Annotated in this window: 55 protein-coding genes; 12 read left to right on the top strand and 43 right to left on the bottom strand. The window is 62.7% G+C overall.

Annotated features, from left to right (window positions below; all coding sequences use genetic code 11):
* Positions 1-102: 102 nt before the first annotated feature.
* Both C8N44_RS19110 and C8N44_RS19105 read left to right on the top strand, forming a co-directional pair.
* Positions 103-654 (top strand): ThiF family adenylyltransferase, encoded by a 552-nt coding sequence (locus C8N44_RS19110; protein WP_244641125.1) that lies wholly within the window; start codon positions 103-105, stop codon positions 652-654.
* Positions 655-659: 5 nt separating this feature from the next.
* Positions 660-1019 (top strand): ubiquitination-like system serine protease family protein, encoded by a 360-nt coding sequence (locus C8N44_RS19105; RefSeq protein ID WP_244641126.1) that lies wholly within the window; start codon positions 660-662, stop codon positions 1017-1019.
* Between the two features lie 235 nt (positions 1020-1254).
* On the opposite strand, the gene C8N44_RS23585 is transcribed toward C8N44_RS19105, so the two are convergent.
* A complete protein-coding gene (locus tag C8N44_RS23585; protein WP_009574204.1) occupies positions 1255-1419 on the bottom strand; it encodes a hypothetical protein in 165 nt (54 codons plus the stop codon).
* A gap of 291 nt (positions 1420-1710) precedes the next feature.
* On the bottom strand, positions 1711-2421 hold the full coding sequence (locus tag C8N44_RS19100; RefSeq protein WP_107978361.1) for an IS6 family transposase: 711 nt from the start codon (positions 2419-2421) through the stop codon (positions 1711-1713).
* A 220-nt stretch (positions 2422-2641) separates the two neighbouring features.
* Here C8N44_RS19100 and C8N44_RS19095 point away from each other — a divergent pair, with 220 nt between their 5' ends.
* Positions 2642-2929 carry a hypothetical protein gene (locus C8N44_RS19095; protein ID WP_369817429.1) on the top strand — a complete coding sequence of 96 codons (288 nt, stop codon included), beginning with the start codon at positions 2642-2644 and terminating at the stop codon, positions 2927-2929.
* A 47-nt stretch (positions 2930-2976) separates the two neighbouring features.
* On the opposite strand, the gene C8N44_RS19090 is transcribed toward C8N44_RS19095, so the two are convergent.
* The 24 genes from C8N44_RS19090 to C8N44_RS18985 all read right to left on the bottom strand — a co-directional run bounded on the left by C8N44_RS19090 (position 2977) and on the right by C8N44_RS18985 (position 26164).
* Positions 2977-3642, bottom strand: coding sequence for a L,D-transpeptidase (locus tag C8N44_RS19090; protein WP_107978365.1), 666 nt, complete (start codon positions 3640-3642; stop codon positions 2977-2979).
* Positions 3643-3850: 208 nt separating this feature from the next.
* Complete coding sequence (locus tag C8N44_RS19085) at positions 3851-5176, bottom strand: APC family permease (protein ID WP_107978360.1); 1326 nt, start codon at positions 5174-5176, stop codon at positions 3851-3853.
* Complete coding sequence (locus C8N44_RS19080; protein WP_210204190.1) at positions 5160-7259, bottom strand: AarF/UbiB family protein; 2100 nt, start codon at positions 7257-7259, stop codon at positions 5160-5162. The genes C8N44_RS19085 and C8N44_RS19080 overlap by 17 nt, the downstream gene beginning before the upstream one ends.
* The gene (locus C8N44_RS23465; protein ID WP_158274094.1) at positions 7226-8326 is read right to left on the bottom strand and encodes an SDR family oxidoreductase; all 1101 of its coding nucleotides are present in this window, start codon (positions 8324-8326) and stop codon (positions 7226-7228) included. The genes C8N44_RS19080 and C8N44_RS23465 overlap by 34 nt, the downstream gene beginning before the upstream one ends.
* The gene (locus C8N44_RS19075) at positions 8326-8793 is read right to left on the bottom strand and encodes a c-type cytochrome (protein WP_107978358.1); all 468 of its coding nucleotides are present in this window, start codon (positions 8791-8793) and stop codon (positions 8326-8328) included. The genes C8N44_RS23465 and C8N44_RS19075 overlap by 1 nt, the downstream gene beginning before the upstream one ends.
* 37 nt (positions 8794-8830) lie before the next feature.
* A complete protein-coding gene (locus tag C8N44_RS19070; RefSeq protein ID WP_107978357.1) occupies positions 8831-9484 on the bottom strand; it encodes a methyltransferase family protein in 654 nt (217 codons plus the stop codon).
* The gene (locus tag C8N44_RS19065) at positions 9484-9783 is read right to left on the bottom strand and encodes a DUF2933 domain-containing protein (RefSeq protein WP_244641128.1); all 300 of its coding nucleotides are present in this window, start codon (positions 9781-9783) and stop codon (positions 9484-9486) included. Before C8N44_RS19065 ends, C8N44_RS19070 begins: the two co-directional genes overlap by 1 nt.
* Positions 9780-10385: a type 1 periplasmic-binding domain-containing protein gene (locus tag C8N44_RS19060; protein WP_146178877.1), complete on the bottom strand. Its 606-nt coding sequence runs from the start codon at positions 10383-10385 to the stop codon at positions 9780-9782. Before C8N44_RS19060 ends, C8N44_RS19065 begins: the two co-directional genes overlap by 4 nt.
* Positions 10382-12736, bottom strand: coding sequence for a copper-transporting P-type ATPase (locus C8N44_RS19055; protein ID WP_188758778.1), 2355 nt, complete (start codon positions 12734-12736; stop codon positions 10382-10384). The genes C8N44_RS19060 and C8N44_RS19055 overlap by 4 nt, the downstream gene beginning before the upstream one ends.
* Positions 12733-13680: a ribose-phosphate diphosphokinase gene (locus tag C8N44_RS19050; RefSeq protein ID WP_107978355.1), complete on the bottom strand. Its 948-nt coding sequence runs from the start codon at positions 13678-13680 to the stop codon at positions 12733-12735. Before C8N44_RS19050 ends, C8N44_RS19055 begins: the two co-directional genes overlap by 4 nt.
* Positions 13677-15185, bottom strand: coding sequence for a thymidine phosphorylase family protein (locus tag C8N44_RS19045; RefSeq protein ID WP_107978354.1), 1509 nt, complete (start codon positions 15183-15185; stop codon positions 13677-13679). Before C8N44_RS19045 ends, C8N44_RS19050 begins: the two co-directional genes overlap by 4 nt.
* The gene (locus tag C8N44_RS19040; protein ID WP_107978353.1) at positions 15182-16564 is read right to left on the bottom strand and encodes an MBL fold metallo-hydrolase; all 1383 of its coding nucleotides are present in this window, start codon (positions 16562-16564) and stop codon (positions 15182-15184) included. Before C8N44_RS19040 ends, C8N44_RS19045 begins: the two co-directional genes overlap by 4 nt.
* Entirely contained in the window at positions 16561-16926 is a 366-nt protein-coding gene (locus tag C8N44_RS19035; RefSeq protein ID WP_107978352.1) for a DUF5676 family membrane protein, read from the bottom strand. Before C8N44_RS19035 ends, C8N44_RS19040 begins: the two co-directional genes overlap by 4 nt.
* A 113-nt stretch (positions 16927-17039) precedes the next feature.
* Complete coding sequence (locus C8N44_RS23460; RefSeq protein ID WP_158274093.1) at positions 17040-17207, bottom strand: hypothetical protein; 168 nt, start codon at positions 17205-17207, stop codon at positions 17040-17042.
* A 184-nt stretch (positions 17208-17391) separates the two neighbouring features.
* Positions 17392-18555 carry a phospholipase D-like domain-containing protein gene (locus tag C8N44_RS19030; protein ID WP_107978351.1) on the bottom strand — a complete coding sequence of 388 codons (1164 nt, stop codon included), beginning with the start codon at positions 18553-18555 and terminating at the stop codon, positions 17392-17394.
* A 95-nt stretch (positions 18556-18650) separates the two neighbouring features.
* Positions 18651-19811, bottom strand: coding sequence for an NAD(P)/FAD-dependent oxidoreductase (locus C8N44_RS19025; protein ID WP_107978350.1), 1161 nt, complete (start codon positions 19809-19811; stop codon positions 18651-18653).
* Between the two features lie 60 nt (positions 19812-19871).
* A complete protein-coding gene (locus C8N44_RS19020) occupies positions 19872-20567 on the bottom strand; it encodes a CBS domain-containing protein (RefSeq protein WP_107978349.1) in 696 nt (231 codons plus the stop codon).
* Positions 20568-20606: 39 nt separating this feature from the next.
* Positions 20607-21209, bottom strand: coding sequence for a ubiquinol-cytochrome c reductase iron-sulfur subunit (gene petA / locus C8N44_RS19015; protein ID WP_107978348.1), 603 nt, complete (start codon positions 21207-21209; stop codon positions 20607-20609).
* The gene (gene fabI, locus C8N44_RS19010; protein WP_107978347.1) at positions 21206-22048 is read right to left on the bottom strand and encodes an enoyl-ACP reductase FabI; all 843 of its coding nucleotides are present in this window, start codon (positions 22046-22048) and stop codon (positions 21206-21208) included. Before fabI ends, petA begins: the two co-directional genes overlap by 4 nt.
* Positions 22041-22220: a hypothetical protein gene (locus tag C8N44_RS19005; RefSeq protein ID WP_093037238.1), complete on the bottom strand. Its 180-nt coding sequence runs from the start codon at positions 22218-22220 to the stop codon at positions 22041-22043. The genes fabI and C8N44_RS19005 overlap by 8 nt, the downstream gene beginning before the upstream one ends.
* A gap of 6 nt (positions 22221-22226) precedes the next feature.
* Positions 22227-23993 carry a DUF3141 domain-containing protein gene (locus C8N44_RS19000; RefSeq protein ID WP_107978346.1) on the bottom strand — a complete coding sequence of 589 codons (1767 nt, stop codon included), beginning with the start codon at positions 23991-23993 and terminating at the stop codon, positions 22227-22229.
* Positions 23990-24322: a hypothetical protein gene (locus C8N44_RS18995; protein ID WP_107978345.1), complete on the bottom strand. Its 333-nt coding sequence runs from the start codon at positions 24320-24322 to the stop codon at positions 23990-23992. The genes C8N44_RS19000 and C8N44_RS18995 overlap by 4 nt, the downstream gene beginning before the upstream one ends.
* A gap of 92 nt (positions 24323-24414) precedes the next feature.
* Positions 24415-25041, bottom strand: coding sequence for an RNA polymerase sigma factor (locus C8N44_RS18990; RefSeq protein WP_107978344.1), 627 nt, complete (start codon positions 25039-25041; stop codon positions 24415-24417).
* Between the two features lie 241 nt (positions 25042-25282).
* Positions 25283-26164 carry a DMT family transporter gene (locus tag C8N44_RS18985; RefSeq protein WP_107978343.1) on the bottom strand — a complete coding sequence of 294 codons (882 nt, stop codon included), beginning with the start codon at positions 26162-26164 and terminating at the stop codon, positions 25283-25285.
* Between the two features lie 253 nt (positions 26165-26417).
* On the opposite strand from C8N44_RS18985, the gene C8N44_RS18980 reads away from it, so the two are divergent.
* From C8N44_RS18980 to C8N44_RS18970, 3 genes are all read left to right on the top strand, one after another.
* Positions 26418-27086: an RNA polymerase sigma factor gene (locus tag C8N44_RS18980; protein WP_107978342.1), complete on the top strand. Its 669-nt coding sequence runs from the start codon at positions 26418-26420 to the stop codon at positions 27084-27086.
* A 240-nt stretch (positions 27087-27326) separates the two neighbouring features.
* Positions 27327-28667: an SAM-dependent methyltransferase gene (locus C8N44_RS18975; RefSeq protein ID WP_107978341.1), complete on the top strand. Its 1341-nt coding sequence runs from the start codon at positions 27327-27329 to the stop codon at positions 28665-28667.
* Entirely contained in the window at positions 28664-29707 is a 1044-nt protein-coding gene (locus C8N44_RS18970) for a type II glyceraldehyde-3-phosphate dehydrogenase (RefSeq protein ID WP_107978340.1), read from the top strand. The genes C8N44_RS18975 and C8N44_RS18970 overlap by 4 nt, the downstream gene beginning before the upstream one ends.
* A gap of 43 nt (positions 29708-29750) precedes the next feature.
* Here C8N44_RS18970 and C8N44_RS18965 read toward each other — a convergent pair whose 3' ends face one another.
* From C8N44_RS18965 to C8N44_RS18940, 6 genes are all read right to left on the bottom strand, one after another.
* A complete protein-coding gene (locus C8N44_RS18965; protein ID WP_107978339.1) occupies positions 29751-30521 on the bottom strand; it encodes an SDR family NAD(P)-dependent oxidoreductase in 771 nt (256 codons plus the stop codon).
* A gap of 18 nt (positions 30522-30539) precedes the next feature.
* Positions 30540-31451, bottom strand: coding sequence for a carbamate kinase (arcC, locus tag C8N44_RS18960; protein WP_093037220.1), 912 nt, complete (start codon positions 31449-31451; stop codon positions 30540-30542).
* Between the two features lie 4 nt (positions 31452-31455).
* Entirely contained in the window at positions 31456-32457 is a 1002-nt protein-coding gene (gene argF / locus C8N44_RS18955; RefSeq protein WP_107978338.1) for an ornithine carbamoyltransferase, read from the bottom strand.
* Between the two features lie 24 nt (positions 32458-32481).
* Positions 32482-33660 carry an arginine deiminase gene (locus C8N44_RS18950; protein ID WP_244641130.1) on the bottom strand — a complete coding sequence of 393 codons (1179 nt, stop codon included), beginning with the start codon at positions 33658-33660 and terminating at the stop codon, positions 32482-32484.
* 74 nt (positions 33661-33734) lie between these two features.
* Complete coding sequence (locus C8N44_RS18945) at positions 33735-35183, bottom strand: YfcC family protein (RefSeq protein WP_107978336.1); 1449 nt, start codon at positions 35181-35183, stop codon at positions 33735-33737.
* A gap of 15 nt (positions 35184-35198) precedes the next feature.
* Complete coding sequence (locus C8N44_RS18940; protein WP_244641129.1) at positions 35199-37496, bottom strand: heavy metal translocating P-type ATPase; 2298 nt, start codon at positions 37494-37496, stop codon at positions 35199-35201.
* 367 nt (positions 37497-37863) lie between these two features.
* On the opposite strand from C8N44_RS18940, the gene C8N44_RS18935 reads away from it, so the two are divergent.
* A complete protein-coding gene (locus C8N44_RS18935) occupies positions 37864-38769 on the top strand; it encodes a patatin-like phospholipase family protein (RefSeq protein ID WP_107978334.1) in 906 nt (301 codons plus the stop codon).
* A gap of 454 nt (positions 38770-39223) precedes the next feature.
* The gene (locus tag C8N44_RS18925; RefSeq protein WP_107978333.1) at positions 39224-39910 is read left to right on the top strand and encodes a DUF6629 family protein; all 687 of its coding nucleotides are present in this window, start codon (positions 39224-39226) and stop codon (positions 39908-39910) included.
* A gap of 57 nt (positions 39911-39967) precedes the next feature.
* Here the strand turns inward: C8N44_RS18925 and C8N44_RS18920 are convergent, their stop codons facing one another.
* The 5 genes from C8N44_RS18920 to C8N44_RS18900 form a co-directional block, all read right to left on the bottom strand.
* A complete protein-coding gene (locus tag C8N44_RS18920) occupies positions 39968-40531 on the bottom strand; it encodes an RNA polymerase sigma factor (protein ID WP_107978332.1) in 564 nt (187 codons plus the stop codon).
* Positions 40532-40562: 31 nt separating this feature from the next.
* Positions 40563-41486 carry a prolipoprotein diacylglyceryl transferase gene (gene lgt / locus C8N44_RS18915; RefSeq protein ID WP_107978331.1) on the bottom strand — a complete coding sequence of 308 codons (924 nt, stop codon included), beginning with the start codon at positions 41484-41486 and terminating at the stop codon, positions 40563-40565.
* Positions 41487-41582: 96 nt separating this feature from the next.
* Positions 41583-42269 (bottom strand): TVP38/TMEM64 family protein, encoded by a 687-nt coding sequence (locus tag C8N44_RS18910; protein WP_107978330.1) that lies wholly within the window; start codon positions 42267-42269, stop codon positions 41583-41585.
* Between the two features lie 131 nt (positions 42270-42400).
* Positions 42401-42787 (bottom strand): DUF302 domain-containing protein, encoded by a 387-nt coding sequence (locus C8N44_RS18905; protein ID WP_107978329.1) that lies wholly within the window; start codon positions 42785-42787, stop codon positions 42401-42403.
* A gap of 145 nt (positions 42788-42932) precedes the next feature.
* Positions 42933-43529, bottom strand: a complete 597-nt coding sequence (locus C8N44_RS18900; protein ID WP_188758780.1) for an EF-hand domain-containing protein — start codon at positions 43527-43529, stop codon at positions 42933-42935.
* Between the two features lie 170 nt (positions 43530-43699).
* Here C8N44_RS18900 and C8N44_RS18895 point away from each other — a divergent pair, with 170 nt between their 5' ends.
* The 4 genes from C8N44_RS18895 (at position 43700) to C8N44_RS18880 (ending at position 48184) form a co-directional block, all read left to right on the top strand.
* Positions 43700-44422 (top strand): response regulator, encoded by a 723-nt coding sequence (locus C8N44_RS18895; RefSeq protein WP_018065801.1) that lies wholly within the window; start codon positions 43700-43702, stop codon positions 44420-44422.
* A complete protein-coding gene (locus C8N44_RS18890) occupies positions 44422-45831 on the top strand; it encodes an ATP-binding protein (protein ID WP_107978327.1) in 1410 nt (469 codons plus the stop codon). Before C8N44_RS18895 ends, C8N44_RS18890 begins: the two co-directional genes overlap by 1 nt.
* 160 nt (positions 45832-45991) lie before the next feature.
* Positions 45992-47343, top strand: a protein-coding gene (locus tag C8N44_RS18885; protein WP_107978326.1) for an IS3 family transposase whose coding sequence is annotated in 2 segments (ribosomal slippage) — positions 45992-46331 and positions 46331-47343 — 1353 coding nt in all. Because the reading frame shifts where the segments join, the coding sequence is not laid out codon by codon here.
* A 76-nt stretch (positions 47344-47419) separates the two neighbouring features.
* Positions 47420-48184: a tetratricopeptide repeat protein gene (locus C8N44_RS18880; protein ID WP_425352947.1), complete on the top strand. Its 765-nt coding sequence runs from the start codon at positions 47420-47422 to the stop codon at positions 48182-48184.
* Between the two features lie 36 nt (positions 48185-48220).
* Here the strand turns inward: C8N44_RS18880 and C8N44_RS18875 are convergent, their stop codons facing one another.
* From C8N44_RS18875 to C8N44_RS18850, 6 genes are all read right to left on the bottom strand, one after another.
* Positions 48221-49135, bottom strand: coding sequence for an EamA family transporter (locus C8N44_RS18875; RefSeq protein ID WP_107978325.1), 915 nt, complete (start codon positions 49133-49135; stop codon positions 48221-48223).
* 32 nt (positions 49136-49167) lie between these two features.
* Positions 49168-49944, bottom strand: coding sequence for a hypothetical protein (locus C8N44_RS18870; RefSeq protein ID WP_018065810.1), 777 nt, complete (start codon positions 49942-49944; stop codon positions 49168-49170).
* On the bottom strand, positions 49937-50881 hold the full coding sequence (locus C8N44_RS18865) for a cation diffusion facilitator family transporter (protein ID WP_051085131.1): 945 nt from the start codon (positions 50879-50881) through the stop codon (positions 49937-49939). Before C8N44_RS18865 ends, C8N44_RS18870 begins: the two co-directional genes overlap by 8 nt.
* A gap of 54 nt (positions 50882-50935) precedes the next feature.
* On the bottom strand, positions 50936-53050 hold the full coding sequence (locus C8N44_RS18860) for a protein-disulfide reductase DsbD family protein (RefSeq protein ID WP_107978323.1): 2115 nt from the start codon (positions 53048-53050) through the stop codon (positions 50936-50938).
* Positions 53050-53820 (bottom strand): DsbA family protein, encoded by a 771-nt coding sequence (locus C8N44_RS18855; RefSeq protein WP_018065813.1) that lies wholly within the window; start codon positions 53818-53820, stop codon positions 53050-53052. Before C8N44_RS18855 ends, C8N44_RS18860 begins: the two co-directional genes overlap by 1 nt.
* A gap of 255 nt (positions 53821-54075) precedes the next feature.
* Entirely contained in the window at positions 54076-54363 is a 288-nt protein-coding gene (locus tag C8N44_RS18850) for a DUF2933 domain-containing protein (protein WP_207903861.1), read from the bottom strand.
* Positions 54364-54575: the final 212 nt, after the last annotated feature.

The following is a 54575-nucleotide window of genomic DNA, read 5'->3' as shown; positions in this document are numbered from 1 at the left end:
TCGCGCACATTGCGAAACGCACTCCCCATCATGAGATGGGTATCACCTCGCAGTGCCGGAGCTCATCTACAACGTGGGGCGCAGCCGCCGCTTACAAACAACTTGACGATCCCCTGCGACGTCATCTTCGGATGCACGGACGATCACGCCGGGCGCCTCTACTTGAACCGCGTGGCGCACTTCTACCTGATCCCGGTCATCGATGTCGGGCTGGTCCTCATGCCCCGTGACGATGGTGAGCCCGGCCTCCTCGAGATGGCCGCGCGGGTCAGCGTGCTGTTTCCCACGTCGGCGTGCCACGGCTGCCGCGGCACAGTCGATCGCGTCAGGGCTCGCGAGGAGGACCTCCAGCGATCGGACCCCGCCGAATATGAACGGCAGAAGACCGAAGCCTACGTCCGCGGCGGAGGTAATCCCGCGCCGGCCGTCGTGACCTTCACCTCCGAGGCCGCCACCATGGCAGTGAACGAACTTCTTGCCGGTCTCGTCGACTTCCGCGGCGGCGGCGGATGGACATGGCAACGCTATCGCAAGCTCGACAAGGGCTTCGAGCGTTCGCAGGCAGCGCAGCCCCGGTCCGACTGCCCGGTCTGCGGCAGCGAGGAATACTGGGGTCTCGGCGACATCGATCCGTTCCTGGATCGCATCGGGTGAGCGGGATGATGATCGACATTCTGCGGAAGTGCCTCGAGCTCTTCCGCCTCATTCCACGAAGTGACCTGCTTGCCAGGGTAACACCCACACACCCGACGCCGGATCAGATCGTGCCGGGGGAGATGACCATCGTGCGCGATGGCGTCGACAAATGGGCCTGCTTCCACTGCCCTGGTGGGTGCGGCGAGACCATCAAGCTGTCCCTCAGCAAGAACCGGAGGCCCAAGTGGACGGCCATGTCAGACTGGCTGAGGCGCCCGACCATCTCGCCGTCGGTCCGCCAGACGAACGAATGCCGGTGTCACTTCTGGATCCGGCAGGGGCGGATTGACTGGTGCCGCGACAGCGGTTCCCGATCAAGATGACTGCGCAGCTTTCGGGCCAGAGGCCAAATGACTTCATAGCCAGCAGCGATCTCGTTGCGGACATTCGTTCGTGCCGCAGCAAAAGACTACTCTCCGCCCAACTTGGGCGCATCACGGTCCACGCCGGGTCGCATACCGGCGTTCCTCGGATCGGCATCGCCGATCTCTTTGTCGGTGATAGGCCCACGGGCACACCTGTGCCACGCCTGGGCCCTCGGGAAGTGAGGCCGAAGCCTCACCCGAAGGGATCGTATTCCGAGACGATCACGACCTCGTCTCCGTCGATTTCATCGGCGGGGACGGCGCCATAGGTTCCATCACCTGCCTGGAAGACGACGATCGAGACCATGAGCGTGGCGGCGAGGGAGGCGGCGAAGGCGTGAGCATCTTTGCGGGACATCTGTTTGGCTCCTGTCTTGGAGGCGGAGGACCATCCCCCGCGCGACAGGACCCCGCAGGCCCGAAGACTGGCTGACATCACCGGGTGCGTTCGGCTCGTCCGAATCCACCCGGCGGCACGGGTTCGCCCGTAGTCCGACCCCTCGCGGGTTGATCTCGAAGACAGGATTCGGGGCAAGGAAGGGAATGGCGAGCGGGGGATGGTGCAACCGCTGACTGGAGCCGGGTGTCCCGCTGAGGGACTGTTGCATTATCGCGCTTGTGTCGAACGTGCGCCTGATGGCCCAGTTGGTCACGCGGCGGTTTTGAACAGGCTGGCGATGAATTCGATCTCGCCGATGACGCCGGGTTGTTTGACGTGGATATGGCCGCGTTTGATGCTCCGGATAGTCTCGATTCCGCTCAGGGTGGCTTTGGCGGTTCGCAGCGATCGGAAGCTTTGCCGGTAGCCAAGAAGCCGTTTCAGGGCGGCGTGGTCGCTCTCGATCAAGTTGTTTCGCCATTTCCGGTCGATGTGACGGATGCTTTCGAAGTGTGGGTCATATCGATGGTTGATCTCGCGGATAACGCGCCGGTAGGCGTGGGCCTTGTCGGTGCAAATTGTCACTGGTCGATGGAGCCGCACCCGCTCGATCGCCTTGCGCAGGAAAGCTCTCGCGGCCTTCGCATTACGCCGTGCGGTCAGCCGAAAATCGACCATTTGACCGTTCGCATCGATTGCCCGCCAGAGGTAGCGCCACTTGCCTCCGACACGGATATAGGTTTCATCCACGTGCCAATCGACGCTCGCCCGGCGCAGATGCTTCTCGGTTCGCTTGGTCAGTTCCGGACCAAATTTCTGAACCCAGCGATACACTGTCGAGCGATCAACGGTGACGCCGCGCTCTGCTAGAAGATCGACGACATCCTGGTAGGACAGTGGATAGCGCAGGTACCAGCGCACCGCACATAAGATGGTGTCGCGCGGAAAGCGGTGATGTTTGAAAGGTGGCTTACGCGGCATACTGGCCCTCAAAGGCAACAGCCTCGCTGCCGATCCCACATAATGCAACAGTCCCGGATTCATTGATTCCACATTGACATAGCCCCTACAGTAACTAGAGCTTCAAGGGCAAAAAGTGGATATTCGTCCAGCAAGAAAGGCGCCCTGCGGAGGCTTGAAGCTAGCCGCCCCCTTGAAACGACGCGGTTGGAGCAACGCTTGCCGGTACGAAGCGATCAGAATGAGTGAGGTAGACATGCAGAAACGAAACGCGCCGATTATCGCAGCGACATTGGTGCTTGCTGGCTGCGCGGTGCCAACGCTGGACGACGGCGGCGCTCGCAACGAAGTGGGAAGTGTTCCCGAGGCCGTCATTGCCCTTGCTGCGCCTGGTCAGGATCTCACCACGGCGCGGCTTCGTCCCGAGGATGGCTGTTATTGGTATGAACACAGCGGTCCGGTGGAAAACACCTTGGTTCCGCTACGCTCGGCAGGTGGCAACCCCATCTGCACTTCGCGCCAGTCCTGATCAGCCCATAGATGCGTCAAGCCCACGCGTAACACATGATGCGCCAGTCAACTTCTCGGGGTGACGCTGTCTTCCGCCGAGTACAGGAATGCCGTCGAGCCAATCTCGACGTTGGGATAGAGATCATTGATGTGTGCCATGACCATTCGGACGCAGCCGGAACTCGCTCGGCCGCCGATGCTTCTCGGTTGAGGCGTGCCGTGAATGCGTAGATAAGTGTCGCGGTTCCCGACAAAGAGATAGAGGGCGCGCGATCCGAGCGCGTTCGCAGGTCCGGGTTCCACACCGTCGGCGGAATCGGCGTAGAGTTCGGGATCGCGTTTGATCATGTTCTGCGTCGGTTTCCAATGCGGCCATTCGACTTTGCGCTTGATCGTATACGTGCCCGGTTCGTACAGTTTGCCGCGGGCGATCGCCACGCCATAGCGCATTGCCGTGCCGCCCTCTTCGATGTGATAGAGATAGCGCGCAACAGCATCGACATGGATATCACCGGGTACAAGTCCGTCCTTCGCGAGGACCCGCTGTGGCAGGAAGCGAGGGTGAAGGCCCCAAGGGTTGGACGTGGCCGGGTCGTAGCCGGGAGGTGTAACCTGTGCGTCCCAAGCTGCCTTCTGCGCATCGGTAGGCCACGTGTCTGCAAGGAGCGGGCTGGATATCGACGCCGAAAACAGCGCGGTGGTCGTTTGGATGAAATGGCGTCTTGTCAGCATCTTTTCTGATCCCTTCACAAATTTCACAGCGGCCCGAACCCTGCCCTGAACGCATTGACGTTCGTCCAGGAAAGCTTGCGGACAGAACTTGTACGTGCCCAGGTGCCGCTCCTTGTCGGTCGTCATAACCCCTACAGCTGCTGGAGGCTCAAGAAAAATCTTTGTTACCAGGATCTGTCACTGGCGTTTGGAGGCATTCACGACACGTTCAATGCTCATGAGCGGCCTGCGGCGCGAGCCATCGGGACAAGTACAACCGCTCGAGGATAAAGACCGCCACAATTCCGGAAACTGCGTAGAGCACGATGACCGGGTCGCTCTGGAGCTTCATCGCCGTGAAAGCCACCAGCACCACCGCGTCGAGCGTCAGGGCGGTCAGCAGCACGAGGCCGGACGCTCCGATTTCTTCACGCCGGTAGCGGAAGACGCCCCAGTGCACCACCATATCCATGACGAGATAGAAGAAGGCGCCGAGCGAGGCGATCCGGCCCAGATCGAAGAACACCGCGAGCGTCGAAGCGATGACAACGGTATAGACCAGGGTGTGCCGCTGGATCGGTCCGGACATTCCGAAATGGCTGTGCGGGATCATCTTCATGTCGGTCAGCATCGCCAGCATCCGCGACACCGCGAACACGCTGGCCAGCACACCGGACGCGGTGGCGACCGCTGCAAGTATGACGGTCAGAAGGAAGCCTGTCTGACCCAGTGCGGGCTCTGCCGCCTCGGCCAGCGAATAGTCGCGCGCCGCGACGATCTCGTCGATGGTCAGACTCGATCCGACGCCGAATGCCACCAGCAGGTAGACGGCCACGCAAATCCCGATCGAAAGCATTATCGCCCGACCCACGTTGCGGTTCGGCTCGGTAATCTCGGACCCGCTGTTGGTGATCGTGGTGAAGCCCTTGAAGGCCAAGATCGCGAAGGCCATCGAGGCGATGAACCCGGTCACACCATAGGCTTGCGCCGGGTCGGATGCGGCCGCGAACCGAAAGCCGCTGGACCAGATCGCGGCAATGCCGAACAGCCCGATGCCGCCGATCTTGATCGCCGCCATGACCAGCGAAAACAGCCCGACCGACCGATTGCCCGCGATGTTCACGACGTAGGCGAATACGATGACACCCACGGCGAGGATTGGCACCAGTGGCCCACCATCGATATCGAAGGGTCGCAGGACATAGGTGGCGAAGGTACGGGCGACGAGACTCTCAGCGATCACCATGCTGAGTGCCATCAACAGCGCGGCCCCGGCCGCAACAGCCCCGGGACCATAGCATTTCTGCAGGATCATCGCGATTCCGCCGGAGGAGGGCCACTTGTTGGACATCCGGATGTAGCTGTAGGCGCTGAAACCGGTGACGATTGCGCCCGCGATGAAGGCCAGCGGGAAAAGTGGTCCGGCCAGCTGTGCGATCTGCCCGGTCAGCGCGAATATGCCGGCCCCGATCATCACGCCGGTTCCCATTGCGACAGCCCCTCCAAGGGTAATCGAGCCTTCGCGGTAGGTGTCGCTTCTATTTTCGTTCTGCATTCCGTCCTGCCTTGGTTGTTTTCGCACCGTCCAGAACGGGTCCAGATTGCCAGCGAAAGTCACAATGATCATGGCGGCCGGCAATGGTCTTGGGCCGTACGAGCCTTCGGCCCCACTTCTCGGCTACCGGGAAATCGAGCGCGCACCACGTGGCGGTGCAAAGTTCCGCGTCGTCGTGATGGGCGAAGAACTCGGCCACTGGGCACTTCGTGCAGTCGAACGCGACGACATCCTCACCCGCTTCGACATCCCGCCAGCCATAACCTGGTGGCCCGAATGGGAAGCGGCGGAACATGTCGGTCGCGATCCGCAGCCGTTTTACCGGATCTGCGGTGATCGTGCGAGCCAGTTCCCAGGGGGGATCGGCCATTCGCCGGTAGATATCCCAGCCGATCGCATGGATTAGCGCGTGGCTTTGCGCGGGCGACCGACCTTGCGAGACAAGGGTCCGGTGCAGTGCCAGGGTCAGCGCCGCAAGATGCGTGGTCAGGATTGCGCCGGTGTTCGGCTGAAGCGGAAGATCCGTCTCCAGAACATCGTATGTCGCCCAGGTCTCGGCAAGCACTCGCTCCGTCTCCCGCCCCAGGTGGCGCTGCGCGAAATGGTGAAACAGCGCCATAAGCCCGGCCCTTCCAAGGCCCCTGTCCGCCGGCCCGAAGGCGCCCATCACGCTTTCCCACATGCCGTGGATCGCTGAGCGGTCCCAGCTCTCGTCAATCGCTTCGGCGGGCGGCATGGCGCCGGTCAGCAGAAGTTCGGGAAGAACCTGGGAAATGCGCCCTAGCGGATGGCTTGTTGCAAGCCTTGCGGCCACCTCCCGCGCAATGAAGGGCCGCGAAATTTCGTCGAAGCGGGCTTCGGGTGCCAGTTCGAACAGAAGCGCCTCGGCCGTCGTGAGCGCCTTGGCGTGAAGCATGAGCGAGGCGGGAAAGACGAACCCGGCGCGATAGCCCGCACGCATCATCGCGAGGTATGTCCGCGCAAGGCTGGCTTCACGCGAGGGTGCCGCATAGAACCGGGCGGCGAGGTCGTTGAATGCCTGCCGGAAGTGCGCGTGATCCGCGCTTGGCAGCGGCTTGGTCTGCTGGTTGAAATGATGGTAGGCGCGCCGGGTCTGCCGCTGCGCCACGGCCATCCAGTAGAGCACGAAGCGGTCCCGCTCGGCCGGGTTCAGTTCGCCATACATGCCGAAGTCGAGCAACGTGAAAGTGCCATCGGAGTGAAAGACGATGTTGCCGGGATGGAGGTCGGCGTGAAACAGGCCGTCCGAGACGAACATTCTGAGCAGCATGGACACCAGCCGGTCGACCAGTGCGGATTGAGTTGATCCCGAAAAAGTGGCCGCCGCCTCGGACAAGCGCATGCCCCCGACCCAGTCCATCGTTAGCACGCGGGCCGTGGTGTGGTCGGGGAAGGCCCTGGGGACACGCACACCTTCCTGTCCGGCGAGATTTGACCGAAACCTTTCCATGACGCGGGCTTCGGCCTGAAAATCCAGTTCCCCCATCGAATAACGCCGGAATTCTGAGAGAAACGCCGGCAGGTTTGTACGGCGAAGTCGTCGCGGCGCCAGCACACGCAGGAGCCGAAGCCCGAACTCTAGTGCATCGAGGTCGCGGCGGAACAGCGCCTCCAGTCCCGGGCGCTGCACCTTGACGGCAACGGTCGTGCCGTCTTTCAGTCTCGCCTTGTGCACTTGTGCAAGCGACGCGGCAGCGATGGGCGCGGACTCGAAACTGTCAAAGGCCGTCTCGAGCGGCGCACCGAGTTCCTCCTCGACCACGCGCCGGATCGTCGCGAAATCCATCTCGGGCGCGCGCTCCTGTAATTCCGCCAGCCGTGCGATGTAGCTTTCGGGCAGGATGTCGGGGCGGGTGCTGAGAATCTGTCCTAGCTTCACGAAGACCGGGCCGAGCGTGATTAGGTCCTGCGCAAAGCGGTCTGATGGGCGCATGTCGCAGCCATCAGGGTCGTAGCGCCGAAGCGCCCAGATGTCCGGCGACAGGGTGGTGAGAATGCGGACAAGCCGGAGCAGGTTCCCGACTGGCTTCATGCCCGATCTCCCGCAGCTCCGCTGGACCACGTCTCGATCGGCATGTCGGGAAGAAACCGGCGCAAGGCGTCGAATGCCTCGGCCAGCGTCAAATGGTCGACGATGGTTGTGGAGCCGCGCAGTGGTTTCTCGCCTGCGTTGACAGCGCGGATCGCCGCCAGGATCATCGCGGCCGTAACCTCTGCCTGGTCGCCGGCCGCGAGATGCCGGTCGCTCAGAACGCCGCCGTCTGGCCCCAGCGCTTCGACCGCGATCCGGGTGCCGACGCGCCCTAGCGGTGGTAGCCGCATCAAGATGCGCGTCAGTCCACGCTTGTGCCGGGCCAAGGCGGGCCCGAGGCCTAAGCGCAGGAGCAGGCCGGTCAGGTGCGTCGCATAAGGCGGATGGAGCGCCAGAAAGGTACGGACCCGGAGAGGCGAGCGCCTCCCAGTTTGTCCTACGATACCCTGCTGTGCGAAGCCGAGGCCGAGCGCCGTCTGCGACCTCCCGCCCCGCTCGAAGATAAAGCGGCGGCGCAGATCCCCGGGTCGCACCGTTGTGCTTGTGGCACCGGAAACTTGGTACTTGTCTGCCAGGGCGCCGATCGACCATTCTGTCGCGGCGCTACCGTAGTGGCGCCCCATGCCGAGTTCCAGACCGATGTCGATGCTCGCGCATTCTTCGGTTTGCGCGGCATCTGCAGCTATCAACGTGCTGAGGCCCGGCGCGGCGCCGACGCAGACGACGCCGATACCCGCGCCGCCGTTCGCCGACACCTCCTGTCTGATCAACTCCACATAGTCCGGAGAGGCAGAGGTTTCGAGGAAATTTCCGCCTGCGCGAACGACATCGGCCGCGACCGACGGTGGAGTGGCCTCAGTCAGGTTGACCACTGTCGCGCCAAGCGGAATTCTTGCGGCAGCATCGGTGGCCGCGATGTTCAGACGAAGTGTCTTCACCCGATCGTCCGACGCCCTGCCCCGGCGCGAGACAACCAGAACGCTGGCCGCCGTGTGATCCAGCAACAGAGATACCAATCGATTGCCGACATCGCCCGTGCCGCCGATCAGTACGATCATCCCCAAGGTATCCATTGCCAGATCAACTCGCCGCGCCATCACTGGATTCCGTTGGCGCGTTGCAGCTCGCGGATGTAGGTGACGATCACGGCGACCGTTTCATCCGTCATCCCTTCGACGGGCGGCATGTCACCGAAACCCCAGTGGTGCGCCTGCACCCCGGTCATGGCGGCCCTAAGGAAGGCCGTATCGCCGTGATGACCGGGTTCGTAGATTGGATGGACCAACGGCGGGCCATTGCCGGTTCCGCCGGCTGCGTTGATGCCGTGGCAAGACGCACAGGAGCGTTCGAATGCAACCTGGCCGAAATAGCCGGGCGCACTCAGGGTGTCCGGCACCTTGACGGTCTCGGGGTCAGGTGCCGGGCGTCCTGCGTCGGCCCCGTGCATCTGCGTGCTAACCCGTGGCCGGTCGCGTCCTTCGTCGGACTGGGCGAAGAGACTCGTCGCGAGTCCGCCGATAACAAGCACCGCAATTGCGGACCGCGTCGCAGTCATCCTGTGCATTCTTTCGGGCTCCTTTCTATGAATGTCTCGCCTCGCTTCATCGGCTGGCACCCACGGGCGGACGTTGGATGGGAACGAAAGCGGGAACGCGGCTTGCATATCTGTCCCAGCTTTCGCCGAACCGTTCGCGGCTGTCGGTTTCTTCGGCACGCGCAAGGCGGGCGTACATCCAGACCAGAACCGGGAACATGGCGAGCGTCAGGATGGTTGGCCACTGCACCAGAAAGCCCAGCATGATGAGAACGAATCCCACGTATTGGGGGTGGCGAATCCGGGCATAGGGGCCTGTCGTGGCCAGCCGCCCCTGCCTTTGCGCCGTCCATAGATGGTGCCAGGCCACGGATATTAGCCAGAAGCCGCCTCCGATCAGCGCGATACTCAGGATATGGAAGGGGCCGAAATGCGGGTTTGACTGCCATCCGAACATCATTTCGGGAAGATGTCCGCTATCGTGGGCCAGCCAGTCGATATCGGGCCAGGTCGATTGCAGCCAGCCGGACAGGACGAAGATCGTCAACGGGAACCCGTACATCTCGGTGAAGAGCGCCACAATGAAGGCGCTGAACGCCCCGAAACTCCGCCAGTCGCGTTTGGTCTGCGGTTTGAAGAAGCTGAAGGCGAAGATGATGAAGACCGCGGAGTTGATGAACACCAGCAGCCAAAGACCGTATGAGGCACCGGCATCGTCCATTATTCATCATTCCCCTTGCCGTGACTGCCATGCCCTCCGTGGCCCCCGTGCATGAAGAAGTGCATCCCAACGCAGAGCAGCAAAGGCAGCCAGATCAGCAATCCGCTGCCGAGGATGTGCACCCGGTGCTCGTAGCCCAGAAGAAGGCCACCTGCCGTCAGGGCGACGATCAGATAAATGCCGGCGCGCGACCGCCAGAACGAGGGGGGCGCGATCGTCCCTGAGTCTCCGTCCGAGCCGTCCAGTTTTTCCGGGTCTTTGGGGGCAACGTCAGAAACGAGCCTTGGTTCTTCTTTCATCGAGTATTCTCCTGCCAGTCAATGCCGCTCGCGGTATCGGCGAGAGCGGTCTCCAGCGCCACGCGCGGCGAGATCCCATCAAGCGGACGGATCGCGGCATCCAACCGCCGGGCGGCGTTATAGCCACGCGCCGCCGCCTCGGTCGGCGCCGAGCCGTAGGCACTGCGGTAGCGCGCGGCAAAGCTGTCCGTATCGTCCTCGGTCGCCCAGCCGTTCGGAAGCGCGCCGGGACGCAGCACGACGCCGGCGAAAGCCAGCGATGCGACCGCGGCGGATGCGTCCGGCTCCGGTCCCATCACGACCAGGACGTCGGGCGGTGTACGAGGCGTCCCGATCAATCCGGCGACCCGCCCGGCCGCGTCAGCAGGCAGCGGCAGAACCTGCACATCCACCCCCCCGAGATGGCCATCGGATGTTTCGGCGGGATGCCCGTCGCGCTCGTCTGCTGCCAGAAGGAACCCGTTGACCGCCTGGGCGAGTCGCGCCTCCGGTTTCTCACCGGTCACCAGAAGCGCGGCGGTGAACTCGTGCGCAATCGCCGCATTCGCGGTGATGGTGAACCCCAAAGCCGCCAGTGCACCTCGAACGATATCAGGTCTCATACTCTTGCACCCCTCAGCCGCAGGGAATTGAGCACCACCGAGATCGATGAGGCGCTCATGGCAAAGGCAGCAAACATCGGACTGATGAGGATACCGAAGAAGGGGAAAAGAACCCCCGCTGCGACGGGCACGCCGGAAGCGTTGTAGATTAGGGCGAAGAACAGGTTCTGGCGGATGTTGCGCATGGTAGCCCGCGCCAGCCGACGCGCGCGCACGATCCCGTCGAGGTTGCCTTTGACCAAAGTGATGCCCGCGCTTTCGATGGCCACATCGGCGCCAGTGCCCATGGCGATGCCGACATCGGCCTGCGCGAGCGCGGGGGCGTCGTTGACGCCATCCCCGGCCATGGCGACCTTGTGGCCCTCCTGCTGCAATTCCTTGATGATCCGCGCCTTGTCCTCGGGCAGCACGTCGGCCCGGATCTCGTCGATGCCGAGCCGTGCGCCGATGGCCTTTGCCGTGCGCTCGTTGTCGCCGGTCGCCATGATGACGCGGAACCCCAGTTCATGCAGATCCTCGATGGCGGCGGGTGTGGTTTCCTTCACCGGGTCGGCGACAGCGACAAGACCGGCGATCTCGCCATCCAGCACCACGAACATCACCGTCTCGCCCTCGTCGCGGCGGGCATTTGCCTTGGCGGTCAGGTCGCCCGCCTCGAGCCCCAATTCGCGGATCATCGCCAGATTGCCGAGCGCGACGGCCTGGCCGTCGACGATCCCCTTGACGCCCTTGCCGGTGACCGCCTCGAAGTCGTCCGCATCCGCCATCTTCACACTTCGCTCCTCCGCTCCCCTTACTATCGCTTCGGCAAGAGGGTGCTCCGATCCGCGTTCGAGCGATGCGGCGAGACGCAGGACCTCCGCCTCGTCGTGACCGCGCTCGGGCAGGACGGCGACAAGCTGTGGTTTGCCCATCGTCAGCGTCCCGGTCTTGTCGACGATCAGGGTATCGACCTTCTCGAACCGCTCCAGAGCCTCGGCGTTCTTGATAAGTACTCCGGCCTGGGCCCCCCGCCCCGTTGCCGTCATGATCGACATCGGGGTTGCAAGCCCAAGGGCACAGGGACAGGCGATGATCAGAACCGCGACGGCGGAGACGAGCGCATAGGACAGTGCAGGCGCCGGGCCCCAGAGCCCCCACGCGATGAAGGACAGAATTGCAACACCGATCACGGCCGGGACGAAATATCCCGCCACCTTGTCGGCATATTTCTGGATCGGTGCGCGCGATCGTTGCGCGTTGGAGACCATCTCGACGATCTGCGCCAGCATCGTGTCGGACCCGACCCGCGTCGCCTCCATCACCAGGCTGCCGGTGCCGTTGATCGTGGCACCGGTCAGCGGGTCGCCCTCGGTCTTCTCGACCGGCACGGGTTCACCGGAGATCATGCTTTCGTCGACCGAGGACCGGCCTTCCAGAACCACGCCATCTACCGGCACCTTGTCGCCGGGCCGCACGCGCAGCCGGTCGCCGACCTGCACGTCCTCCAGTGGGATTTCCTCCTCAGACCCGTCGTCCCGAATGACCCGCGCGGTCTTGGCTGCCATGTCCAGAAGTGCGCGGATCGCCTTGCCGGTCCCCTCGCGGGCGCGTAGTTCCATCACCTGGCCGAGCAGCACCAGCGTGACGATCACCGCTGCCGCCTCGAAGTAGACGCCGACATGCCCTTCGGCGTCGCGAAATCCGTCGGGAAATATGCCGGGTGAGAGAACGGCGACGACGCTGAAGAGCCAGGCCGCCATCACGCCCATGCTTATGAGCGAGAACATGTTGAGGTTCATCGTCTTGAACGAATTCCAACCGCGCACCATGAAGGGCCAGCCGCACCAAAGGACCACCGGGGTTCCGAGAACCAGCTCGATCCAGAGGGTTGCCCGCTCGCCGAAGATCTCGCGCACTCCCGGAAAGCCGAGATAGGGACCCATGGTGAGGATCAGAAGCGGAATGGTCAGGACCGTGCCGACCCAGAAACGTCGGGTAAAGTCGACAAGCTCCGGATTTGGACCGTCCCCCGCCATCGCCGCCGATTCAAGCTCCAGTCCCATGCCGCAGATCGGACAGGATCCCGGCTCGGTCTGGCGCACGGTTGGGTGCATCGGACAGGTGTAGACGGCCCCGTCATGGCCGTCGGGGACGGTATCGTATCTGCCGTCCGCCGGAGCGGCGCTCGCGTGGTGGTCGTGGGCGTGGTGCTCATGCCCGGCATGGGCGGCAACGTCGGCTTCGGGCACGAGATGCATACCGCATTTCGGGCAATCGCCCGAACCGTTCTGCCGCACCTCTGGATGCATCGGGCAGACGTACACGACGGTTTCGGTGTCGGATGTCGCACGGCTTGCTTGGTTGTTCATTCGGGTGTCCTCTCGGCGGGATTCGGATCCAACCTAACTGTTCCAGCAACTGGAAGGTCAAGGCCTGTCGCGACTGACCGGAGCGCTTCGGCCAGTACACTGGAAATTCCAATCGCATTCGATGGATGGGGTATGGTGTCGGTGGTAATAACCCTTGCCGCTCCGGCCGACAGGATGGCGTCGTGGGCGCCATCCGCAAAGACTGCATGGATGACCAGGCAGACAGTGGCCGGCGTCCCGGCGTCAAGCAACCGTTCGACGGCGCGCGCCATCGTGGTCCCGGAGGATGCAATATCGTCGAGGATCACCGGTGTGCCTGACTGCAATGCCGTGCTTTCGGGCACGCTGACGTCAACGCTGCGGTCGCCGGACCTCACCTTGCGCAACACCTCATAGGGCCGTCCGGCCAGCCGGGCCACCTCGGCCACCCATTGCTGGCTCTCGCTATCGGGACCAAGGAGAACGGCGTCGGGTAGGTTCGTCTTGATCCAGCTTGCAAGAAGCGGGGCCGAGACGGCGCGGACCGCGGGGATGGGAAAAAGATCCTCCAGCCGCGCGATGCGGTGCAGATGCGGATCGACGGTCACCAGCCAATCGAAACTCTCCCCCAGGAATTGCGCGAACAGCCGTGCGCTTACCGCCTGCCCGGCACTGAATCGCCGGTCCTGCCGCATGTAGCCGAGATAGGGAGCGATCAATCCGACGCGGCGCGCGCCCATCTCGCGGGCCGTCGCTGCGGCAAAGCGCAACGGCAGGGCAAGGCGGTCGGGATCGCGCAGTGTCGCCAGCAGCGCCACGTCTGCCCCGCCCAGATTGCCGGGTAATGAGATCAGGCTTTCGCCATCGGGGAAACGGTGCCAGTCGAGCTCGCGCAGCTCTGCCCCGATCGCGGGGGCCAGATCTTCGGCCAGCGGTCTCATCTCGGGAAACGTAACAAGGATCATGACACCTCCTCGGACAGCGTGAGCACGCCGGTTTGGGACTCGGCATAGGCGAGGGCATAGGCCAGTTCGCCCGGTGTCTCGGCATGGAGTTCATAGAGCGGCTGGCCCTTGTCCACACGATCACCGATACGCGCCAGCAGGCGAATGCCGGCGCTCTTCTGACGCGGGGCACCGGCCAGCTTGGCGATGCGCGCGATGCGTCGGTTGTCGATGGCGGTCAGCTGGCCCGCATGAGGGGCGCGTATATCGATGCGCTGTTCCGCGCTTCCGGGTTCGCGGAAACCGCCCTGTGCCGCGCAGATTGCCATGAACTTGGCCTCCGCCGCGCCACTGTCGAGAAGCGCCTGCGCACGGTCCCGTCCCTGCCCCGCCGCGGCGTCCGGCGCGAGGTCCAGAAGATGCCCGGCCAGGTCCAGCGACCGTTCGCGCAGATCCACAGGCGCGTCCGGCGTGCGCCGCAGAACCGCCAGAACGTCCAGGGCCTCCAGCGCCGGGCCGATGCCCCGTCCCACGGGGGCCACACCGTCGCTGATGTCCAGCGCCAGGTTCAGACCCAACGCCTTGGCCACCGATGACAGCCGGGCACCGAGGGCTTCGGCGGCCCCGGCCGACCGCACCTTGGCGGTGGGTCCGAGCGGTATGTCGATTAGGACATGCGTGGCACCGGCCGCAGCCTTTTTCGACAGCACACTCGCCACGAGTTGGCCGGTAGAGTCGAAATCGAGCGGGCGTTCGACACGGATGAAGTGATCATCGGCGGGGCTGAGCGCGAGCCCGCCGCCCCAGACGATGCAGCCGCCTTCTGCTTCGACCACCCGGCGCAGCGCGGCGGCGTCCAAGGCGACTGGCGCCATGACCTCCATCGTGTCGGCCGTCCCCGCCGGCGAGGTGATCGCACGGCTCGACGTCTTGGGGATCAGATACCCCGCCGCCGCGACGATGGCGACGACGATCGGCGTCGTCCGGTTGCCCGGCAATCCGCCGACGCAGTGTTTGTCGAGAACGGCCCGGTCCCCCCAGTCGAGCGTCTGCCCGGCATCCTTCATGGCGCGGGTCAGCGCCACGGTCTCGACCTCGTCCAGCCTGTCGCCCGCACAGGCGGTAACGAATGCGGCAAGCTCGAGATCCGAAAGCCGATTGTCGAGAGTGTCGCTGACGATTCCTGCGAAACCGGCCTGATCCAGTCTTTCGCCATAGGCTTTCGCCCGGATCATCGACGCGGAAGCGGGCGGTTCAGGGTGCGAGAACGCGGCCCTGTCCCCCGCCTGCGCTTCAAGGGCCGCCCAGGCGGAAACTGACAATGCCGCCTGGTCCACGGCAAGCCATGCCCCACGACCGACCACATTCAAGGTGGCAATGATCCACCGGTCCTTAAGGTCGATCCGTATTCGAGTCTGGGCCGCAAACCCCTCGGAGCGGCAGACATGGCAATCCTCATGCATGTAGACGACCGGTTGTCGGTAGGTGTCTATGCCGGATGGGATAAGAGAAAGCGTATCGGTCATCGCGGCCGGTCCAGATAGACGGACTCGAGGTGCTCCGGGACGCGCACGGGTCGCTCAAGCTCATGTTCGACGCGGAATCGCAGGGTGTCGGCAGCCGAAGGTTCCCCATGAGTCAGATAAGTCATCGCGGGGGCGGGACCGGCGGACATCCAGCGCAGGATCTCGTCGGCGTCGGCGTGCCCGGAAAAGGACTGGAGCTGAACCACTTCGGCCTCGATCGGGAACTCTCGTCCGAACATGCGCAAACTCCGCGCTCCCCCGGCCAGCGCCGCGCCACGCGTGCCCCCAGCCTGAAAACCTGACAGCAGGATCGTGTTCCGCCGATCACCACCAAAGCTTGCAAGATGGTGCAGGATACGCCCGCCGGTCAGCATGCCGCTGGCGGATACGATGATCATCGGACCCTGCCGCGTATTCAATTCCTTGGATTGCTCGACCGTGTTCACGCGTTTGGCGATCTCGAACATCGCGACGCAATCTTCGCGGCTGACGTGATGTTCGTCGTGGTGGCGGTGATAGATCTCGGTCGCGTCCACCGCCATCGGGCTGTTGAGGAACACCGGGACGTAAGGAATGTCGCCCCGTCCCATCAATCGTGCGATATGCAGCATAAGGCCTTGCGCCCGTCCGACGGCAAAGGACGGAATCAGCACCGTGCCGCCACGGGCAAAGGTGCGTTTGAGGACCGGGGCCAGCTCGGCCTCGGGGTCCGTATCGGGATGGGACCGGTTGCCATAGGTGGATTCGCAGACCAGCACATCGGCCTCGCCGAATGGTTTCGGCGGTCGCATCAGCGGATCGGGATCGTGGCCCAGATCGCCGCTGAAATGGACAACCCTGCCGCCGACCTCAAGTCGGATCTGGGCCGCCCCAAGAAGATGTCCGGCCGGAATGAAGCTGGCCGCGATGCCGTCGCCCAGTTCGATCCTCTGATCGAAAGGGTGCGGATCAAGGCGATCCAGCGCAGCCTTTGCATCCTTGAGCGTGTAGAGTGGTTGTGGGTTCTTGTGCCTGGAATATCCCTTTCTGGCGGCATAGCGCGCCTCTTCTTGCTGGATATGCCCGCTGTCCGGCAGAATGAGCCCGCACAGCTCCGCCGTTGCCTCGGTGCAAAGAATCCGCCCGCGAAACCCCGCCCGGATCAATGCGGGCAGATATCCCGAATGGTCCAGATGGGCATGGGTGAGCAGCACGGTGTCGATGGTGTTGACGCGCACAGGGAACGGTTTGCGATTGCGCGCACGCAGCTGCTTGAACCCCTGGAACAGGCCGCAATCGACCAGGATGCGCCGCCCCATGGCTTCGATCAGATAGCGCGATCCGGTCACCGTTCCGGCGGCACCGAGAAAGCGCAGTTTCGGACGTGCGGTCGGGATCATGCCTCTGCTCCCCTGCTTGAGATGGCGTTGAAAAGCCCCCCGAAGATCAGCGCGGCGTACCAACCATACAGAAAGCTCTCGACCAGACCGATGATGAAGCCCACCGGGGTCAGCCAGACGAAACCGGGCAGCAGGCCAGACCAGACCTCGTACATTGCGTATCCGGGAAAGATGAGATCGAACACGACACAAACCACGTATGTCAGCGCCAAAAACAGGCTCAGCGCCCAACCCAGTGGCACAATCGGCAGACGCACACGCCCTGCACCGGCAGGCCCGCCCATGACGCAAGCCCCGCACGTCATGCGCAAGGCCACGAAAAGGATCGCAGCGACGGCGGTGAAATAGAGGATGGGCATCATGGCGTGTTCCTTTCTTGTCGATGATCAAACTGGATCGCGAACGCCGTTGCCGGTCGGCACCTTGCAAGGATGGGTGCGCAACCGGCGCAAAACGCCCATCCTGCGAGGCATCGTCAGTTCTGACCGCAGCAACAGCCGGATTTGACCGGTTTTGCCTTTGCGGGGTCCGCGACCTGCGGTTCGACAGTTGCTTTCGGCTGCGCGTCGGTCTTGCCACCGCAACATCCGCCCTGCTTCTGCTTGGCCGCGTCTTGTGTCTGCGAAGTTGAACGGTCGTCCATCTGGACCTCCTTTTGTTTGGTTTCGTTCTATAGACGCGCCCCGACCGGAAGCATTACAGGGATTGGCAACCTGTCGGTCTTCGTTAGTACAGGAGCAAGTGTATCGCTCTGCCGTAGGAAGGCGTCGATATTGCAGACAGAGTTACTACATTCCGGCAGGCTGTCGGCTGACCGGTGCAGCCGGTTAAAGCAGCCGCCGCGCGGCCCATCCGATCAACTCGAAACCACGCGCGCGCCAGCCGCGGGAAAGCCAGGTCCGAAGAGTGACTTCGCGGGCATCCGAAATATCTTGCAGATACTGCGCCTGTAACTGCCCTGCCAGGACGCGGTTACGCGCGAACAGGACCAACTCCTGATTGATGAACAGGCTTCGGTAGTCGAGGTTTGCTGACCCGACGATCGACCAGCCGGCATCGACGACCGAAGTCTTGGCATGCAGTTGACGGGGTAGATACTCGTAGACCCTCACGCCCGCCGAGAGAAGCTGCGCATATGCCGCCCGCGTCGCCCAGCCAGCAACCAAAGGATCGCTCCTGCGAGGCACGAGCAGACGGACGTCCACGCCGCGACGCGCGGCGTCCTGAAGCGCCCGGTCGACCACGGTGCCCGGGCTGAAATAGGGCGACGTCAGATAGACGCAGGTCTGTGCCATCCCGATCAGTCCCGCGTGCAGACAGGCGAGCCCCTTCTGACACTTGCGCGAATAGCTCGGCACCAGGAGCCCTTCGATCCCGCCGGCCTCTTCGGGAATGGAGTTTGCCGGAAGCGGGCGGGCGTCCCGCCAGAGCCGGTCGAAGTGACTTGCGGCAAGCGTCGCCAACGGCCCCTGGACGCGCGCATGGGTATCGCGCTGGCGGCTTGCACCGTGAAGCCGACGCGAGTTCAACCGGCGGATATTGAAACCGCCCAGGAACGCTTCCCGGCCATCCACGACGAGAAGCTTGCGGTGGTTGCGCTGGAAATATCGCAGTGGGTGTCGGAGATCAAAGGGACGAAACCAGCGAAACCGCACGCCGCTTCGTTCCAGTTCCCGCCGAAACTTGTCGAAATTCCGCTGGCCGGCACCGAAGGCGTCGAGGTGCAACCGAACATCAAGCCCGGTTCGCGCCTTGTCTGCGAGCGCGGCGACAAAACGCGCCCCAATTTCGTCTGCCGCAAAGATGTAGGATTCCATCCAGATCGCTTCGGTCGCGCCCTCGATCGCCGCGATCATCGCATCGAAGAGAGCATCTCCCTCGACAAACAGCTGGAAAGCGCCCGACCCTTCGCCCAGATTTGGCACACAGATCGCTGCCCGCGCCTGCGGCAACGTCAGGGAGTTTTCACGAGGTACGCGCGGGTTGCTCATAATCGCGACTTACCGCCCCACCGGTTCGGTCGCAACATCGGTGTCACGACGCCGGCGCCATGCCTGCAACGCGAATTCGCAAGGACGCACATCCTTCAAGTGTTCGCTATTTCATGGGTGCCGTGCTGGCACCAGACACAATCGCAGTTGTTGTGGCTGCAACTGCGGTCCCGCAAAGGGTTGCGATAGTGAAAACGGGCGAGCGGCAGCAGCAGGCGCTTGGGAAATGACAGCCGATAGGCCTGACCCAAAGCATCGCCCGTGTCGGTCGATCCCAGCTTTCCGATCAGATAGTCGATCCCGCGGGGGCCCGTCTGGTTGAACAAGTACCGATTGACGACACCACCGCGCAGGTCGGGTTGCAGCGCTTCGCGCCAGGCTTTCGTGTAGTCGGCGCCGCTGATCAGGCTTTGGGCCGCCAGACGCCCGGATCGCATCGCATAGCGCAGCCCGAATCCTGCCAACGCGTCCTGAAAACCCGCATGCTCGCCGATCACCGGGTTTCCGGCCTGCATCGCCGTGCGCGGCAATCGGACATTCCCGAAACCGCCGAAACCTCTTGGCGTATTCATTTCCAAGCCTGCGTGACGCTTGAAGTATTCCACGGTTGCCCCGAGATATTTCGCTTGATCGCGAAAGCCCGAGAACATGCAACTGGCCACCGTGCCGCGCCCCCGGTGCACGAGCAGATAGGCGTAGCCCTTCGGGGCAAGCTCGGTCCCGAAGGCCAGCCACGCGCCATCGGCCATGGAGGTCTCAAAGACGTAGCCCACGGCGATGATATCGGCCCGCCTTGGTCCGCCCGCCAGGATCATGCTGCTCGTGGTCCTTTTCACGCGATCGTTGAACCGCACCTCGGCCCCGGCCGTGCGGGCCTGATCCAGCAAGGCCCGGTCAAGCGTTCCCGGCGCGGTGCCTCGGCGCAAAAGATAGAACAGGGGCTTCGATCCATGCACCCGGTGGGCCTTGGCATGGCTGTCGAAGACGATGCCTTCGGTTACACTGCGATGATCGAAATCGGCGGCAACACCGGCATCGGCCAGTTCGTCCAGAACGTTCTGCGTGGCGCTCCAGTTTTCCAGACCCTGAAAGTCGTCGTGGAACCGATGGCCAACATCTTGGTGCCATTCTCGCACTACGACACGACGATTGGCCTTTGCCAAGACGATTGCACAGACCAGCCCCGCCGGGCCGGCGCCGACGATTTCAATCGCTTTTTCTTTAGAGTCGGCGGAACCTGGTGCTAGCACCATCATACCAACCTTGTTCGGTGCGATCGACGCCCTGAAAGGCAAGATTTACGTCCGCACTGTGAGTCAGATCCCGTAAGCCCAAGCCGGCAGTCTGCCCATGTTGACATCCACCATCCCGACGCCGGGCACGCTTTCGACGGCGACGCGAATTGCATTCTCCTCGAAATCGCTGTCGGCGACACCCCAGACGGAGACATTGCCGTTTTCCACCGTGTAGTTGATCAGGTTGACCGCTGCACCGGGCACTTCCTTCAGAGCCTCTTTGATCTTCGCACGAAGCACGCGGTCGTCCTCCGACGGCTCCGGCAGCACCCCTTCCTTGAGTGCCGACAAGGCATGGAGCAGGTTCGCCCGGCTGACAATGCCGACCACTTGACCGGATCGCAGCACCGGCACCCGCTTGATCCTGTGCTTTTCCAGAAGGCGCGCGATCTCGGCGACAGTCGTGTCTTCCTCGACGGAAACGACATCGCGTGTCATCACATCCTCAACGTGGTGGCTTTTGAGTTTCACGAAATCCCGGGTGGAATCGCTCGATCCGCCCAGGACTTCGAGCCACCAGGACCGGCGTGGGCCGTCGGTTTCGCGGACACGCCGCATGAGATCGCCTTCGCTGACAAGTCCCTTGAGGCCGCCCTCTGCGTCGACGACGGGCAGCGCGCTGATGTGGTGGTCCAGCATCAGGCGCACCGCGTCCTCGACTTGTCCCTCCAGCGGGACCGAGATCACGGATGTTGTCATGATATCCTTGGCTTGCATGTCATGGTCTCCTTCTTGGACTATTGGACGATTCTTCGGTCAGGTGCCGATGACGAGTTGCAGGTCTTCGCCCAGCGTGTAGGGCGGGATGTCGAGGTTGCGCGGTGCCGGCCCTTTCCGTATCCGACCCGACGTATCGTAATGCGACCCGTGGCACGGGCAGAACCACCCGCCGAATTCGCCCACCGCCGACCCATCCTGGCCCAGGGGAATACAGCCCAGATGCGTGCAGACCCCGATGACGATCAGCCATTCACCATCCTCCCCCGCCGCGCGGTTTTCATCCAGTGCCGGCTCTTCGCCACTTAGATTGGGATTCTCGTCCGTTTCATCAACAGGATCGGGAAGCTCGTCGAGATCGACGGCACGTGCAGCCTCGATTGCCGCTGGAGACCTGCGCCAGGCGAAGACCGGGCGCCCCTGCCACTTCACCGTAATGCGTTGGCCCGGTTCGACACCGGCAAGATCGACCCTGACCGTGCCGGACGCGGTCACATCCGCTGAGGGGTTCATCGAATTGATCAACGGCCAAACCGCCGCGCCTGCGGCAATCGCGCCGGTAGAGGCCGTTGCATAATAAAGGAAATCGCGGCGCTCTGTTGCGGGTAATTGATTGGTTTCGTCATTGGTCTGGCGCATCATGATTCCTCCGATTTAGAGTTCATCTCCGCTGCGGCGACAGGGCTTTCGACGTGAACACCCGCATCGACATGCAGCACCTCGCCCGTGATGCCGCCGGTATAGTCGCTGGCGAACAGCAGGGCGGCTCGGCCCACCTCGTCGGCCTCGATGTTTCGCCGCAGGGGCGCGGCACGCGCGGTTGCGTCCAGAAGCCCGGCAAAGCCGGTCAACCCCGACGCCGCGCGGGTCATCACCGGCCCTGCCGAAATGGCGTTGACGCGGATGTTCGATGGCCCGAGTTCGTGCGCCAGATAGCGCACCGTAGCTTCGAGAGCCGCCTTGACCGGCCCCATCACGTTGTAACTCTCCACGACGCGTTCCCCGCCGAGATAACTCAGCGTGATGAGACTGCCGCCGCCTCTCATCAGGGGTTCGGCCAGACGGGCCATTCGGATCAGCGAATGGACCGAAACATCCATCGCTTCGGTGAATCCTTCAGCCGAACAGTCGGTCAGGCGGCCATGAAGGTCGCCGGGCGGCACGCTGCCCACGGCATGAAGGATAAAGTCCAGCTTTCCCCAGCGTTCGGTGATGGCATCAAAAACACCGTCGAGTTCATGCGGTGCGTTCACATCGCAGGGCAGCAGGATCGGCGCTTCGAGCCGTGCCGCCAATGGCGCCACATAAGGTTTGGTGCGCTCATCGACATAGGTGACGGCAAGTTCAGCACCCGCTTGACGGAAATGCAGGGCGGCGGGCCAGGCAAGGCTGCGATCATTCGCGATGCCGACGACCAGGCCCTTCCGGCCGGACAGATCAAGCAGTTCCGCAGGATCGCAGCAGTCGTCGAAGTCAGGCATCTTCGGATGCTGCCTTGGTATCGGAAGACGCGGCCGTCTTCTTCTCATACGCACTATGACTTCTGCTCGTCTTGCCATCTTTGTGTCCGCCATGACCGAGCCCGAAAAGGTGCATCGCGGCCATTCCGCCGAAGAGGAGAACCAAGACCCAGTTCTCAGAAAGCCATTCCATATTCGGTCACTCCTTGTTTGATGCGGCGTCCGGATGGTTCGCCCGTGCAGGTGAGGTGATGATGGGGAAAGTGCCGAACATCACGCCGAAGACATGGGTGATCCATGCATCGCGCCCCTTGCGCCATGCGCCCAGAACCTCGCCGGTGCGCGCCGACAGCGCGCGTTCGGTTACAATCGCGGGGTGGTTTCCCGGCAAAGGGTCGCGCGTCTCGCGCAGCGTCTCGGCGGTGGATTTGACCAGCGCCATCCATGGGTTCACCCGTCCGGAAAACATCGTCCTGGTCCACCGCATGGGATGCAGGGCGCGCAGCGCCTCGGCGCTGGCCGGGCTGGTCGCGGCCCGCAGCCACGGGCTCACGAAAGTCGAATAGGCCGCCTCGTTGATCCGCGATATCTGCGCCACCTGTTCCAAGGCCGCATCGTCCGACGCAATGCCCAGATCTTCGACCTCGCGCGGCTCGAACCGCACCGCAAAATCGCCGCTCTCGCAGTCCGGGTCGCCCGACGGATTGTCGATCACCATCTCGTAAAGCCCCGGTGCCAGCGCGTCGACCTCGTCCAGGCTTTCCAGGATCGCCCGATGCTGAATCCGAGCGACGGACCCCGAGACAAAGATGCCAAGGTGGCCGACATGGCCGTGCGTCATGTAGACGATGCGCTGCCCGGCTGCCTTGAGCGCATCGGTGTCGGGATAGAGCTTGGCGATCCACCCCATTGCCTGTTCGGGCGGGGTGATGTTGTCGCCCTCCGAGGCAAAGATGATCAGCGGATTGCTGATCCGCTTGAGGTCAACGGTGCAATGCGCGTCCAGTTGCATCTCGCCCTGCTCCAGCCGGTTGCCGATGAACAGGTTCTGCGTGATGCCGAGGATTTCCTCGCGGCTGAGCGTATAGTAGCCATTCCACCAGCGCTCGAATTCGAGGAACCTCTCACGCTCGGTGTCGGCTCGGGCAAAGAGGGTCGCGTATTTGTCCCAGATGGCTTTCTCGGGTTGCAGGTTTTCGAAGTTTTGCGCCAGCCATGCCCCGTCGAAACGACCGTCGCCCAGATCGGAGATCATGTGCGCGGCCCATGCCCCGCCCGTCAGCGCGCCCATCATCCGCATCGGGCTGCTTGCCGCCTCGCCCGACCAATAGCTGAGCGGCGAGCCGTTCAGCACCACGGGCCCGGTCAGACCCTCGCAATCCGCCGCCAGCAGCGTGGCCGCCCAACCGGCCTGGCAATTGCCGTAAAGCACGGGAGCTGTATCCGAGTGACGGCGCGCGACCTCCGAGACGAAATCGCGCAGTGCATAGTGAACGTCGGCCAGCGTCTGACCCGGCATGGGCTCTGGAAAGAAGATCACGAAATAGACCGGATGGCCCTCGTGCATCGCCATCCCGACCTCGCTGTCGCGCTTGAACCCGCCGATGCCCGGCCCGTGCCCGGCGCGCGGATCAATGATGATCACCGGCGGCTTCGCCTCGTCAACGCAATCGTCCCAGCAATCGTCGCCGACCCGCGTGATCCTGAGCAGCGCGTAGTTGGCTGGCCGGTCGAAATTGCGCGCATCGAGCAGAAGTTCGTAGTCGAAGTCCAGCAGCGGCGGCATGCCCTGCCGCTCATGCGCGATCATGTTGTCGGCGCGTTCGCGCAGCGTATCGAGGAACAGCACCCAGCGTTCCAAGGCGTCCTGGGCATAGGGTGTCTGCGCGCCCGTGCCCGCACCGCCAGCGACGGGTGCAGGGGCGTGTTCGGGCGTCTCCACCGTAGGGCGCAGGCTCTTGTTCATGTTCGGTTTCCTTTTGGCTGGGGGTCTGTGCCGGAAGGTCTTCCAGCGAGCATCACAAGCACGAGATCTTCTGCGACATCCTCGCGCAGACCGGTCAGCAGATAGGACGCATCGCCGGGCTCGATGCCCAATGCGCGCGCCGCGAGTGGCGGAGGCTGGTTCATCATTTCGACCCGGTTGAACAACGCCCGCGCCATCGGGGCGTTCGCGTGCCCGCAGGTCTCGGCACAGGCACAGGTCATCCGCGAGAACAAGATGCGAAGATCATCGTCGTCGGATGATGGGTGACGGGTTTCCCCTGATTTCCGATCCATCTTCTTGCGTGGCATGGCTAGGCGACTCCTGTGGTTGAGCCTTCGGGCTTGGTCACAGAAGAAGACGCCGGAAGATGGAAATCGTTACAGATCCGCCGGCAGGGCGATCAGTGTGCCTGTCCCACGTCTTCGCAATCGGTTTCGTGTTCGACGCTGGCGCAGCCTTCGGGCGGGCAGGAGCAATCCTCGCGGTCCTCCCGGCAGCATGAGCCGCAATGCGCCGTCAGCGCCTCGCGCAGGGCAGTGCGCGCCCTGTGAAGCCGGACACCGAGGGCGTTGCGCGTTAATCCGAGATCGGCCGCCGCGGTCTCTCGATCCTCCTCGCCGAAATCTATGCGCCGGATCAGTTCGGACTCCACCGGGCGCAGTTCGGAAATCAGCCCCTCATGGCAGGTGCATAACCGCGCCATCTGGCTGGGCGCATCGGCGATCCAGTCTTCGGGTTCGCGCGCCGCCGCTGCCGCCAGACGGTTGCGCCGGGTTCCCTTGCGGTAGTGGTCGTTCAGGGTGGAGCGCAGTATCGTGTAGAGCCACGCATCCATCCGGTCGACATCGCGGAGCTGATCCTTGCGGGTCAGCACCCGGATGCAGAACTCTTGCAACACATCCTCGGCATCCGCGCGGTTGCCGAGCCGTTTGACCAGGAACCCCATGAACGCGCCGCGCCCGTCCAACAGCGCGCGTTCCGGCGAAGTGTCGGGCACCTCCCGCTTGCGACTGTCTTGCGATGCCATGATGTCCCTGCCCTTTCCGCGTATCTTGCGCTGTCATGCAACGATGGTCTGACTGTTGCATCTTGCAGTTTCAATGCGGGCGGGCGTTGACATGGATCAAATGCGTTGCAGCCCGTCGCGCCGCTCTGAAAGACATGGGGTTTCTGTCCGCCTGCGGCAAGGTGGCTTTCGGCGGTGACGGGATGGCCAGGATGTCGCACTGCATCCTGCCGGCGTCAGGTTTCCCTTCGGCGCGGTACGACTACCCTTGTGGTCTGCCCTTGAGATTGACGAACACGATCCCCAAAATGACCAGCGCAATACCGGAAAACTGAATGCCGGACAGACGTTCCCCGAAGAACAGTGCGCCAATCGTAAGACCGAAGATCGGGACCAGAAAGCTGAACACGATCGCCCGGTTCAGCTCGACCTCCTCCAAGACCGAGAACCAGACCCAATACACCAGCGCCGAGCCGAAAAGGGCCAACCCCAGCAAGGATAACGTGAAGGCCGCGTTCCATTGAACCGCGGTCGGATCTTCCATTGCGAAGGCCGCGATGGCCAATGGCACGCTGCCGATGAGCAGTTGCATCCCCATTCCGAAAAGCCCGTCCACCTTGTCCGCGATGGACTTGATCGCCACGTTGCTGATGGTCACGCCGACCGCCGCCAGAACGATATAGGCAAAGCCGATGGCCGAGCCGTCCTGCCCCCCCTCCAGCAGTTGCGGCAGGGCGATCACGAGGACACCCGCGAAGCCGACCGACAGGCCGATCCAGCCGATCCTCGGCAGGTGCTCGCCAAGCCACGCGACGCCAAGCATCGCCGCAAGCAGGGGCTGCGTGTTGGCGATGACGGTGGCGAGGCCGGGAGACACAAACTCGGCCGCATGAAACATGCCCACAAACCCCAGGCTGGTCGCCCCAAGGCCGACGACAGCCAGTGTCACCCAGATGCGCCCGCCGCGCGGAAATGGCCGACGCAAGATCATGGCCAACCCCACCAGAGCCGCGCCTGCCAAAACCGCCCGCATCGTCGCAAAGGTCAGATGCGGCGCGTATTGCAGCCCCGCGGTGATCAGCGGAAAGCACGCCGCCCACAGGAACATGGCCAGAACGATCTTGGATATGACGGTCGGCGACATCGAATTTCCTTATCTGGATCAGAAGCGGCAGGAATTGCAGAAAATTTCCGATGTGCCAACTCAGGGGCGAAGTAAAAAGACGTTGCGCCCGCCTAGATCCTACACCGGAAAGGCCAGAGGGCGCTGGCCGAGCCTCCGATCCTTCGAGACCCGGCGCAAGCCATGACAGAACCGCAAACAATCGAAGCAAGCGAAACACCCTGACGCTGTAACGTTTCCGGTGCTTCGGCGTCTTACTCTGCAGAGGTGCATTATGAATGAGGACCGCAAACACCGCTCTTCCGTAGAATATCTGCGCGATACAGCCGCCAAGGTCGCGGATGCCGCTGTGCGTCGTGCGCTGGTGGAAGGCCGTCAGCATATCCTGCGTTTCCTGCTTCGACGGCTGGGCGATGCGGACGCCGCCGAGGATGTCCTGCAAACGTTCATGCTGCGGGCCATAGACCGCTCGGAGCAACTACGCGATGTGCGCGCCGTTCGCGGCTGGCTCAGTCAGATCCTGGCGTCGTCGATTGCGGATTACGGTCGCAAGGTTGCGCGGCAGCGTCAGAGGGAGGTGGTGATGGCCCCAACCGACCTGGACAGCTTCCAAGACGGGTTCGACGAAGAACTCGACGAGACGATATGCAATTGCCTATACAAGCTGTTGCCGACCCTGAAGCCGGAATACGCCGAAGTAATCTGGCGCGTCGATCTTCAGGAGCAGCCGCGCGAGGCTGTCGCCAAAGACCTCGGCATCACCTTGCACAACCTCACGGTCCGTCTTCACCGGGGCCGGCAGGCATTGAAGACAAGGTTGGAACAGATGTGCCTGACCTGCCCGGTACATGGCTTTCTCGATTGCGATTGCGACGCCGTAGAAAAGGTCCGCGCGCGTTTTCAGGCGCTGAAGGACGACGCCGGAGCTAAAACGACGGACTGAGTCGAGATGCGCTGGCCTTCTCTCACCGCGTGTCCGCAATTCAGGATCGCAGTCTGTAATCCATCAGCGAGGACACGCCGATCCGTCTTCCAAATGTTTCGCCTGCACACACCAGTCCAGCGCCGGGCACCGGGTCGGCAGCCGTCGCTCTGTAATGAACCTTGTCGTCTTCCGTCTGTTTTACCTGAAAGCGGCCGTTGACGCCGCCTTTGGACGAAAAGTGAGACGGAGCAAGCGATCATGTCCAATAGCGAAACCTCTCATGACGAACGCTTCGAACAATACGGCGGCCGATTTGCGCCAGGACGTTTCTCGCCGGGACGCGCGGCCATGTGGCTGCTCGCCAAAGCGCTGCGCCGCCTCGTTCAAAACGGACGCCTCACCATTTACGATCCCTGCGGCGAGACGTGGCATTTTGGTCCCGGCGGCGAACCCGCCGTTTCTGCGCGTTTGACCGACAGGGCGCTGCCTGCGAAACTGCTTGCGAACCCCAGCCTCGCGCTTGGCGAGGCCTATATGGACGGGACGCTGCGCATCGAGGCGGGCAGCCTGCGCGACCTTCTCTCGATTTGCACGTCCGACATGGATACCATCGACGCGTTGCCCGGCATGCGCTTGATCGGCTTGCTGGACGCGTTCATGGCGCGCAGGCTACATCACAATCCGATCAGCCGGTCCCATGCGAACGTGGCACATCACTACGACATTTCGACCGAACTCTATGACCTCTTTCTCGATGCGGACCGGCAATACTCCTGCGCCTACTTCGCGACTGGCGACGAAACCCTCGACGAGGCCCAGGCCCTCAAGAAAAGGCATATCGCGGCAAAGCTGCTGCTGCGGCCCGGGCTGGAGGTTCTCGATATCGGCTCGGGCTGGGGCGGGCTGGCGATGGAGCTTGCTCAGAAACACGCGGCCCGGGTCACGGGCCTGAGCCTCTCGACCGAACAGATCGCCGCCGCCCGCGACCGTGCCGCGCGATCCGGCTTGTCGGATCGGGTCGCCTTCGAACGGCGCGACTACCGTCAAGAGCGGGGCCAGTATGACCGCGTTGTGTCGGTTGGCATGTTCGAGCATGTGGGCCGCAGCGGGTTCGATGCGTTTTTCGGAACGCTCCAGCGGGTTCTCAAGGCCGATGGCGTGGGCTTGTTGCACGCAATCGGCACGAAGGCGCCCAAAGGTGGCAGCGATCCGTGGATCCGGAAGTACATCTTCCCCGGCGGCTATCTGCCAACTCTGTCCGAAACCATCGCGGCAGCAGAGCGGTCGGGGATGTGGGTCACGGATGTCGAGGTCCTGCGCTTGCATTACGCCGAAACACTGCGCCACTGGTCCGAACGCTTCGCCGCAGAACGTGAGACCGCGCGAACGCTCTACGACGAACGGTTCTGCCGCATGTGGGAGTTCTACCTGGCTGTCTGCGAAACGGCGTTCCGGAATGGACGGTTGATGGTCTTCCAGATCCAGCTTGCCAAGCAGCGCGAGACCGTTCCGCTGACCCGGAATTACATCGCCGAAACCGAGGCATGTCAGATCGCCGGGAATATACCGCCCGATACAAACACTGGGAGAGCATCATGACAGACGAAAAACAGATCAGAGTGGCCGTGAACGGATACGGCGTGATCGGCAAACGGGTGGCAGACGCGGTTGCCGTACAGAAGGACATGGAGTTGGTCGGCGTGGCGGATGTCGTCGCCGACTGGCGGGCCCGCATGGCGATCTCGAAGGGCTTCGCGCTTTACGCGGCCGATCCGGATCGCGCCCCGGCCATGCGCGCAGGCGGTCTCGTCGTGACCGGAGGGCTCGACGACCTGCTCGCCTCTGCCGACATCGTGGTGGACTGCACACCGAAAAAAGTCGCCGTGCGCAACGTCGAAACCTACCGCGAAAGAGGTATCCGGTTCATCGTTCATGGCGGCGAAAAGCACGAAGTGACCGGCCATTCCTTCGTCGCCGAAGCGAACTATGCAAGCACGATTGGGCGGGACAGTACCCGCGTCGTGTCCTGCAACACGACCTCGATCGTCCGCACCCTCACAGCGCTGAAAGATGCAGGGCTTTTGGGCTCAGCGCGCGGAACGCTTCTGCGGCGCGCCACAGACCCGTGGGAAAGCCATCTGGGCGGAATCATGAACACGCTTGTCCCCGAACCCGAGATTCCCAGCCATCAGGGCCCGGATGCACAAAGCGTCGACCCCGATCTCGATGTGATCACGATGGCCGTGAAGGTGCCGCAGACCCTTGCCCATCTGCACTACTGGTCGGTCAGGATGCCGCGCAAGGCCTCCAAGGACGAGGTGCTGGAAGCGTTCCGCGCCTCCTCCCGCATCGCGTTGATCCGGATGGCGGACGGGCTGGGCGCCCTTAACGCGGTCAAGGAGATGATGGCGGACTTCGGACGCCCCAACGACAGCCTCTACGAGGTGGCCCTGTGGGAAGACATGCTGAAGGTCGAGGGCGACGAGCTGTTCTATGCCTACATGGTCGATAACCAGGCCATCGTGATCCCCGAAACCATCGACGCGATCCGCGCCCTGACGGAAGCCGAGCGCGACGGATCGGTATCGATTGCGCGCACGAACGCGGCGCTTGAGGTCGGGACATTTACGGCGACCTGACAGCCCCCAGCAACAGGATCCAGACCTTTGCGGGCAGGACCGATCAGCCAGCCGCCATGCCCCCGTCGACGGGATATTGCGCTCCGGTGATGAATGCGGAATCATCGGAAGCGAGGAACAGGACCAGATTGGCGATGTCGAGGCTTTCGCCGTATCGACCCAGCGGGATCGTTTCGGCAAGCTGTTGCTTCACCTCGTCGCCACGGCCGGGATTGAACCCTTCCTCCAGCGACCGCATCATCCGCGTGTTGACCGGCGAGGGATGCACGGAGTTGACGCGCACGTTGTGCCTTGCGACCTCTATCGCGGCGGCGCGCGTCAAACCGACGACGGCATGTTTCGACGTGATGTAAGGTGCGACGTTCGGGCTGCCCTTGAGGCCCGCAATCGACGACATGTTGATCACGCTGCCGCATTTCTGCCCAGTCATCACCGGCAGGACATGCTGCAACCCAAGAAACGCGCCGCGCACATTGACCGCCATCACGCGGTCGAAATCCTCGATCTTCTGGTCGGCCAGCGGCGCGACCTTGCCTTCGATTCCGGCATTGTTGAAGAACACGTCGATGCGGCCGAACGTCTCGAGGGTCTGCGCGACGTATCTCTTGCAATCCTCGACCGAGGAGACGTCGGCTGCGATTGTCAGCAGGCCGTCCGGACTGCCCAGATCCCGCGCAGCATCCGACAGGTCGTCATCGTGGAGGTCCACAAGCGTGACCCTGGCGCCCTCACTCAAGAAGAGCCGGGCGGTTTCCAGACCGATACCCGCCGCGCCCCCGGTGATCAGGGCGACTTTATCTTTCAGACGTTTCATGGTTCGTCCTCCTTGGTTTCAGGTGTTTGCAATCATCGTCCCTGCGCGGCCCTCCAGCATGGCAAGCGCATCCTCGAGGCGGCCCACGGAGGCGAAGCGGTCGCGCCCCGAGACGAATGTCGCGGCGGCTGCCACCTTCGGTGCCATCGACCCGTCGGGCAGGTCAAGACGCGCTGCGTCCTCGGGTGACATTTGCCTTATCGCCGCCTGTGTATCAGTGCCGAAATCGCGGAACACGGCCGCCACATCAGTCAACAGCAGCAACGCGTCAGCACCGAGCTTGTGCGCCAGCAGAGCGGTGGCGTGATCCTTGTCGATCACCGCCTCGATTCCAATCAACGAACCGTCCGGCCGCCGCACGACCGGAATGCCGCCGCCGCCGGCGCAGATCAGCGTGACGTCATGACTGAGCAGCAGTTGCAACACCTTCAGGTCGGGAATGTCACTGGGCATCGGCGAAGGCACCACGCGCCGCCAATGCGCACCATCGGCGGCAATGCTCCAGCCGCGCGCTTCAGCAAGCCGCTCGGCTTCCGCCTTGTCATAGACCGGTCCGATGAACTTGGTCGGACGGTCAAAGGCAGGATCCCTGGGATCGACCTCGATCTGGGTCAAAAGCGTGGCGACCGCGCGGTCGTGACCGAGTGCATTTTCGAGCGCCTGTTCGATCATGTAGCCGATCATGCCATCGGTCTCGGCGCCCAGCACGTCGAGGGGAAACGACTCGTCGGGCTTGTAGGCCGCGCCCTGCAGCGCAAGCAGGCCGATCTGCGGGCCATTGCCGTGGGTGATGACCAGCTTGTGTCCGGCGCGGATGATCTGCGCCAGCGCATCTGCCGCACCGGCGACGTTGGTCCGCTGCGCCTCGGCGGTCAGCGGCTCTCCCCTGCGCAACAGGGCATTGCCCCCCAAGGCTGCGACAACCAGCATGGCGCTAAGATCCCAGCGTGGCGACGAGTACCGCCTTGATCGTGTGCAGCCGGTTCTCGGCCTGATCGAACACGATCGAGGCCGGGCTTTCGAACACCTCTTCCGTCACCTCCATCGCGGTGATGCCGAAAAGCTCGGCGATCTCGGCGCCGGTTTCGGTATCGGCGTTATGGAATGCGGGCAGGCAGTGCATGAACCTGGTGCGCGGATTGCCGGTCTTTGCCATGACCTCCGCATTGACCTGATAGGGCAAGAGCAGCTTGATGCGGTCCTCCCATTTGTCCTTGGACTCGCCCATCGACACCCACACATCGGTATATATGAAGTCGACTCCCTTGACGGCGGCGTCGATATCCTCGGTGATCGTGATCCGCGCACCGGTCTCCTCTGCAATGGCCTGCGCCTCGTCGCGGATCGCCTGCGTCGGCCAGCAGGCTTCAGGCGCACACAGACGCACATCCATGCCCATCTTGGCCCCTCCTATCAGCAGGCTGTCGCCCATGTTGTTATGGGCATCACCCAGGAAAGCGTAAGAGATCTGGCGCAGCGGCTTGTCGGAGTGTTCCTGCATGGTCAGGAAATCGGCAAGGATCTGCGTCGGGTGGAATTCGTCCGTCAGGCCGTTATAGACGGGCACGCCCGCGTATTTCGCCAATGTCTCGACAATGGGCTGGCCGAAGCCGCGGTACTCGATCGCGTCATAGACCCGGCCCAGCACGCGGGCGGTATCCTTGACCGTTTCCTTCTTGCCCAGATGCGAACCGGAGGGGCCGAGGTAACTGACATGCGCGCCCTGGTCATGGGCGGCCACCTCGAACCCGACGCGGGTGCGGGTGCTGTCCTTTTCGAAGATCAACGCGATCTCCTTGCCGGTCAGGCGCGGGACTTCGGTGCCCGCATATTTGGCCGTCTTCAGGTCGGCGGAAAGCTTCAGCAGAAAGCCGATTTCCTGCGGGGTGAATTCGCGCAGCGTCAGGAAATGGCGGTTTCTAAGGTTGTAGGACATGGGGTTTCCTTGTCGTCGAAGGGTTCAGATGGCGTCGCGGATCGTCGGGCAACTCATGCAGTGGCTGCCGCCGCGGCCGCGGCCCAGTTCGGCGCCGGGGATGGCCAGCACCTCGATCCCGGCCTCCTTGAGTGCGGCGTTGGTATCGTCGTTGCGGTCATAGCCGATGACGACGCCGGGGCGCAGCGCCAGCACGTTGTTGCCGTCGTTCCACTGTTCGCGCGATTGCTCGGCCGCGTCGGCCCCGCCGGTGGGCACCAGATGCAGTTTCTTGTAGCCTAGGATCTCCGCCGTGATCTCGAACAGGTGGCGGGCGTCGTGACGGATATCGAGCGCCGCCTTGCCGGCACCAGGGCGCAGGTCATAGCAGGTAATGGCATCCGCCACCTCCTTGAACGTGGTCACTACATCGCCGCCGCAATGGGTGAAAACGGTGTCCAGATGCATCGCTGCGCGCGAACTTGGCATCTGGCAGGCGATGACGCGCGTCACGTCGCCACCCTCGAACAACGCCTCAGCCAGCTGGCCCACCGCCTGAGGGGTCGAGCGTTCGCCCATGCCGACCATGACGACGCCATGGCCGATCGGCATGATGTCCCCACCTTCGAGCGTTGCCGTTCCGAATTCCCGCGCCGGATCGCCGAACCAGACCCGCGCCTGCCCCGCGAACGTCGGGTGAAACCGATAGACCGCCGCCATCAGCAGCGTTTCGGGCCGCCGCGCGGCGAAATGCATTGGATTCAGGCTGACGCCGCCATAGACCCAAGCCGAATTGTCACGGGTAAAGATGAAGTTCGGCAGCGGCGGCAGCACGAAACCATGCAGGCCAAGGTAGCTGCCAAACATGCCGGAAGGCGTGAATGGCAGATCGTCCACCCTGATACCGCCCACAAGAAATCTCGCAAGATCGGTTCCGGGCAGGGCTTCCATCCAGCCGCGCAGATCATCCCGCATCCCGACGCCCACGTCATTGCGGGTAATACGGTGGTCGAGAACCCAGGCGCGCGCGTCGGAAATGTCCAGCGTCTCGCTCAGCAGCGCCATCGCATCCAACACCTCGACCCCTTCGCCGCGCATGATATCGGCAAAGACGGCGTGATCCTTGATCGCCTGCTTGACCCAGAACACATCGTCGAACAGCAGATCCTCGCGATTGTCCGGCGTCAGGCGGCGATGCGCCAGGCCGGGGGGCGATACGATCACCTGCCGCAATGTGCCGACTTCGGAATGAACGCCCAATTTCGGTTCAGACATCTGGAATGCCTCCTTCTTTCTAATCAGAGAATGGCGGCCAGGCTGATCCCGGCCGAGATGAAGACGACGAGGATCAGCAGCAGGGGCCAGACGAAGACGACCCAGCGGTCGAACGACACGCGCCCGATGGCCAGACCGCCGATCACAACCGCAGAGGTGGGCGTGATCAGATTCACGAGCCCGCTCGCCGATTGATAGGCCGTCACCACGAGATCACGGCCAACCCCCGCGAAATCCCCCAACGGGGCAAGGATCGGCATCGACAGGACGGCCAGGCCGGACGACGACGGCACGAGAAAGCTCATCCCGATCTCAATCCAGAGCATCAGGTTGATGAACGCGACTTCCGGCAGGCCACCGAGGGTATCGGCGGCACTATTCAGGATCGTGTCGGCAATCAGGCCCTGCTCCATGATCACCACGATGCCGCGCGCCAGACCGATCACCAGCGCAACCCCCAGCAGATCCTTCGCCCCGTCAACAAAGGCGGTCGTCAGGTTCTTTTCGCCCATCCGCGCGACCAGCCCGACCACGATGGCCATGCCGAAGAAGAGCGCGCCCATCCGAGCCATCCACCAGCCCTGGCTGGAGACACCCCAGATCATCACGACGAATGTCGCGAAAAACAGGATCAGGACCAGCTTCTGAGTTCCGCTCAGCTTCGGCTCCTCGAACGTTGCATCCGTCTCGTTCAGAAAAAACTGCCGGTCGCTGTCGCGTTGCGCGGCGACGACGGACCGGGCCGGGTCGGCCTTGACCTTCGAGGCATAGCGCATGACGTAGGCCACGCAGATCGCGAGGCCGCCCAGCAGAAGGACCAGCCGCAGCGCGATACCGTCGGTGAACGGGATACCCGCCGCGTTCGACGCGATCACCGTGGCGAAGGGGTTGATCGTCGATCCCAGCGTGCCGATCCCGGCACCGATCAGGATGATTGCCACGCCGGTCACCGAATCGTAGCCGGCCGCGATCACCACCGGGATCAGCAGCGCATAGAAGGCCAGCGTTTCCTCGGCCATGCCATAGGTCGTCCCGCCCAGGGCAAAGAGCGACATCAAGATCGGGATCATCCATATCTCTCGCCCCTTCAGGCGCACCATCGCGGTCTGGATGCCGGTGTCGATAGCCTTGGTAGCGTTCACGACACCTAGAAACCCGCCGAGCAGCAGGACGAACAACGCCACGTCGATGGCATTGGCGGCATAGCTATCGGGATCGTAGAACCCGGCGACCGGTGCCAGCATGACATCGACGAAGCCCTGCGGGTTGGGCTCGACCGTCTGATAGGTGCCCGGCACCGCGATCTCGCGCCCGACCTCTTCGTTCATGGCGCGTTCATATTGACCCGCCGGTATGATCCAGGTCAGCGCCGCGACGACAATGATCAGCCCGAACACGATGGAATAGGCGGTCGGAAACCGCGCCGCCAGGCCCTGCCCGTCCGGTGTTTTGGTCGATGATGTGTCGGCCATTTCAAGTCCCCTCTTTCAGTGCGATTTCTGTGGGTGTGACGCGTGAATCGGAATCGGGCCTGCCTGCGCATCGCCCTGACCGCCGCCGCTGGCGGGGCCGCTCTTGCCCGCGCCAAGGCCTTCCAGCCGGGTGCGTTTCAAAAGCAGTGCGTTGACCGCGACCAGGGCCGAGCTGCCCGACATGGCAATCGCCGCGACTGCCGGGCTGATGATCAGCGGGTAAAACACTCCTGCTGCTATCGGGAAGGCGATCACGTTGTAAGCCACCGCCCAGAACAGGTTCTGGTGCATCTTGCGCAGAGTGGCGCGCGAAAGCTCGATGGCCCCCACGATATCGTAGGGGTCGCTTTTCATCAGCACGACGTCGGCGCTTTCCATCGCCACGTCGGTGCCCGCGCCGATGGCAAATCCGACATCGGCCTGGGTCAACGCGGGCGCGTCGTTGACACCGTCACCGACCATGCCGACCTTCTTGCCCTGGGCCTGAAGCTCTTTGACCTTCTCGGCCTTCTGGCCCGGAAGAACATCTGCCAGCACAATGTCGATGCCCAGCTCGCCCGCGATCCGCCGTGCGGTACCTTCGTTGTCGCCGGTCAGCATCGCCACCTCGACGCCGCGTTCGCGCAGCTTGGCCACGGCGGCCTTGGCGCTCGGACGCGGCGCATCGGCAATAGCGATCAGGCCCAGCATCCGGCCCGCCCGGGCCACATGGACGACCGTTCGGCCCTCGCCCTTCAGGCGTTCGGCCTCGGCGGTCAGAGCGCCGATGTCGATGCCCTCCTCGTCCATCAGTCGCCGGTTGCCGACCAGCACGGTCTTGCCTGCGACCTCGGCGCGTGCGCCGCGACCTTCGAGATTGAGAAACCCGGCCATCTGCGGCACGTCGAGATCCCCGGCGCGTTCGACGATGGCCAGGGCCAGCGGGTGATCGGAACCGCGATCTACGGCAGCGGCAGCCCGAAGCGGGTCATCTTCCACGCTGCCCTCGGCGGGAACGACCTCGACGACGCGAGGCTGACCCATCGTCAGCGTGCCGGTCTTGTCGAACACAATCACGTCAAGCTTGGTCGCGTCTTCCAGCGCACCGGCGTTCTTGAACAGGATGCCGTGCTGCGCACCTAGCCCGGTGCCAACCATCACCGCCATCGGCGTGGCAAGCCCCAGCGCATCGGGACAGGCGATCACGAAAACGGTGATCGTCAGCGTTAGCGCGAAGAGAAGCGGCTCGCCGATCCACCAGAACCACACCGCGAAGGTCGCAAGCCCGATCACGATGGCGATCAGGACCAACCATTGCGACGCGCGGTCGGCCAGAAGCTGGGCAGGGGCCTTGGAGTTCTGCGCCTCCTGCACCAGCTTGACGATCTGTGCCAGCGCGGTATCGGCACCGACCTTGGTGGCGCGGTAGCGGAAACTGCCGCTCTTGTTGATCGTGGCGCCGATCACGGTGTCGCCCACGGCCTTGTCCACCGGCATCGACTCGCCTGTCAGCATGGATTCGTCGACCAGCGACGTGCCTTCGACGACCTCGCCGTCCACGGGGATCTTGTTGCCGGGCCTGATCAGCACAATCTCGCCCTGCAGCACCTCGGAGGTGGGCACCTCGACCTCCTGCCCGTCGCGGATAACGGTCGCCATCGGCGGCGCAAGATCGAGAAGCGCCCGGATCGCGGCCGAGGCTCCTGCGCGCGCACGCATCTCAAGCCAGTGCCCCAGCAGGATGAATACCAGCAGCACCGCCACGGCTTCGTAGAACTGCACGCCAGGAAAGAAGAAGGTCGAGCCGACGCTGAACACATAGCCGGTGCCGACCGACAGCACGACCAGCACCGCCATGTTCAGGATACCGTTGCGCAGCGCCCGCCAGGCGGCGACGAAGAACGGCCAGCTTGGCCAGATGATCGCGGCACTGCCGAGGAAGAACAGCCACAGGTCCAGCCTCAGCCCGAAAGGCGGCGTGGGCGGCGTGAACATGCCCCCCATCGGCGAATAGATGAAGATCGGGATGGCGAAGAGCAGCGCCACCCAGAATCGGTTCCGCATGTCGCGGACCATGTCGGCCATGTCCATGCCGCCGCCGTGGCCCATCTCGTGCGCCATCGCGTCATGGCCGGCAGGGGCCTTTCCGCCATGCGCGGGCTCGCCTTCATGGCCCGTGTGATCAGGCTGGCAGACATGGTTGGGAACCCGCTCGCCTGAGCAGTGGAATCCACAAGACTCCACCGTCTTGCGCAAGGTTTCCTCGCCCGCAGCCGTCTCGTCGTATTGGACCGTCACGCTTGCCGATGCCGGGTTCGCTTCGGCTCGGTGCACTCCGTCGAGGGCCGATAAATGACGTTCGACCGCGAGGTGATCGAGTTCCTCGAACAGAGCCCGCGGACTTCAAGGGTCAGTGTTCTCAATTTTGGCTCCTGTCGATTTTTCCTTGCGATCGGAAACGACCGTTTGGTGGATAGACGTTGCAAGCGGGCGATCGTTACAGAGGCGACTGAAAACATGCGGCCAAGACGGGTGGTGCATTCAACAGCCTCCGTCGGGGCAACGCGGTGTGCCAAAACCCACCGGGCCGTAATTATCACGGTCGTGTAGCGTCAAAGACATCGCGGGGCGTGGACCGATAAAAGGCCGTTGCACAGTTTCTGACACTCCTCGGAGAAAACCGGAAAGCGGAGGCTGGACAATGACGGGACAGGTACAACCAGGAGGCAAGACTCACAAATCTTTCGCCCTTGTGTTCAGTGGCGGCGGCGCCAGGGGTCTCTCTCATGCGGGTGTGTTACGCGCGCTTATCTCCCGAGGCTTTGTGCCGAGCGCAATCGTGGGGGTATCCATGGGTGCGGTTGCGGGCGCCACCTACGCCCTGAATGACAATTGGTTCGACGCACTGGTAGACATGGATACCAGCGGGTTTCCGGCAACTCCGGACTTTCGCCTACCCGGTCTGGTCGCAAGAATGAGGGGGCTTCGTACCGCTTTGCTTGCCGCTCGCGACATGTATTTTGGCTGGGGGGTTGGCGCGCCTACCGAGTCATGGGGCCGCAGCGTCCTGTCTGGCCTGACGCAGGGCAAAAACCTGGAAGATGGCCGCATCCCGGTGTTCGTCTGCGCAACCGACATGCTGACCGGTACACGTGTGGTCTTTGGCAAGGGGCGTGCCACGGATTACGTCTATGCCAGCGCGGCGCTTGCCGGGATATTGCCGCCCTTGGTCGATGGACCGCATGTGCTGATGGACGGGGCCTATGCCGACATAGCGCCGGTCGATGTTGCAAGGGCAACAGGCGCAGAGGTCGTGATCGCGGTGGACCCAAGTCAGCGCGAAAACGCGGTTGGCCCGAAAAACGGCATGCAGGCGATGCTGCGATCCATAGAAGTCTGCCAGTATGAACATGCACGGCTGCGGTTCGATCAGGCGGATCTGGTGATACGACCCGATTTCGGGCGCTCGATCGGCACACTGGAATTCGGGCTCAAACGTCGCTGCATCGCTGCCGGGGCCGTTGCCACGCGCCGCACATATGCAGAAATCGCGGAGTTGCTTGATCCCGGGCAGCCTAAGCGGCCGGCCGACCCGCTTGCGGGTTGAAAAGCCAGATCACTGCTTTGACGCGAACGGCGCGAACTGCCCTCTGCGTCAATTGGGAATTACCTTCGCAAACAGCCCCATCAGCGCCGTGACCAGCGCGGTCGCACAAAGCACGACCAACAGCCATCGCTGGCACGGGAATGCCAATCACCGCCGGCCACGGATAGCGTGTCTCGATTACCGCGCCGAACAGCAGCACCTTGCCAACAAATCCGAACGGCGGTGGAATCCCGGTGAGCGAGAGCGGGAACGCGACCATTGCAACTCCGCAGTCCTAGATGCAGCCTCTTGGTCAGACCGGCCTGTCGGGGCGACACTGAACAGCGTCTCCAAGTCGTACTCGCAGGATGGTCAGTGGCACAGACGGCGACTAGGATAAATCTAAGAATCTGTTACGTGGTATCGGTTTGGGCGACGGACGTTTTCAAACTGAAAGAAACGGAGAGAAGTTTCCATGTGCCTATCCGCCCAGGTCAGCTTTGCCGCCAGCGTGTTCCTTGTCGGCGGCGGGACTGCCATTTCGATTTTGGCCTTGCAGCGCAACAAACGCTACTTGCCGCTTGCCCTGATGCCGCTTTTCGCCGGCCTTCAGCAATTCACGGAGGGTTTTGTCTGGGTCGGCATGAACGGAAATGATCCCCTGACGGTTTTATGGGGGGCCATGGGGTTCATCTTTTTCACTTGGTTTATCTGGCCAATCTGGGTGCCGTTCTCGGTCTACGTACTCGAGCCGGACGAGAGTTCCCGCAAGAGGCTGTTCCTGCTGCTGGCCCTGATCGGGCTGATTTTCGGTCTATTGCTTTACATCCCGCACGGGCTCGACAGCAGCATGGTCGTGGTCGAGATCAACAATCAGTCGCTGGCCTATGAAAAATCCATGTGGCTTGATTTCATGATGCCGCGCTGGTTGACCAACACGATCTACGTGACCCTTATCACCTTGCCCCCGGCACTGTCGCATTACAAGCATGTGCGCCATTTCGCCCTGACGCTGGTGGCGGTCATCGTGGTCGACATCGCCTTCCTGCAATACGCCTACATATCATTTTTCTGCCTGCTGGCGGGTCTGGCAACACTGCATCTGGTTTACATCATCCTTACCAACAAATGCGCCCGCGAATGCCCTGAACTGTTCGCCTGATCCCGTCGTATAGCTTTCCGTGTCGCAGTTTGATGGACTTACGGGATCGCTTCGTCGCTAGACAGGGCAGTGGCAATCATCGGGGTCCTCCAGGCAGCAGGCTCCGCAATGGTGTTGGATCACCTCACGCAAAGCAGCGCGTGCTCTGTGCAGTCGAACGGCAAGGGCGTTGCGGTTCAAGCCCATATCGGCGGCCATCATTCCCCGATCCTCTTCACCGAAATCAATCCGCCGGATCAATTTGGCATCAATGGGACGAAGCTCGGTAAGCAGCCTGCTCGGGCAAGTGCATGGCCGCGCCATCTGCACTGGCGCATCGGCAACCAACTCTTGCGGTTCTCGTGCGACAGCCACGGCCAGCCGGCTGTGCCGTGTGGTCTTGCGGTAATGATCGTTCATGGTGGACCGCAGGATCGCGTATAACCAGGCATCCATCCGCTCGACGTCGCGCAGCTGATCCTTGCGCGTCAGGACGCGGATGCAGAACTCCTGCAGGACATCCTCGGCGTCGGCGCGGTTGCGAAGCCGTTTCACGAGAAACCCCAAAAACGCCCCCCGCCCGTCCAGCAATGCACGCTGGATCGATGTTTCACTGTTTTTTTCTTCTATATAGCCGTTCATTCGAGTTCCTCCTTTTCGTGGCTCCTTTCGATCACGCAACCGTATTCGGCTTCTGGTCGGCTGCGCCTCCGGAGCGTCTGAACGCGTACAGAATCAGAGCCAGTCCGGTCAGGATCATCGGTGCGGAAAGCACTTGACCCATCGTTAACCCCCATTCGCCGAAATGGAGCGCATGACCGATCGGATTTTCAGTGGTCACGAACTGCATGTCCGGCTGCCGGAACAGCTCCACGAAGCTCCTGGCAGAGCCGTACCCGATCAGAAATGCGCCGGTCAGGGCGCCGGGGGTCTTAAGCCAGCCGCGGTGCCAGGCGAGATAGAGTAGGAGCGTACCGAGCAGCAGCCCTTCCAGAAGCGCCTCGTAGAGCTGCGAAGGATGGCGGGCGCAGAGGCTGGTAATGCCTTCGCAGGCTTGCGCCGCATCGCCCGGGAAGATCACCGCCCATGGAACATCCGTCGGTCGACCCCAAAGCTCGTTGTTGGTGAAATTCGCAAGCCGCCCCAGAAACAGTCCCGGTGGGGTTGCCAGCGCAAGCAGGTCAGCGGTGCTGAGCATGGGCGCATTCTGGCGCAGACAGAATGCCAGCGTGGCGATCGCAACACCTGCGAAACCGCCGTGGAAAGACATGCCGCCCTGCCATACCTTGAGGATTTCCAGGGGGTTGGCCAGGTAGTAGTCGGGCTGATAAAATAGCACGAAGCCCACGCGTCCGCCGACGATCACGCCCAGGATGATCCATGTCAGGAGGTTCTCGATCTGCTGGCGATCAAGTGGCGGCCTGGCCGATGGCCAGAGTGCCGAGCGACGAACAGCCGCCAGGCAGATGCGCCATCCGATGAGGATGCCGACGATATAGGCAAGCGCGTACCAGCGCAGCGCGAACGTGAAACTGCCGATCTCGATCGAGAACAGATCGGTGCCGATGTCTGGAAATTGTATCGCCGCGGTCAGCATGGATGCGCCCTTTGTCTTTTTCGTTGAACCCGAAAACCGAAATGCCAATGGCGATTGTTCCATGGCGGCGGCGTTTGACGATGAAGTGAGTATTGATCAGTCATGGGGCAACCCACGTCTTTGCCAGTCTCTGATACTAATGATGACAAGCGGCGTCAGGGTCAGTGCGCCCAGCCCGATTGCGGCCCAGGCAGCACGGGTAGTGTCTCCGCTGACGACTTCGCTCCCAAAATGCGCGAGCACGAAACTGGCGGGAATGATCCCGGCCAGGGTGGCCAGTCCGAAGCGCCAGAATTGCAGCCGGCTGAGCCCCGCGGCATAGCTGACGATATCGAATGAAACGAATGGCAGCAGCCGGCTGACAAAAACTGTGAGTGTCAGTACGTTCTGAGAGCCGAGCCAGCCAGCATCGACCCTATCACCGAACCATTGTCGCAACACGTCCCGACCCAAGAACCGGGCGAGCCCGAAGGCTGCAAGAGCGCCGAGTTCGGCGCCGAGAACGACGTAGACTGTTCCGAGGGTGTGGCCGTAAGCGGCGCCCGCAGCCAACGCGATGGGTGCACTTGGGATCGGCGTGGCCACGATTGCTGTCGTCATCAGTCCAACGATCACAATTGGACCCCAGATGCCTGCAGCCATGACCCACGTAGATATCCTGTCGCCGTTCAGAGCGGTCAGGGTGTCGGATAAGGGTCCGAAGGCAAGGGCTAGCAAGACGACCGCAAAGGCCAGCGCGACGGCGGCCTTGAGGGTAGGTGGTATGGTATGGTCGCGGTTCATCTGCGCCTCATGTCAGGTTAGCGGCAAACAGAAAGATCGCCGCTGCGCTTTGCCTCGATCTCGGTTGCTCTGGTTTCGGCCCATTATACAGATTCCAGTTACTGGAGGGTCAAGAGCGCCGCGAGCAAAAATCAGACAGCGTCCACGGCTGCCCGGAGCAGATCGCGGACTTGGCCGGCGACCGCGTTCAGGTCGACGTTCTCCACCGCTTGCATCGAGGCCACCGGGTCAATGGCGCTGATCTCGGTTCCTCCGTCCACCTGGCGCAAAATCACGTTGCAGGGCAGCATCGCGCCGACGCGCGGCTCGATCTCGATGGACTTATGGGCCATGCCCGGATTGCAGGCGCCAAGGATGCGATAAGGCGGCATCTCCACGCCCAGCTTCTTTTGCATCGTCGCCTGCACGTCGATCTCGGTCAGTACGCCAAAGCCCTTCTCTGCCAAAGCATCGCGAACAAGCAATTCGGCGTCGTCTATGGCGACATCCTTCAATACGCGATCATAGGTATAAGCCATTTCAATTCTTCCTTTCGATTTTGCGGTGGTTGCTGATCATTGTCTGGACGTCGCAATTCCGAACGCGTTCTGGATTCGGCGTCCGGATGCTTCGCGGGTCAGGCGTTTTGGAAATCGGCGCCAGTCAGAGCTGGCGCCGAACCGCTCAATTGTCGTTCATCACTGTTCCGTTGCTCATGCCCTGGCCATTGCCGGGCTGAACCGGCGGCTGTGCCATGTTCGACCGCATCATCTGTATCCGTTCCATCATTTCGGCGGGTGCCGCCATCTCTTCCGCCGTCACCGCGCCGTCACCGTCAGCATCGAGGTGCTGGAACCGATCCACCATCATCTCGCGGATCATCGCGCTATGAAGGGTTTCGAACTCGGCAATCGAGAGCGATCCGTCGCCGTCGCTGTCGTATTCCGCGAGCTTGGCCTGCAGTTGCGAGCGCATCTCGTCCGGCGTGACCGTGCCATCGCCGTCGGCGTCGAACATCTGCATCATTTCCCCGCCCATCGGACCCATGCCAGCCGTCGGGCCCATACCGCCCATCATCTGGCCGTGCATGCGCTTCATCATGCCCATCATATCGGACATGCCGCCCATGTTGCCCATCATTCCGGAACCGCCCTGCATCATGCCAGCGCGATCCTTCGGGCCGGACTGGCCCCCATGTCCGTGATTGGAATCCGCGATCGCGGCTCCTCCGATTGCAGTTGCGGCCAAAACGGTCGCTGCGAGCAGGGTTTTGCGGGTCATCGTTATCTCCTCATGTTTCGGTTTCGATAGATTTCATATGGCAGCGTTAGGCCGTGATGAAATGCGAGGAAACAACGGTATTGTATCGCCGTGTCAAAAGCGCCGCCCCTGTTACATTTCGTGACAAATCTCTTCGGGAAACCAATGCGGCAACCGTTAGAAGGAAGAACATGAACGATCAGCCTCATATCCTCGTCGTCGACGATCATCGCGAAATCCGAGACTCGGTTTCGCGCTATCTGGAGAAGAACGGCCTGCGTGCGACCTCGGCGCGGGATGCGGTCGAGATGGACGCCAAGCTCGCGATGGGTCAGTACGATCTGATCGTTCTGGATGTCATGATGCCCGGCGAGGACGGGCTGTCGGTCTGCCGCCGTCTGTCATCCACGGGTGGCGTACCGATCCTGATGCTGACGGCGCTTGGCGAAGAGACGGATCGCATCGTCGGGCTCGAAATCGGCGCGGACGACTATCTGGCCAAACCATTCAATCCGCGAGAGCTGCTTGCGCGGATCAAGGCCATCCTGCGGCGTTCATCCCTGCCCGAGACCTATGCCGGAAAACTCTCGGGAAGACGCATCGCATTCGCACAATGGACTCTCGATACCGACAGCCGGTTGTTGACCGATGAAAACGGTGCGCAAATCGATCTCACCGGTTCGGAACTCAAGCTTCTGGTTGTCTTGCTCGAACGGCCCCGCCTCGTCCTCAACCGTGATCAGCTTCTCGATCTCACTGCAGGGCGCGCGGCCTCCCCGCTCGATCGGACGATCGACAATCAGATCAGCCGCCTTCGCAGAAAGATCGAGGCCGATCCATCCAGGCCCCGGCTGATCACGACCGTGCGCGGTGGCGGATATTGCCTTGCCGCCGATGTGACGGAGCTGGATTGATGTGGCGTTTCTTTGACAGCCTGCGCGGCCAACTGGTCCTGTTGATCATCGCGGCACTCGCCGCCGCCCAGGCGGTCAGTCTCTGGTTGTTTGTTGACGAGCGCGGCCTGGCCGTGCGGGCCGCGCTCGGCTTCGAGGCAGCGGGACGCGCGGCGAACGTCGCGCGGCTGATCGAGGAAGCGCCGGCAACGCTGGAACCGGCCATTCTGCGGGCGGCCAATTCACCACTCGTACGCTTTGACATGTCTGATACTCCGACCGTCGACCACGACACACACGCGGACAGCGGTGCTGTCGAGGCAAGAGTGCGTGGTCTTCTCGGAGCGAAAGACACCCGCGAAATTCGCGTAGAGGTCCACGAGGTCGATCACGGCATCCTTCCGATGCCGCATATGGCGCCCGAGATGGCCGAAATGCATCTGGCGATGATGCGGGGCGATCTGTCGGCAATCGAGATGCAGCTGTCCATTGCCCTGACGGGCGGACAGTGGCTCAATGTCGGCACGCGGTTCGAACGCCCACCTTTGCAATGGCCCTGGGCATCTTTCGTGAGCTTCGGCATCACGGCTGCCATTATTCTTGTCGCCGCATGCTGGTTTCTTCTGACCCGCCTGACCGGCCCGCTCTTGCGCGTATCCCATGCCGCCGACAGCCTCGGGCGCGGCGAAAATGTCAATCCGCTGCCCTTGATCGGACCCGCAGAGGTGCGGGACCTGACACGGACGTTCAACCGGATGCAAGACAGGCTGACCCGTTTCCTCGCCCACAGGACACGGCTTCTCGCGGCCCTCGGACATGATCTGCGCTCGCCTCTCACGGCACTGCGCGTCCGCTCGGAAATGGTTGACGAGCGGGAGACACGCGACAGCCTCGTCGCCTCGATCGAGGAGATGCAGGAAATGGTGGACTCGACCCTTTCCTTCGCGCGCGGAATCGCAAGCTCGGAAGACTACGAGACCGTCGAAATGGGCGCGTTTCTGGGTCAACTCCGCGCCGATATGCTGGACAACTTTTCCCTGCAGGAAGGTGAGACCGTTCATCTGCGCTTGCGGTCGCAATCGGTCCGGCGTGCCCTTCGCAACCTCATCGACAATGCCGAACGCTATGGCGGAAACGTTGATGTCAGCTATGGACGCGAGGACGATCACGCCATTATCCGCGTCGCTGACAATGGCCCCGGAATACCGGACGGCGAGCTTGAACAGGTCTTCGAGCCCTATTTCAGGCTTGAGAAATCCCGCTCGAGAGAGACCGGCGGCACCGGACTTGGACTGTCCATCGCCCGGACGATCATCCGGGCGCATGGCGGGGACATTGGCCTCACCAACCGGGCAGAAGGCGGCCTCGTGGCGACCGTGACGCTGCCGCTGGGACCGGAACCCCTGAAACAGGAAAGGACAACGACATGAAACTCAACGGCTCAGTCATCTCTGCAGGATCGCTCCTCTTCGTCGCAACGCCGGGCATGGCCGATATCTACGATGGTGTCCCCCGTCAGCACCTGTGGGACATCTGAGTTGACTTTGTAACGGAGGGCTTCTGGCTCATCGTAACCGCCAAGGAGTGGAGATGAGACAGAAACCCGGAACGCGGAAAGAGCCCGCCGAGAAGGTCGTAAAGGATATTCGGCGGCGCACCAGGAAGCATCATTCGGCTGAGGAGAAGATCCGGATCGTGCTGGAGGGCCTGCGCGGCGAAGACAGCATTGCCGAGTTGTGCCGACGCGAGGGGATCGCGACGAGCCTGTATTACAGCTGGTCGAAGGAGTTCCTCGAGGCCGGCAAGAAGCGGCTCGCAGGCGACACGGCCCGACAGGCGACCAGCCCCGAGGTCAAGGATTTGCGGCATGAGGCCGCCGCTTTGAAGGAGGCTGTGGCCGATCTCACCTTGGAGAACCGCCTGCTCAAGAAAAGCATGCTCGGGGATGGGGAGTTCGAGGAATGAGATATCCCGCCTCCGAGAAGCTCGAGATCATCCGGCAGGTCGAGCAATCACACTTGTCGGCGAAGCAGACCCTGGACCTCCTGGGCATCCCAAGAACGACCTTCTATCGCTGGTATGATCGTTATCTGGCCATGGGCGAAGGCGGGCTCGAGGACCAAACCTCGGGTCCATCCCGGGTATGGAACCGGATCCCGGACAAGGTGCGCGAGGAGGTCGTCGAGTTGGCCCTCGACGAGCCGGAGCTGTCGCCCCGGGAGCTGGCAGTCCGGTTCACAGACACCCGACGATACTTCGTCTCCGAAGCCAGCGTTTACAGGCTCTTGAAAGCCCAAGACCTGATCACCAGCCCGGCGTTCTTGGTCATCAAGGCAGCCGACGAGTTCTATGAGAAGACCGTTCGACCGAACCAGCTCTGGCAGACCGACTTCACCTACTTCAAGGTGGTCGGATGGGGTTGGTTCTACCTGTCGACCATCCTCGACGACTTCAGCCGCTACGTCATCGCCTGGCGGCTCTGCACCACGATGAAGACCTCGGATGTGACCGCCACCCTGGAGGATGCTCTGGTCGCATCTGGCTGTGACCGCGCCACGGTCGCGCATCGGCCCCGGCTGCTCAGCGACAATGGCGCATCCTACATCTCCGGGGAGCTGGCTGACTGGCTTGGGGACCAAGGCATGGATCACGTTCGCGGTGCCCCGCGCCACCCTCAAACCCAGGGTAAGATCGAGCGCTGGCACCAGACCCTGAAGAACCGGGTCCTCCTCGAGAACTACTACCTGCCCGGAGCGCTGGAAGCGGCCATCGGAGACTTCATCGATCACTACAACCATCACCGCTACCACGAGAGCCTCGGCAACCTCACCCCCGCCGACGTCTACCTGGGCAGAGCGGACACTATACGAAAACGACGAAAGGAGATCAAAGCCAAGACGATCAAAAAACGCCGCTTGCTGCATCGTCAGACAGCCGCATAGACTGAAGTCCCAAAGAGCCAGACCCTCCGTTCAAGATCACCCGCTCGTGTTCCAAATCATCTGACGACGGACAGAAATCGCCGGGTTGACGGTACGTTTGCTGGAGCGCCTGCAAAGCGATCCGGGCGGTGGCCCGACCGAGGGGTGGATGTTGCTTGGCCAAACCTACATGCGCATGGGCCGCTACAGGGATGCGGTATCCGCCATGGAGAACGTGACCGAGCGCCCGGATGCCAGTTCGGCCATCCTGTCGCAATACGCCGAGGCGCTGATCGCCGCGGATGACGGGATCGTGACGCCCGCGGCCCGCGCGGCCATCGGACGGGCACGCGACATGGATCCGTCCAATCCGGCGGCCACGTACTACGAGGCCATCGCGCTCGATCAGGCGGGCGACGGCGCGGAGGCCCACGATCTGCTGATTGCCCGGCTGGACGCGGCCAATGGCCCCGCGCCCTGGATGGAGGCGTTCGTCGCGCAGGCCAACAGCATCGGCGAGACGCTCGGCCGCGAGCCGGTCAGCCTCGCGGCATTCGCGCCCACGGCTGGCGGCGATACGCCGGGCCCCACCGCGGGCGATGTCGCCGCCGCAGCGGACATGAGCGAGGACGACAGGGCCGCCTTTATTCGCTCGATGGTTGAGCGGCTGGCCGAGCGGCTGCGGGACGACCCTGATGACCTGGATGGCTGGATGCGACTGGGCAACGCCTATCGCGTCCTCGGTGAGGCGGCGAAGGCGCGGGAGGCATATCTGACCGCCAACAGGCTCGCCGAGACCCTGCCTCCCGACGACCCGCGTGCGCAGGAAATCCGGCAGGCGATGTCAGAGCTGCCCGGCTGAGGCCGAAACAGCGCTATGGTTTCCCTGCCAATGCGATCAGGTGCACTGACAGGGATGCGCCGCAAGGTTTGGATCGTCCCGGGTGGTCAGACGGGTCAGGACGAACCCGGCCGTCAGAAGCAACGCGCCGCCATAGATCATGCCCGTCGCCGGGACCTCTCCGAATACGAGAAAGCCCAGCGTTGCCGCAACCACCGGCGATACGATGATGTCGACCAGCGAATAGACGTTGGCGTTCAGCGTCTTCAGCACAAGCGAGATGCCGAAATAGGCGAACCCGGTAGAGACCAGTCCCAGCATCAGCGCCCAGAGCCCGGCCGGAGCAGCAATGCCGATCCGCTCATTGACTGTCATTGCCATGATGTCGCCGGGTCCGAAGATCACCAGCACCGGCGACAGCACGAGGGCGGCAACAAGCATGGACCAGGCGATGTCGTTACCGGTCTCGGATTTGCCTTCGTGGCGCATGTAGGTGATCATCGCGGCATAGATCGCCCCATCGGCAAGCGCGACAAGATTTCCGACCATGTATCCGCCCTCCAGCGGTTTCGCGAGAACAATGCCCATGATGGCGACCGCGAAGGTCAGGTAGTGACCCCAGCTTGCTTTCTCATCGAGAAACAGCGCCGAGAATATGAAGGTGAAGAACGGCGCGATACTCCAGAAAATGACCGCGTTGGCAATCGGCACCAGGGTCATGGCGTAATTGAAGACGCTGATCTGGGTGGCGATCAGCATACCGATGATGGCGGTGTCCTTGAGGTTCTTCCACGGAACGCGAAGCTGGTTCCCGGTTGCGAACGGCATCAGAATCATGAGGAACAGCGCGGCCGTGAGGATGGCGTAGAAATTCACCGTGTGGATCGGGATCAGACCGCCTGTCAGCTTGACGAAGACGCCGATTGTCGCCTCCGAGAAGGTGATGAGAAGCAGTAACAGGATGGTGCGCATGGGTCGGTTCTGATCCTCTCTCGTTCACGCTCTCAGGACGCCGCCGGCTCGTCGCGGTCCTCCTGGCCACTTATTGCGTCGCGGCTCGCGTTCCCGATCCAGCACATGTCGCAGACCGGGTCGCCATGGGACAGAGTACGCCGGCGGCGATAGTGACCGCGCTGGCCATCCCCGGCGATGACGTCGGCACCGGGCCAGTCGTAGCGGCACCAGCTCTGCCGGAACGACTCCAGCGACTCAGGATCGTCCTCCGCCCGGGCGATGCGGCGCACGAAGCTCTGCGGCGGGCAATGGGTGAAATGCGTGAACAGGTCGTCCCCGTCCCGGCTGACCCGAACGGCGTAACCCGGCGCACCGGAGGGCGCGAAGGGAAACACCAGCAGCGCGCGGATGGTCCAGCGCAGCCGACGGCCGGAATCGCGGGTGAGCAGGCGCACGGGCAATGCGCTGAGCGCCAGCATCCGCCGGTAGATGTCCCAGCCGAGATCGGCGACCACCTGTCGCGCGGTCTCGGGCGCGATGCCACAAGCGCGCAGGCTGCGGTCGGCCGCAATCGTCCAGATCGCCATTTCCACCATCAGCCGGCTACCGAAAGTCGGAAGCTCTGCCTGCTGCGCATGGGGGCGAAGGCGGACGGTTTCCGCGGTCATCGCCACCACGAATGCCTCGATTTCGGGCGTCAGCCAACGGATCTCGCACCCCTCCGTGTCGCGCAGGCCACGCGTGGCAAGGCCGCGCCCCGCCGCCCGGGCGACGATGCGCCCGATCAGCTTGCGTGCCAGCCACAAGCGGAGCGAACCGTCAGACATGGCCGACCTGATGGCCCGAGGTGATATCGATCGTCTCGGCACCCGACTCGTCCAGACACTCGGTTTCAGTCTGGAGCGTTACGAAGAAGAAGCCGTGATCGCGGCGCAGCAAGCGGTGCGCCCGTCGTTGCACCGCCTGCGGGTCCACGCCGTCACCCACGCGAAGGTGCGCCGAAAACACGTTCCGCCCGCTGGTCAATGTCCATGCGTGGACATGATGCGCGTCGTGCACACCGTCGAGCGCTTCCAGATCCGCGATCACCGAGTTCAAATCTATCTCGCTCGGCGCTGCCTCCATCAAGAGCCGCGCCGCATCCCGCAGGATGCCCCAGCTGGCCCAGAGCAGCACGAAGCCGAAAGCCATGCCCAGAAGTGGGTCGATCATCAGGAAACCGGTAAAGCGGATCACCAGCGCCGTGACGATGATGAGCAGGCTGCCCACGAAGGTCTGGATGATGTGCCAGAGCGCGCCGCGCACGTTCATGTCGCTCCGGCTCTGTTTCCAGATGAGGCCAAGCGAAATGAACTCCGTCACAAGACCCCCGGCTGCAGCAAGCAGCATTGGCCCTGTCGGCAGGTCGATGGGCGCGTTCAACCGCATCGCGGCCATATAGATAACGACGAAGGCCATTCCGGCCAGGAACCCGCCATTCACCAGCGCGCCGAGGATTTCGGAGCGGTACCAGCCAAAGCTGAATGTTGCATCGGCAGGCCGCCGGGAAAGCCGGGCCGCGCCCACGGCGACGAGGATTCCGCCCACGGCGGAAAACGTGTGGAATGCATCCGACAGGACAGCGATCGATCCGGTCCAGAGCCCGATACCAAGCTCAATGATGAAATAGACGCCGGTCAGCCAGGCCGAGATGACCATACCCCGCCCGCTTGTCGGCATGTGCGATCCGTGTCCACGAATATGGAATTCTGTTTCGGAACTCATCGAACCTCCTTTCCGTGGCAGTTTATTGATGCCTCCCCACATGAAGAGCGCGCCCTATCCGCCCGACGCCACCGCGCGCTCCGCCGCCTTCTCGAGCGCTGATAGAACCGCTTCGGACGACAGGAGCTCGGGCAGGACGATACCCTCGGGAGCGCCGGGTCCATAGACAGCGTTGAACGGAATACCGTAGCGGTCGAAGGTCTCCAGATAGCGCGAGATTGCCTCGTCGGGCCGGGTCCAATCGGCCTGCATCGCCGTCACGCCCGGCGCGCGAAGGGCCGTTCGAACCGGCGCGCGGTCAAGCACGAGCGCCTTGTTGGCCTTGCAGGTGAGACACCAATCGGCGGTCACATCCACGAAAACCACCTCTCCGCGCGACACGAGCTTCGGAATTTCTCGACGGTCGAATGCGGCCCAGTCCGTCGCCGGCTTGGCGTTCGGCGTGCCGGCCGCAGAAAGGAATCCCGCCAGGAAGATGGCCAACGCGCCCGTGGCCGCAGCCCCGGACAAGCGAGCACCTGCGGCCAGGCGACTGAAAGACAGAATCACGACGAGGACTGCGCTGGCTGTCAGAACCGCAAGCGCGGACGTCATGCCACCGACACCGATCAGCACCCAGAACAGCCAGCCGGCTGTGCCCGCCAATGCCAGCCCCAGCAGGATCTTCAGCCACAGCATCCAGCGGCCCGGTTTCGGCAGGCGCGAGATCGCCGCCGGAAACGCGGCAACGATGAGATAGGGCAAGGCCAGACCGATCCCCAGGGCCGTGAAGATCACCGCGATATCGAGCAGCCGCCCGGCCAGCGCAAAGGCAACAGCCGTGCCCAGGAACGGCGCCGAACAGGGTGTCGCGAGGATGGCGGCAAAGGCACCTGTCGCAAAGTCGCCGCTATAGCCTTTGCCACCGCCGGCGCGGGCGAGCCGGGTCTGCAAGGAAGACGGCAGCTCGATTTCGAATGCCCCGAAAAGGTTGGCGGAAAACACGGCCAGGACAATGAACATCACCGCCAAGAATACGGGGTTCTGGAATTGCAGCCCCCAGCCCACGGTCATCCCCAGACCGCGCGCCGCGAGGGTCAAAGCGGCGAGCGACCACATGAACGCCAGAACGCCGAGTGCGGAGACGGCAAACCCCTTGCGAATACGGCCCACGCCCTGGTCGCGGCTCTTCATCGCCGAGGACAGCTTGATGGAGAGCACCGGCAGCACGCAGGGCATGACGTTCAGGACAAGACCGCCGAGGAAGGCGATTGCGGCGATCCAGGCCAGTTCCGCCAGACCCGGCAGCACGCGGTCCAGGGCGAAGGGCGGCTGCGGTGCTGCATCGGCCAACTCCGTGAACAGGCTGGCCGCACGGTCGCCATCGGTCACGGTGATCCGCAGATCGGGCAGATCCGCGGCCGCGCTCAGAACGGGCAATCGGGCCCAGAGCAGACGGCCCCCGTCGCCCAGACGAATATCCGGCTTGCCGAATGCCGTGCCCGCGCCCAGTTCGGGAAAGACATCCGGGCCCGCGAAGGGACGCTCACTGTGTGCGACCAGCGTCAGGGCGGTCATGTCCGGGTCGAGATAGGCCGACTGGATCGAGATACCGCTCTCAGCCCCCTCCTCCGGCACCTTTTCGGCATAGGCCGAGATGAGCGCCGCCGCATCCGCGTCGATTCCGCTGGCTCGTGGCAGCGACAGGGTCAGTGTGAACTCCTGCGGGACGCAAACGGTCGAGCAGGTCAGAAGCGTGACATTGGCGTTCAATCGCACCGGCGCGCCGGGGTCGGACAATGCGATACGCAGCGGAAATACGACCTCGTCGTGATATCCGAAATTCTCGATCCCGAAGGCCGTGAACCGTTCCGGGGCGGGCCAGAGCAATTCGACCTCTTCCACATTCTCCGATCCCGCCCAGTCGATCGAGGGCGGGATGCCGACCTCGCCCGGGGACCGCCAATAGGTCTTCCAGCCCTCGCCCAACTTCAGATGCAGCCCGGCGGACAGGGACGTCGCGTTCGGGCCGACTCCGTTTTCGGCTGCGATCAGACGCGCCTCGAGAGCCGGGTTGGAAAAGCTCCCGGATTCGGCGGCGTTCGACATACTGGCCAGCCCCGCGCCGAGAAAACCGAGGCAGACCAGCAGAATCAGCTTTGCGACGAAAAGCCGCGAGAATTTGTTCATCACGCTGTCTGACACTGGGACGTCCAATCTTCCTCGATTTCCATCTCGGCAACACGCAGAATGGTCTTCTCATCGATCTGGCCCTGGATGATCGTTCGCCCGATTATCAGGGCGGGCGTTCCAAAAATGCCGAATACCCGTGCGAGAGCAGCACTGTTTTCCAATTCTTCGGTAACAGGGGCGCTTCGCATGTCGGTAATCAGGCGTTGGTGATCGACACCGATGTCTCGCGCCAAAGCCTGTAAATATTCCGGTGTCGCCACAAACGAGGATTTCATGAGCCGTTCATGAAATGCGACATAGGCACCCTGGCGTTTCGCCGCCAGCGCCGCCTTGGCCGCGACCTCCGACGATTGCCCGAGAAGCGGCAATTCGTGCCAGATGGCACGCAGGTTGCTGTCGGGACGTGCATCGAGCGCCGCAAGCGTCCTGGTCTGAACACGGCAATAAGGGCAATAATACTCTGTAAAAAACGCCACCGGAACGCGCTGTGTTGCAGACAGGTCATCGCCGTAGAGCGCACCGCAGATATCTGCCCTGACCCGCGCTTCGGCATCCGCCAGACTATCCGGACCCATGGCGTTCATTCCGATGAAGAGATCGAAGCCGCTCGAGCTTTCGCTGGCGGACAGCCTGCGAAAGCCCCGCGGGTATTGAACGTCCTCGAAGTTGAGTTCGGTCGAACCGAGTTCCGGAAAATACCAAAACCCGGCGTAGGCGGCCGCAACAGTCGCAAGAACTGCCAATGTATTCCGCCGTCCTTCAATCATATCCCGTCACCTTCACAACTATTCCAAAGCGAAGGCGAAGCCCTCCCTGCCGTCCCGACATTCAAGCACTGCCAGCCCACTGCCCGTTATTTCCTTTACCTCACAACCTGCAGGCAGGTCGGCCACCTGACCGCTCGAAGAGAGCCGGACATCACCGCTTCGCTCGCATTGCGCGATGGTCTGGGCGCAGGCGCCAAGTAAGAGCATCGCCCAAAGCGGCAGAAGACGGCGAACGATACCCAATCTCACCCCGGCCTAATTGGCGGCTACTTTTTGATCCACCTGGATCGCAACATCATCGGTCCGCTCGCTCTTCGTATCATGGCATGATTTTCCCATCATCTGATGCATGATCAAATGTGCGGCGACGCACAAAAGCAGAGGTGCGAAGACGTAGAGCCCGGAGGTCAATCCGCCCGCAAGTCCCCCCGTCATCACGAACGCTGCGATTGGAAGCAGCATTACCGCGCAGCAGGCCCACATGGCGTATTTCATCACCGGCATCGTGCTCGATTTCTCAACAGGAGTTTCAGATTCATTCATTTTCGTTGCATCTCCAAGCATACAGGAGATGGGCTAAAGCCTTCCTGCGCCGGAAGGTCAACGATACAAACCGATACAAAAATCACGGTCTTGTCAGGGGGCATCTGCTTGACCTTCGGTAGTGCCCCACGGGGTGGTGTAGGAGGCCGCGCGCGGAGCCATTCGGCGTAGCGCAGCGCGCGGCCTGTCTGGCGGCCACCGCACTTCTTCGT

The sequence above is a fragment of the Allosediminivita pacifica genome, from assembly GCF_003054175.1.
In the GTDB taxonomy this organism is placed as follows: Bacteria; Pseudomonadota; Alphaproteobacteria; order Rhodobacterales; family Rhodobacteraceae; genus Allosediminivita; species Allosediminivita pacifica.
This window is presented reverse-complemented; position numbering and strand designations above follow the sequence as displayed.

Excerpts from the sequence above, each read along its gene's own strand:
- C8N44_RS19105 (WP_244641126.1), top strand. The coding sequence starts at position 660 with ATGATGATCGACATTCTGCGGAAGTGCCTCGAGCTCTTCCGCCTCATT.
- C8N44_RS23585 (WP_009574204.1), bottom strand. The coding sequence starts at position 1,419 with ATGTCCCGCAAAGATGCTCACGCCTTCGCCGCCTCCCTCGCCGCCACG.
- C8N44_RS19100 (WP_107978361.1), bottom strand. The coding sequence starts at position 2,421 with ATGCCGCGTAAGCCACCTTTCAAACATCACCGCTTTCCGCGCGACACC.
- C8N44_RS19095 (WP_369817429.1), top strand. The coding sequence starts at position 2,642 with ATGAGTGAGGTAGACATGCAGAAACGAAACGCGCCGATTATCGCAGCG.
- C8N44_RS19090 (WP_107978365.1), bottom strand. The coding sequence starts at position 3,642 with ATGCTGACAAGACGCCATTTCATCCAAACGACCACCGCGCTGTTTTCG.
- C8N44_RS19085 (WP_107978360.1), bottom strand. The coding sequence starts at position 5,176 with ATGCAGAACGAAAATAGAAGCGACACCTACCGCGAAGGCTCGATTACC.
- C8N44_RS23465 (WP_158274094.1), bottom strand. The coding sequence starts at position 8,326 with ATGGCGCGGCGAGTTGATCTGGCAATGGATACCTTGGGGATGATCGTA.
- C8N44_RS19075 (WP_107978358.1), bottom strand. The coding sequence starts at position 8,793 with ATGCACAGGATGACTGCGACGCGGTCCGCAATTGCGGTGCTTGTTATC.
- C8N44_RS19070 (WP_107978357.1), bottom strand. The coding sequence starts at position 9,484 with ATGGACGATGCCGGTGCCTCATACGGTCTTTGGCTGCTGGTGTTCATC.
- C8N44_RS19065 (WP_244641128.1), bottom strand. The coding sequence starts at position 9,783 with ATGAAAGAAGAACCAAGGCTCGTTTCTGACGTTGCCCCCAAAGACCCG.
- C8N44_RS19060 (WP_146178877.1), bottom strand. The coding sequence starts at position 10,385 with ATGAGACCTGATATCGTTCGAGGTGCACTGGCGGCTTTGGGGTTCACC.
- C8N44_RS19055 (WP_188758778.1), bottom strand. The coding sequence starts at position 12,736 with ATGAACAACCAAGCAAGCCGTGCGACATCCGACACCGAAACCGTCGTG.
- C8N44_RS19050 (WP_107978355.1), bottom strand. The coding sequence starts at position 13,680 with ATGATCCTTGTTACGTTTCCCGAGATGAGACCGCTGGCCGAAGATCTG.
- C8N44_RS19045 (WP_107978354.1), bottom strand. The coding sequence starts at position 15,185 with ATGACCGATACGCTTTCTCTTATCCCATCCGGCATAGACACCTACCGA.
- C8N44_RS19040 (WP_107978353.1), bottom strand. The coding sequence starts at position 16,564 with ATGATCCCGACCGCACGTCCGAAACTGCGCTTTCTCGGTGCCGCCGGA.
- C8N44_RS19035 (WP_107978352.1), bottom strand. The coding sequence starts at position 16,926 with ATGATGCCCATCCTCTATTTCACCGCCGTCGCTGCGATCCTTTTCGTG.
- C8N44_RS23460 (WP_158274093.1), bottom strand. The coding sequence starts at position 17,207 with ATGGACGACCGTTCAACTTCGCAGACACAAGACGCGGCCAAGCAGAAG.
- C8N44_RS19030 (WP_107978351.1), bottom strand. The coding sequence starts at position 18,555 with ATGAGCAACCCGCGCGTACCTCGTGAAAACTCCCTGACGTTGCCGCAG.
- C8N44_RS19025 (WP_107978350.1), bottom strand. The coding sequence starts at position 19,811 with ATGATGGTGCTAGCACCAGGTTCCGCCGACTCTAAAGAAAAAGCGATT.
- C8N44_RS19020 (WP_107978349.1), bottom strand. The coding sequence starts at position 20,567 with ATGCAAGCCAAGGATATCATGACAACATCCGTGATCTCGGTCCCGCTG.
- petA (WP_107978348.1), bottom strand. The coding sequence starts at position 21,209 with ATGATGCGCCAGACCAATGACGAAACCAATCAATTACCCGCAACAGAG.
- fabI (WP_107978347.1), bottom strand. The coding sequence starts at position 22,048 with ATGCCTGACTTCGACGACTGCTGCGATCCTGCGGAACTGCTTGATCTG.
- C8N44_RS19005 (WP_093037238.1), bottom strand. The coding sequence starts at position 22,220 with ATGGAATGGCTTTCTGAGAACTGGGTCTTGGTTCTCCTCTTCGGCGGA.
- C8N44_RS19000 (WP_107978346.1), bottom strand. The coding sequence starts at position 23,993 with ATGAACAAGAGCCTGCGCCCTACGGTGGAGACGCCCGAACACGCCCCT.
- C8N44_RS18995 (WP_107978345.1), bottom strand. The coding sequence starts at position 24,322 with ATGCCACGCAAGAAGATGGATCGGAAATCAGGGGAAACCCGTCACCCA.
- C8N44_RS18990 (WP_107978344.1), bottom strand. The coding sequence starts at position 25,041 with ATGGCATCGCAAGACAGTCGCAAGCGGGAGGTGCCCGACACTTCGCCG.
- C8N44_RS18985 (WP_107978343.1), bottom strand. The coding sequence starts at position 26,164 with ATGTCGCCGACCGTCATATCCAAGATCGTTCTGGCCATGTTCCTGTGG.
- C8N44_RS18980 (WP_107978342.1), top strand. The coding sequence starts at position 26,418 with ATGAATGAGGACCGCAAACACCGCTCTTCCGTAGAATATCTGCGCGAT.
- C8N44_RS18975 (WP_107978341.1), top strand. The coding sequence starts at position 27,327 with ATGTCCAATAGCGAAACCTCTCATGACGAACGCTTCGAACAATACGGC.
- C8N44_RS18970 (WP_107978340.1), top strand. The coding sequence starts at position 28,664 with ATGACAGACGAAAAACAGATCAGAGTGGCCGTGAACGGATACGGCGTG.
- C8N44_RS18965 (WP_107978339.1), bottom strand. The coding sequence starts at position 30,521 with ATGAAACGTCTGAAAGATAAAGTCGCCCTGATCACCGGGGGCGCGGCG.
- arcC (WP_093037220.1), bottom strand. The coding sequence starts at position 31,451 with ATGCTGGTTGTCGCAGCCTTGGGGGGCAATGCCCTGTTGCGCAGGGGA.
- argF (WP_107978338.1), bottom strand. The coding sequence starts at position 32,457 with ATGTCCTACAACCTTAGAAACCGCCATTTCCTGACGCTGCGCGAATTC.
- C8N44_RS18945 (WP_107978336.1), bottom strand. The coding sequence starts at position 35,183 with ATGGCCGACACATCATCGACCAAAACACCGGACGGGCAGGGCCTGGCG.
- C8N44_RS18935 (WP_107978334.1), top strand. The coding sequence starts at position 37,864 with ATGACGGGACAGGTACAACCAGGAGGCAAGACTCACAAATCTTTCGCC.
- C8N44_RS18925 (WP_107978333.1), top strand. The coding sequence starts at position 39,224 with ATGTGCCTATCCGCCCAGGTCAGCTTTGCCGCCAGCGTGTTCCTTGTC.
- C8N44_RS18920 (WP_107978332.1), bottom strand. The coding sequence starts at position 40,531 with ATGAACGGCTATATAGAAGAAAAAAACAGTGAAACATCGATCCAGCGT.
- lgt (WP_107978331.1), bottom strand. The coding sequence starts at position 41,486 with ATGCTGACCGCGGCGATACAATTTCCAGACATCGGCACCGATCTGTTC.
- C8N44_RS18910 (WP_107978330.1), bottom strand. The coding sequence starts at position 42,269 with ATGAACCGCGACCATACCATACCACCTACCCTCAAGGCCGCCGTCGCG.
- C8N44_RS18905 (WP_107978329.1), bottom strand. The coding sequence starts at position 42,787 with ATGGCTTATACCTATGATCGCGTATTGAAGGATGTCGCCATAGACGAC.
- C8N44_RS18900 (WP_188758780.1), bottom strand. The coding sequence starts at position 43,529 with ATGACCCGCAAAACCCTGCTCGCAGCGACCGTTTTGGCCGCAACTGCA.
- C8N44_RS18895 (WP_018065801.1), top strand. The coding sequence starts at position 43,700 with ATGAACGATCAGCCTCATATCCTCGTCGTCGACGATCATCGCGAAATC.
- C8N44_RS18890 (WP_107978327.1), top strand. The coding sequence starts at position 44,422 with ATGTGGCGTTTCTTTGACAGCCTGCGCGGCCAACTGGTCCTGTTGATC.
- C8N44_RS18875 (WP_107978325.1), bottom strand. The coding sequence starts at position 49,135 with ATGCGCACCATCCTGTTACTGCTTCTCATCACCTTCTCGGAGGCGACA.
- C8N44_RS18870 (WP_018065810.1), bottom strand. The coding sequence starts at position 49,944 with ATGTCTGACGGTTCGCTCCGCTTGTGGCTGGCACGCAAGCTGATCGGG.
- C8N44_RS18865 (WP_051085131.1), bottom strand. The coding sequence starts at position 50,881 with ATGAGTTCCGAAACAGAATTCCATATTCGTGGACACGGATCGCACATG.
- C8N44_RS18860 (WP_107978323.1), bottom strand. The coding sequence starts at position 53,050 with ATGAACAAATTCTCGCGGCTTTTCGTCGCAAAGCTGATTCTGCTGGTC.
- C8N44_RS18855 (WP_018065813.1), bottom strand. The coding sequence starts at position 53,820 with ATGATTGAAGGACGGCGGAATACATTGGCAGTTCTTGCGACTGTTGCG.
- C8N44_RS18850 (WP_207903861.1), bottom strand. The coding sequence starts at position 54,363 with ATGAATGAATCTGAAACTCCTGTTGAGAAATCGAGCACGATGCCGGTG.